The sequence below is a fragment of the Helicobacter suis genome (assembly GCF_902196135.1).
Taxonomy (GTDB): domain Bacteria; phylum Campylobacterota; class Campylobacteria; order Campylobacterales; family Helicobacteraceae; genus Helicobacter; species Helicobacter suis_A.
On sequence record NZ_CABIKE010000004.1, the window covers coordinates 1 to 57,298 of the forward strand.

Sequence of the window (57,298 nt, forward strand, 5' to 3'; positions counted from 1 at the left end):
GGGGGGGGGTAGACTACTTTTTCATAGCACGCTACAAGTGCATCTACTTTTTGATCTTGTAGCTTAGTGATTTGTATTGCCATGCCTACCCTTTTATTAAATATCTATTGTAATAGAATCTCACCAAATACCAAAAACCCGTGCAAAGATTTGATCTGTATTTTTCAGATAATAGCTAGTATCAAAACACTCCTTTAAAAAGCTACGATCAACTTTTTCTAAACGGGGGTCTTTTAAAAGCGTGTGTAAAAAGCAATCTGGGGTGTGTTTGCCTTGTTGTAAACTTTTCCAAACTTTAGCGGCGTTTTCTTGAATGATAGTATAACTCTGCTCTTTACTAAAACCTAGTTTAGGCAACTCTAACAAAAGCCGCTGTGAAAAAATCAGCCCCCCCGTTTTTTCTAAATTTTGTTGCATATTCTCCGGATAAACCACTAAATTTTTTAAAAGTGTTGTGAGGCGATCGAGCATAAAATCTGTTGTGGTGAAAATATCCGGGAAAATAAAGCGCTCTACTGAACTATGGCTAATATCGCGCTCATGCCAGAGTGCAACACTCTCCATCATAGGCATACAATACCCACGAATCACACGGCAAAGACCGGTAATATTCTCACTAAGCACCGGATTGCGTTTATGAGGCATGGCTGAACTCCCCTTTTGCCCCTCACTAAAATATTCCTCTGCCTCATAAACTTCTGTGCGTTGGTAGTGGCGGATATTGATCACAACTTTCTCACAACTGCTAGCTAGTAGTGCTATGGCATTGATCATTTTAGCGTGGCGATCTCTAGAAACTACTTGGTTTGTAATGGGGGCGACTTTAAGGCCTAACAAAGCACAGGTAATTTCCTCTAATTCTAAGGGGATATGTGCCAAATTACCCATTGCACCACTAATCATGCCAACCCCCACTTCCTCTAACACAACTTTTAAAGACTGCATATGCCGCCACATTTCATCAAACCACAGCGCCCACACTAGCCCAAAAGAGAGAGGCTCACCGTGGATACCATGGCTTCTGCCAATAATAAGCGTGTCTTTAAATTCGTAAGCTCGCTTTTTAAGTACGGCTAAAAGCGCGTCTAAATCGTTTAGAATGATTTTAAGGCTTTCTTGTAACAGCAAGGCTAGAGCTGTGTCAATACAATCGCTAGAGGTGATGCCATAGTGGAAAAACCGCGCTTCATCGCCTAGATTCTCACACACAGCATTAATAAAGGCTATCACATCATGTTTTGTAATTTTCTCTAAGGCGTGGATACGCTCTAGACTAAACCATGCTTTTTGGATTTTTTCACAATCTATAGCACTCATCAAACCTAGTTGATACCACGCACTAGCAACGGCTTTTTCAACCTTTAGATAAGTGTCAAATTTGTTTTGTAAACTCCATAAGGCTAACATCCCCTCCCTAGCATAGCGATCAAGCATTTAAACCTTAGCTTCTTCGCGTCGTTGTAAGTACTCCCAACGGGTGTCTACATCTTTTTGTAAAGCTTCAATGATGTGTTCGTTTTCTTTTTTAAATAAATGGGCAAATCGTTTTTGCACACCTAAATAATCGCGCACGGGCAAAATATTGCGCGGGCGGTAGGTGATTTTTAATTCTGTGCCATGGAAAATTTCAAAGAGGGGGAAAATCAGACAATCCACCGCTAAATCTGTCATTTCAATGGCTAAAGAGGAATGGTATCTCCACTCAGTTGGACAGGGACTTAGCGCGTTAATAAAACATGGGCCTTCTGTATCTAGCGCGGTTTTAATTTTCTTATTCATGTCTTTCCACTTATTAGGGGCAAGTTGAGCGGTGTAGGGAATGCCATGAGCGGCCATGATTAGGGGTAGATCTTTTTTGCGCTCTTTTTTCCCAAAACTGACTTTGCCTGCGGGGGTGGTACTTGTGCTCGCTCCCATAGGCGTACTCCCACTCCTTTGCCCGCCGGTATTAGCGTAGTTTTCATTATCCAAACAAATATAAGTCATGTCATGCCCGCGTTCTAAACAACCACTGATAAATTGAAACCCAATATCATAAGTTGCGCCATCGCCTCCAAAAGCCACAAATTTAGGCCGTTGCCCTGTATATTTGCCTTTTCTAGCTAGAGCTTTATACATGCTTTCTGCGCCACATACAGCTGTAGAGCCATTTTCAAACCCTACATGAATCCAAGGTACATCCCAAGAAGTGTGGGGATAAACCGCTGAGCACACTTCTAAACAGCCCGTAGAATTACCCAGCACAATAGGTCCATCTACGGCGTTGAGTACCTCGCGTATGATGATGCCATGCCCACAACCCGGACAAAGAAGGTGTGAGCCTTCAAACTTTTCAGCCGCTTGGCTAAAACTCTTAAGTGTCTTGACTTCTTTAACCATGTGTTCTCCTTTTTAGAAATAAGACAATTCAGGACCATTAAGTCCGATAAATTGTTGGGTGGGGTGGGTAAGCCCCCCTTTTTTAGCGTCTTGCACTAATGCCTCAAAGATAGAATCTAAATTAGCTTGGGTTAAGTCTCTCCCGCCTAGCCCATAAATATAATTACTTAACACGGGGTGTTTGGAGCCGGGGGCTTGGTATAAACTGGCTGCAATCTCATTAAAGAGCGCACCTAGTGCACCAGAAGGGGAGCTTTTATCCATGATAGCCACCGCTTTAGCATTTTTAAGCGCATTAGCAAGTAATTCAAAGGGGAAGGGGCGTAGTAAATGCGTGGTAACTACACCGGCTTTAACCCCTTTTTCGCGGGCTTTTTTAGCCGCTACTATGGCAGATTCATAGGTAGTGCCTAAAGCAAAAATAACCACTTCCGCATCTTCTATTCCAAAGGTTTCAATGAGATTGTATTGGCGACCGGTGATCTTGGCAAAATTGCCAAAAATTTCTTCTAAAACACTGCTAGAGTGCATAATGGCATGGTGGAGTTTAGCTTTGTGTTCAAAATGCCACTCCTCTTCTGCCTGCGCCCCATAGCTAACGGGTTTATCAAAGTCTAGCATAGAATGCACACTCAAATAATCCCCCACAAATTTATAAGCAACCGCATCGCTAAGTGGGCGTACATTTTGCACGGTGTGAGAAGAAAGAAATCCGTCTTGGTGCACCATGACAGGTACGCGCACTTCTGCATGTTCGGCTAGTTTAAAGGCCATAAGCGTAAAATCATAAACTTCTTGGGGATTACAGGTACAAAGGCTGATCCAACCACTATCGCGTCCTAAATACATATCTGAATGATCGCAGTGGATATTAAGCGGAGAGGCTAGGGCGCGATTAGCCACATTGAGTACAATAGGTAAACGCATACCAGAGGCTTGATAAAGCACCTCTACCATTAAGGCAAAACCTTGTGAGCTAGTAGCTGTACTTACCCGCCCCCCAGCCGCAGCCGCCCCCACGCATGCACTCATAGCCGCATGCTCAGATTCAACTAGTACAAACTCGCCATCAATATAGCCATTGTCTTTAAATGAGCCGTAGTTTTGGATAATGGGTGTGGAGGGAGTGATAGGATAGGCCGCTACAACATCTACTTGGGCTTGGCGCAGGGCATGCGCGCTAGCCGTACAACCATCCCAAGCTTCTACGGCATTCATTTGATAACTAGAAGCCATTATAACCCCCTTCTGTACGGTAACTCTTCTTTTTAATGCCCGGTGTTTTCTCCGGCCACTTAGTAAGCGCCTCCTCTAAGGGTTCAAGATTATCAAACATGAGCAAAGATTTAGGATTAGTGGGGCACACATCTACGCACACCCCACAACCCTTACAGTGCTCATAATCTACCCCGCTCATTTTACCCTCACGAGATAGAATAGAGGCATCCGGGCAATAAACCCAGCAATTAAAACAATTAATACAAACTTCTTTATTATGCACGGGTTTTTCCACACGCCAATTGGCTACGCTAGCTGTAAAAGAACTTTCTTGGGTGTAGTTGCGCGTATCGTTATGTTTGTTTAATTCCTCCTGCCCTTCTTTTTCAAAGGGAAAGAGTACAGCACCAATTGCAAATTCTTGCCAATTATTCATGGGAGTCCTTTATTGTACTTGTTGATAGGCTTGATCAATAGCCATCATGTTAGCATCAATTAAAGCCTGAGTCATCTTTTTACCCAATACTTCTTTGAAAGTGTTTTTAAAAAACTCTAACTCTAGCATGCCAGAAACTTTCATCAAAGCCCCTAACATAGGCGTATTAGGAATGGGGCGTTTGATTGTATCCATCGCTATTTTAATGCAATTAAGCGTGTAGAGTTTTTTGTTAGCCAAATCAGGCTTTTTCTCTAATAACTCTTCTTTAGAAAGGTGGGTGGTGATAATGTAAGTGGTTTCCTCTTTTTCATCTTCTGTAATATTTGCAATAAAAGTTAACCCCGGATCAATCACTAAGACATAATCTGGATTCATGAATTTTTCATGGTTTAAAATAGGCTCTGAATCAATCCGGTTATACGCCGTCATCGCCGCCCCTCTTTTAGCCGAACCATAGACTGCAAAGCCTTGCACTTCTTTGCCTGTAGTGGCCACCACATCGGCTAAACCCTTAGCCCCCGTAACTGCCCCCTGTCCAGCTCTTGCATGCCATCTAATCTGTAGCATTTTACTCCTTATTGATGTAGATTTATAAACACGAAGCCGCGCCATTATACAGCTAAAATAAGAAATTTTGATTTAATAACTCATTTGGCGATCTTTTTCTAAATCCTGTAGCCAGATAAAGACCTCAACCACACTTTGGTAAAGTTCAGGCGGAATTGCATGATCTACCGGTAAATGCAATAAAGATTCTACCAGAGTCTCGTTACAAAAAAGCGGAATATCAAAGGCTTTGGCTTTTTGCATAATGGCCTCTGCAATGCTACCCACGCCACTAGCTACAACCTTTGGCGCATGATCTTGCTCAATATTATAGGCTAGCGCTACAGCTTTTGGCATGCCCATTAATAACCCATCACCAAGGCATCCATCTCTTGCCACGAAACAATATTTCTTGTAGCGCTATTTTTTGTATGGCGCAAGAAATGAGCAATGGATCGCACTAACATATCGCTTTCAATATTAACCCGCCGTCCTTTTTGATAAGAAGCAAAGAGGGTATTTTTAAAGGTGTGTTCAATGATGACTAATTCAAAAAAATCTGTTTCTATGCTAGCAAGAGTAAGACTCACCCCATCAATGGCAATAGAACCCTTAGGAATGCATAACTCTAAAATATGCGTAGGGGCTTTAATTTGCACACAAACTTGATTACCCACAGGTTTACTTCCTAGTACAACGCCTATTCCATCAACATGCCCTTGTACTAAATGCCCATCTAGGCGATCGCTAGCCCTTAAGGCTGGCTCTATATGCACTAATGATCCCGGACGATAATTTTCTAGCGCGATGCTTTGTTGTGTGTGCGTACTTAGCTGCAAAGAAAAACCCCCTTGAAAAATCCCAACCACAGTCAAGCAAGCCCCATTAACAGCGATACTATCCCCAATTTTAGGCCGATACTGGCTTTTAAGCGCTAGTAAATCGCCTGAAAAGGAGTTTACAACAGCCATTTCTTGGATTAGTCCACTAAACACGCCTCAATCCTTTAGTTTTTAATGTATATGGCGCGTAAATTATAGTACAATGGAGCTTTTTTATTATCATTAGAGGAAATAAATATGGAGCTTGTGGACACCCATTGCCATTTAGATCACCCCTCCTACCAAGCAGATTTTTTAGAAGTGTTGCAAAGTGCCCAAGAAGTGGGAGTACAGACAGCGATTATCCCTGCAGCTAGTCCTAAGGATTTAAAACGCGCTATTGATCTATGTGAAACCTACCAGAATTTATACTTTGCTGTGGGAGTACACCCCTTAGACTTAGAAGAATTTGATCTAAATGTTTTAAGAGAGCATATTACACACCCTAAATGCGTGGCTGTGGGGGAGTGTGGGTTAGATTATCACCGCCTAGAAACACCCGATCAAACAATAATAGCACGCCAAAAAGAGACTTTTATTACACAAATTGATCTAGCCTTAGAGTTTGAAAAACCCTTAATTGTGCACATTAGAGAGGCTAGCGAAGATGCCTACTTGATTTTAAAACAATACCCAAAACTCAAAGGGGTTTTACACTGCTATAATGCCCACCCCTTGCTTTTAAAACTCTCCTCTCAGTTTTACTATGGGATCGGAGGTGTGGCAACTTTTAAAAATGCCAAAAACTTAGTAGCCATTTTGCCTCAAATTCCTTTAAATCGTTTGTTATTAGAAACCGATGCGCCCTATCTCACACCCCACCCTTTTAGAGGCCAACGCAACGAACCCCACCACATTCCTTTAATCGCGCAAAAAATAGCAGAGGTGTGTTGCATTAACTTAGAAGATCTTGCCAAAACCACTACACATAATGCCAAAACTCTCTTTGGCTTACCAAAGGTTTCTTAAATGACTCCACCCTTAAAAAAGTTTTTTATCCTTTTACTTGGCTGTACTTTTTTAATACCAAATCTTAATGCCCAATCTGTTATCAATAACACGAGTTTAAAAACCTTAAATGCCTTTGGGGTAGATGTAGCGTTTTTAACAAGTGTACAAAATACACAAACCCTTGAGGGTGTACAACAAACCTTTGGCAAATTAGTACAACACTACGATGCCAATGGGATTTTTATTCCCACCATTAAAAGCATGCTTATTCAGGCTAATATCCCCGTAGAATTCTTATTTTTAGCTATGGCAGAGTCTAAGTTTTCTACCCGTGCTTGCAGTGTGAAGAAGGCTGTAGGGATTTGGCAACTCATGCCAGAGACGGCTAAGATGCTAGGTTTGCATGTGGGGCGTTATTTAGATGAACGGCGCGATCCGATTAAAAGTACGCAAGCGGCAATTCGCTACTTCCACATGCTTTATAAACAAACCAAACAATGGTATTTAGTGGCTATGGCTTATAATTATGGGCTTAGAAGAGTACAAGAGGCGGTCATGCTAGCAGGCACGGATAATATCAATGTGCTTTTAGATGAGGATAAAAAATTTCTACCTAAAGAAACACGCCACTATATCCGCTCTATCTTGAGTTTAGCCATTGCCTTTAATAACTTAGATACACTAGGGCACAAAGCCTACTTACTCAATCGTGGCGCTAGACAAAGCTTAGCGAGTTTAGAGTTACAAGGGGGGACTTTACTCTCAGAGATAGCCAAAAGTGCGCACCTCTCTTTATCAGAACTCAAAACCTACAACCACCAGTTCCGTTATAATTTTCTACCCACAGGAACTTCTAGTATGGTCTATATCCCTTATGAGAATCTAGCCTATTTTAGGCAACATTATAAGCCGGGTAGTGGTGTGGCCACGCTTTTTATTAGGCATAAAGTCAGACCTAAAGAAACTTTATATTCTATCGCCCGCAGATTCCACACAAGTGTTGCGGCGATCAAATCTGCTAATAATCTAACAAGTTCTTATTTAAGCCGTAACCAACAGATCATGATCCCTGTGCTTAAAAAGTCCTACCACTCTAAAAAAGTGGCACAAAATGAGTTTTGATGAAAGATAGTTACATTTTAGCAGCATTGTGTATCGCGCTGGTGAGTTGTACTAAGCCAAAAAGTACCCAAGTGAGTACACCGGTTACACACTCTATTTTTAGTAAACATGAAAGCTTGCGGGCTTATGAAGACGCCAGAGATTTTGGATCGCCTGAGCAATCCCGTTCTCATAAACATTCCTTTTTCTCTTTCTTCCACCGCCATAAAAAGAATAAACAACCTCAATCTATAACTCCCTCTTCTACTAGCTTGACAGCGGGCATGCGCGATTCAGAGGCAATACAACGCGCTACAATGCGTCCTTATAGCGTGGGTGGGAAAATGTATTATCCAACTAGAGTTAATGTCGGGCAGACCTTTGATGGTTATGCTAGCTGGTATGGCCCTAATTTCCATGCTAAGCGTACCAGTAATGGGGAGACTTATAACATGTACGCCCATACAGCGGCCAATAAGACCTTACCGATGAATACTATTGTCAAGGTTACTAACAAAAATAACAATAAAAGTACAATTGTGCGCATTAATGATCGCGGTCCCTTTGTGGCTAATCGCATCATCGATCTTTCCAATGCTGCTGCTAGAGATATTGCTTTAGTGGGCAAAGGGGTCGCTCCGGTGCGTTTAGAGGTGCTAGGCTTTGGAGGGCTAATTGCTAAGCAATATGAACAATCACTTGATCAAAACAAGCAAGCTACAGTACTCAAACAAGAGTTTAAAGTAGGGGAGAGTCAAAAAACTTATAGCGGAGGCAATTTTTCTTTACAAATGGGAGCTTTTAGAAGCCAACAAGGAGCACTCCAAGCAAAAAGGGCTTTACAAGCGAGTTTAAAAGAAAAGAGCTACACCACCCAAGTAGTACAGGGGATTAAAAATAATAGACCCATTTATCGCGTTTTTATTGAGGGTTTTAAAAGCCAAGATGAAGCTAATGACTATGCTAAGAATTTGGGTAAACCTAGTATTTTGGTGCGTGAATAGGTGCGCTTAAATTCTGTATGGCTATTTTTTATCGGTTTAGCCATTGCTATGGGGGGGTTGATTTTATTTTTTCTTAGACCACAAAAAGATACAATGCCCACAAGTAAAAAATTTGCCAAAATTGAACTACATAACTTTGATGCCTTCCAAACCAACACGATAGATACGGATCTAAGTATTAAGGGGAGTAGAGCTTTGCAATTTAGCGATCATGAAGTACTCTATAATTTTACTTTGAGTAAATTTGATCCAAAAAACCAGATGCTTGAACATGCCAAAGGGGAGGAATTGATTCGGCATGAAAATCTCTATAATTTTCCAAAAGGTGTACTCTACACCACCAGTAACCACGAAAGTTTTTGGAGTCAGAAAGGGGTTTATGATCACAGCAAGCAAACTTTTCAAGGGCAGGGTGATTTTTTACTTAGCGCACCAGAGGGGGATTTTAGCGGCCAAAATATCGCCTATGATCACATCACTAAAATCCTGAAAGCCCAAAGTATCCATGCCATTATCAATCTAGCTAGCGCAGAGCGATCACAAAAAACCCCGCGCTCTCAAAGCTTTAAATTTTGAAAAGATTATTATGTTATCTGTTACTTGTGGGGTTAGTTTCTGCTTTGCCTATTAAAGAAACTTTAGAAGTTACCGCGGATAAATTTTTAGCCAATGATTTAAAGAAAACCACCATTATTGAAGGGCATGTACACATCAAAAAGGGTAAAGATACACTTATAGCTAATAAAGTAATTATTTACACCAATGAAAAGCGCCAACCCACTAGATACGAAGCTTACGGGGATGTTAAGTTTCATTTGTTTACCCAAGATGGGCGAGAAGTTGAGGGGCATTCTGATCGGTTGATTTATGACGCCCTCAAACAAGAATACCGCCTCTTACAAAATGCAGTGGTTAATGAAATAGGTAAAGTCAACTCTGTTAAGGGCGAGGAAATTATCTTAAGCAAAGAACATGGCTATGCTGATGTACTAGGAAGCAAGGATAAGCCGGCTAGATTTGTCTTTGATATGGAGGATGTACAACAAACACAGAAAAAACAGAAGGCTAAGAAAGCTAAGCAAAAACATGCCCATTAAAGTTTTAAAAACCCACTTTGTGCGATCTAGTACGCGTCTGCAAGATTGCCCGCCGGCTAACATGGCTGAAGTGGCGTTTTTAGGCCGTAGCAATGTTGGTAAAAGTACTTTTATTAACCAGCTTTTAGAGTGCAAGATTGCCAAAAGTTCAGCCACACCGGGTAAAACTAAAACGGCTAATTTCTTCACCACCACTTGGCAATTAGATCAAGAGGTGGTTAAATTTGGCTGTGTGGATTTGCCCGGATTTGGGTATGCCAAAGTCTCTAAAAGTTTAAAACAAGAGTGGGAGGGGTTTTTATATACCCTTTTAAAGCAACGGGTGAGTATCAAACTATTTTTACACCTCATAGACTCTAGACACCCTAATTTAGAAATAGATACAGCGTTGCAACAATTCTTAAAGAGTGTGATCAAACCCGATCAACAGATCATGTGTGTTTATACCAAGTTTGATAAATTAAATAGCCACGATCAACACGCCCTTTATGATAAAACCCCACACTTGCTTGTTAGCACTCTAAAAATAGCAACTCTATCCCCTAAATTTGGATCGTTAAAGGGTATCCAACAAAGAGTGATTCATGCTTTGTTAGGTTTATGATGCAAGCGCTCCCCTATTCTCTTTATGGCCTATGTTTTTATCTTTATAGCAACCTGTGTAGCCTCTATCCTACCATGCCCCCCTTGATTGGATTTTTATTTATCCTTTATAAAACACGAGAAACTAAAGAACATCAAGATCGCTATGTGGTGTGGATTTTTATCTGCCTTTTGCTTTTAGAGGCTATCCATCAAGAACCTCTAGGGTTTTTAATTTTGCTTTTTATCCTCTATGAGGAATTAGCAATCAAGCGCCTACTAAGTATTTTACAAGAACACATTCTATGGAACGCCTTTCACATTCTAGCCATTTATGTACTCTACTTCACTTTGCTTTCTTCTTTGCATAACACCCCCTTAAAGATGTGGGATTATCTCCTCTTTTGTAGCGTTGTAGAGTTTGTGTTGTGGAGAATTTATGCAAAGTCTTAGACACCGCTTGACTTTGGGTTTTTTGGCCTTTGTGTGGGCGGTGCTTTTATTGCGTATTTTCATTTTAACCATTAAAACCAATGATTACTTTGAACAGCTTGCTTTGCGCAACATGACTAAAAAAGAAATTCTAGTCCCCACGCGCGGGCTTATCATGGATAGACGCCACGAATTACTTGCCATTAATGAATTAGGTTTTAGTATTTCTCTAGCCCCTTCTCTTAAAAAAGACACACTACAAACCCAATTAGAATTTTTACAGCATTATTTTCCTACCCTAGATATTCAAGATGCCCTAGAAAACTACCAGCGCCAAAATTCTTTTTATAACCATAACACAATCCCTATTTTAGATTTTGTCCCCTATGATAAGATGCAAACCCTCTACCCTAAACTTTTATTAAACCCCCAAATTTATATCACAGCAACTAATAAACGCCATTATCCTAATAACACCCTAGCCTCCCATGTCATTGGGTATTTAGGGGCAGCTGATAGCAAAGATTTACAAAGCGATCCAAAAAGCCAATACACCCACACCATAGGCAAAACAGGCTTAGAAAAGCAATATAACGATCTTTTACAAGGCGAGATGGGTTATAAGCTTGTAAGTGTCAATGCGCTTAATCAAGAATTAGAAGTGTTAAAAAAGCAAGAACCAAAGACAAATAATAATTTAATTCTAAGTTTAGATAAACGCTTGCAGCAACGAGCCGATGCGCTTTTTGTAGATAAACGCGGGGCGTTAGTGGTGATGGATATACACACTGGAGAGATTTTAGCTGCCGGTAGTTATCCTGAATATAACCTTAATGAGTTTATCGGGGGCATTAGTGTAGCTAATTGGAAGAATCTACAAGAGGATATTTATAACCCTTTATTAAATCGCTTTATAAATGGGCTGTATCCGCCCGGATCGGTGGTGAAAATGGGTTCGGCTTTAAGTTTTTTAGAATACCTCCCTATCACCGAGAAAACGCAAATCCCCACCCCCGCTTATATTGAGGTGGGCAAACGCAAGTTTAGAGACTGGAAACCCGGAGGGCATGGAGAGAGTAATTTATACAAGGCTATTAAAGAGTCTGTAGATGTTTATTTTTATAAATTTGCTTTAGATATTTCTATTGAAAACCTAGCCAAAACCTTAAGACAAATGGGATTTGGGAAAAAAACAGGGATAGATTTACCCAATGAATTTGTTGGAATCTTGCCCGATCCTAGCTGGAAAATGAAACGATTTGGAGATGTGTGGAATACGGGCGATACTTTAATCACCTCCATAGGTCAGGGTTCTTTTTTAACCACCCCTATACAAGTGGCTAATTACACCGCCTTAATTGCCTCAGGCAAGCTCCCCACTCCCCACTTTTTTTTAAAAGGCCAATTTCCCGTTAAAGATGTGTTAAATACTTTCCAAAAATCTAAACTAAGTGCCTTGCGTCAGGGCATGTATGAGGCTTGTAGCACACAAGGGGGGACGGCATATTACAGCACGCGAGGGGTTAAGGTGGCTTTGGCTTGTAAGACGGGTACGGCTCAGGTTGTAGAAATTGATCAAAGCACTAAAACCCGTATTAAAGAACAAGATATGGAGTATTTACACCGCTCCCATGCTTGGATCACCGCCTTTTTACCTTATAAAAAACCTAAATATGTGATCACCATTTTAGTTGAACATGGAGGCGGGGGGAGCAAAAACGGGTTTATTCTTAAAGAAATGGCCAATGCCTTAGTGGAATTAGGCTATATCAAGCCCTAAACATATTCTAAAATCTCGCGTAAATCTGTTGTTTGCGCCACGATCTTAGCCGCTTTTTTAACAATTTCTTTTGCATTAAAGGCAATACTTATATCAGCTAAGGCAAACATGCCAATATCATTAGCCCCATCTCCGACAACTAAAGTCTGCTTAACCCCCAAAAGCCCTTGTAATTTTTGTAAAAACTCAAATTTAGAATCCCCGCGCATCATCGGGCCACTTACTTGCCCATTTAACACCCCTTTTTCTACATGTAAAGTGTTGCTAAAATCCCCGTCTAATTTTAACTTCTCTTTAAAAAATGAGGTGGCTAATGTAAAGCCCCCACTAAAACACACCACTTTATAACCCCGTGCCTGTAAACCCGCCACCACTTCATAAGCCCCCTGCTGTAAAGGCAGGTTTTCACAAATATTTTTAGCTTCTTTAAAATCCATGCCTTTTAAACACGCCACCCGGTGCATCAAACTTTCATAAAAATCCATTTTCCCCTCCATAGCTTTTTGTGTGATCGTTTGTATTTCTGTGCCTGCTTTGTAAGCTTGAGCCAAAACCTCTAAAGTCTCAACCTGAATTAAAGTTGAATCAAAATCAAATACCGCTAGTTTCATGGTGCTCCTTAAAACTTTAAATTGGCCAGAAAATGCACCTGCCCAAAGGCTAAACCTGCATCGCTACAGGGCAAAAGTTTAGGCAGAAAAAAGGGGTGGTTTTTAAATAAATCTGTAATACATTCGCATAAAAGGCGGTTTAAAAACACCCCACCCCCAAAGAGTATGGGCAGGTTATAAGATTGTGCTAGATTTAAAGCGATGTGGGCTAGGGTGTTGTGGAATTTTCTAGCCACTAGGGCATATTTTTTTTGTAAAATCTCGGTTTGCATTTCCTCTAGCATGGAGGCATAAAGGATTTTTTGATCGTGGATTTTAAAAGAATAATGCGCATTGCTTGGCACACTTCTTGCCAAACTTTCTAATTGCATCGCCACTTGCCCCTCATAGGTATTAAGCGCGCCCACACCACAAAAGGCAGCAATAGCATCAAAGAGGCGGCCTAAAGAAGTGGTAGAACACACCTGAATTTGTTTATCTAGCATGTTTTGAAGAGTGAGAGCATAAGGAATTTTAAGGCGCTCTAATAGATCTGTTAAATGGTATTGATAAGCTAAAGCATAGCCTAGTACTTTAGAATCTTTAATGAGTTGCTCTGATTGAGGGATTAAAAAACTCTTTAAAGATAAAATCCGCTCCACTTGCCAAGATTTTTTAAAACATGCTTTAAAGACTTCACAGCCCCATAATTCTTGGTTTTCCCCAAGCCCAAATCCATCGGCAATAAAACCTAGAATCTCCATTCCCTCCCTAAGGCTGTGTTCTAGCTCCCATTCTCCTAATAGCGCGTGAAAATGGGCTCTATGGTGTTGAATAGGCATTAATTTAGTTTTATTAAAAGCTATTTCTTGTCCAATTTGGCTAGAAATATATCTAGGGTGTTTATCAATACCAACATTTTCAGGCTGTCCGTATAATTTCGTGTAAAAATCTAGCGTGTTTTTATAATGCTCAATACTAGATACACTTTCTAAAGAACCTAAATCCGGCACGATCAAAGCTGTATCTTGGTGTGCAAAACATAAACTCGCTTTATGATGTGCTCCCATGCCAACTAAAAAAGATTTAGCTTTTATGTTTAAATAAAGGGGGGCTAGGCCTCTGGCTAAACGCACAATCCCCATTTGTTGCCCCACACAGCGCACCACGCTATCATCAATGCCATGCACAATAGGGCGATTGTGATCTAAAATATATTTTAAGGGTAATTTATCTTGCAGACTTTTTAAATCTGTAATAATGGGTTCACCTTTTACATTTGCGCTAGTAAAAACAAGCGATCCACAGGCACGCGTTAGTAGATAATGCAACCCGCTATAAGGCAAAATCACACCCAAGCTATCTAAATTAAGCGCTAAATGATCAAAGTGGTTATTTTTCTTAAGAGCTAGTACAATGGGAGCTATTGCTGAGCTAAGAGCCTCACGCTCTAAAGAGTTTAAATGCACAACTTCTAAGGCTTTTTCTAAAGAGGGTAACATCATCGCCAAAGGTTTAAACGGCCGCGCTTTGATTGTACGGATAGTTTGCACAGCCTTTTTATTTTCTGCTTGACATACAAGTACAAAGCCCCCAATGCCTTTTAAACCCACCACTTCCCCGTCTAAAATAGCCTCAATAGCTTTTTCTAATGGCCTTTTTGTGTGTGCACCTTTGTGGTCATAAAAAGTAAGAGAAATGGGACAATGTGGGCAAGAAAGACTTTGGGCAAAAAAGCGGCGGCTTTGTGGGTTATGATAATCTTGTGTGCAGTCTTGACAGAGGGGGAAGTTTTGCATAGAAGTATGGGCGCGATCGTAGGGCAAAGTATAAAGTAAACTAAATCTAGGCCCACAATGTGCGCAGGCAACAAAGGGATAGTTAAAAAAACGGCTGGAAGGGCCATTAAAATCTTTTAAACACGCCTCACAAATAGCTAAATCTAAAGGTAAGCTATCTTGCAGGCTTAGGCGTGGGGATAGACTAGGGGCGATGATAAAATCTTGTGTTTTTAGGGGGGGGTGGCTGTGGTGTTCTAGGTGGCTGATGTAAGCTTTATGGGGTAATTTAGTTTTTAAAGCCTGTAAAAAAGCAGGCAATAGCGCCTCCTCTAGCACCACCTCCACCCGTCCGCCTATATTGCGTACAAAACCATGTGCGCCTAATTCTTTAGCTAATTTATAAACAAAGGGCCTAAAACCCACCCCCTGTACGCGTCCACTAATAATAATTCTTATATGCATTTAATAAAGTTGCATCGTCGCGCAGTGCAAACTCCCATGTTCTCTAATCAAGATAGAACAATCAATGCCCACCACTTCTAATTGGGTGTATTTCTCTAAAATTTTAATAGCAATTTCATCGGCTGGATCGTCATAAGTGGGGACAAATAACACCCGTTGCCCCCCGCTATTGGCAAATAAAAAATTAGCATAGGTAGCAGGTAGGCGTTTTTCTTGGTAGTATTTAGGGCTTGGTAGGGGCAAAGGGATCAAACGATAAGATCGCCCCTCAAGAGTTTTAAACTTTTTTAATTGTTGTTCCATTTGCTTTAAAGGCTGGTAATGTGAATCGCTAGTATCACCACAGGCAACATAGGCAATGGTTTGTGGGTCTAAAAAGCGCGCGAGAGTATCAATGTGCCCATCTGTATCATCGCCTTCTAAGGGGGGCGTATTTAACCATAAAATACGCTTTAAACCCAGTTCTTGTTTAAGAAGTGCACTGATTCTATTGAGTTCTATATTAGGGTTGCGATTAGAATCTAATAAACACACTTCATTAACAAGCAAAGTTCCCGCTCCATCGCTTTCTACTCCCCCCCCTTCTAAAACTAAATTTACATGGCGTAAAGGGTGTTTTAATAGCCCCTTTTGGGCTAATTTGGCACTCATAGCATTGTCTAAAACGGATGGATACTTCCCCCCCCACCCATTAAAAATAAAATCTAAATAAAGCAAAACCCCATTAGTTTCTACGCATAAAGGCCCAAAATCGCGTACCCAAGTATCGTTGTATTCAACTAGGATAATTTGTACTTGCAAACGCGCTAAACGATCTTGAGCCTGTGTGTCATTTGGGTGTACACAGACTAAAACCTGTTGGTATTTAGAAAGCGCGCAAATGCAGTTATAAAAACTATCCTGCGCTTCCTCTAAATACGCCCCCCAATCACTGACAACATGGGGAAAGGCGATTAAAATCGCGCTTTGCTCCTCCCACTCAGCCTTAAATCGCTTCACCTCAACCTCCAAAAAACTTTTATTTGCTATTATATCTTAGTGGAGAGTGCATGGTTTTAAGCATTGAAAGCAGTTGTGATGATTCTTCTTTGGCTTTAACTTGTCTACTAAGTAGCCAACTTTTATGGCATGCTAAAATCTCTCAAGAGAGCGCACATAGCCCTTATGGAGGCGTTGTACCCGAACTTGCCTCGCGTTTGCATGCAACCAATTTACCCATACTCTTAGAAAAAGCAAAGTCTTTTTTAAATCAAAAAGGGCATTCTTTTAGCGATCTTAAAGCTATCGGGGTAAGCACTTGCCCGGGTCTTAGCATCACGCTTTTAGAGGGGCTGATGATGGCTAAAACTTTAGCGCTAGGGCTACAAATCCCCCTTATTAGTGTTGATCACCTCAAAGGGCATTTGTATTCACTCTTTATTAATAACCCTCAAGCCGAGTTTCCTTTAAGCGCGCTACTTGTCTCTGGAGGGCATACTTTACTCTTAGAATGTAATAGCCACACGGATATAAAAATTATTGCTAAAAGCTTAGATGATAGTTTAGGCGAAAGTTTTGATAAGGTTTCTAAAATGCTAGGTCTTGGTTATCCCGGGGGGCCCATTGTTGAAAACTTAGCCCAATCTTGTTTAAATAGTGATGCCTTAGATTTTCCGCTTCCTCTCAAACATAACAATAATTTAGCTTTTAGTTTTTCGGGTTTAAAAAATGCCGTGCGCTTAGCTATTTTGGAGCAAAAAGAGCAAGGTGAGCTTTCAAAAGTGTTTCAAGCGCGGGTGTGTGCGGGTTTTCAAAAAATAGCATGCGCGCATTTATTACGGGTTTTAAGAAACTACTTTAGCAAAAAAGAGATTGTTCACTTTGGTTTAGTAGGCGGGGTGAGCGCAAATTTATTTATCCGCCAAGCCATTGAAAAGCTTTGTCAAGAATTTCAGATTCAATTATGGCTTGCTCCCTTAGAATTTTGTAGCGATAATGCGGCCATGATTGGGCGTTGTTGTGTACAGAGTTTTAAATACCAAGAATTTGCGCCTCTGCAGACTTTAGACATTTGCCCGCATACTTCTTTGCCCTATGTGGGCCAAACATAGTTGTAATTTTGCTATCATAGCAACTTGTATTGCTTACAAGGAGATGCCTGTGTTAGAAATGTTAAGTAGTTCTCGGACTAGAACTGTGATCTATCTAGTTGTCCTTTTAGGTCTTTTTACTTTTTTTATCTTCACAATCGTCAAGCGCGATTATGCTAATTTAACCGAAATACAGGGGCGTATGGTAGCTCAAAGCATCAATGCCTCCATTATTAATGCAATTGTACAGGCCATCACGGTGGGTACAACTAAGGCAATTTATAAAGCCATTGATGATACTAATAAGTTGCCCGGGGTAAAAATGAAGTTTTATCCCGGAGAGCCAGATATCCGCCTCTTTGGCTTAAACCAAACCTTTACCAAAGATCCTAGGGTGTTAAAGTTTTTTAAAAATCCAAAGTTGCCTCAGGAAATTTTTACGCATGGGGAGGGTAAAGATAAAGAGGTGGTGGTACTCCAGCCTTTAGCAGGCGATGCGCAGTGTGTGAGTTGCCACACGAATAACAAGCCCGGGGATATGATTGGGGTGATGGAGGTTAAACTCTCCTTGAAAGATTCTTATAACAACGCTAAAACATTTAGTGGTAGAACTTTAAACTGGATGATAGGAATTTCTGCAGGAATCATTATCCTACTTGTAACGGTAGTACAAATCAATGTTATTAGACCCCTTGCTAGATTTAGAGACACGGCTAAAGATCTCGTTTCTTCTAAAGAGGCGGATTTGACCAAGCGCTTAAATATCAAAACTAGAGATGAAATCGGAATTGTAGCTGGCTTTATCGATCAATTCTTTGATAAAATTACAGAAATTGTCCGCGTTGGTAAGCAAATTGTTGCAGATACTAACCATACAGGTGAATCTATGCAAGAATCTGCAACAACTCTAAGACAAACAGCTATAAGAGAATTAGAGGCTGTAGAAAGTCTTAAACAAATTAACCGCGAGGTGGAGGAAAATCTGCAACTAGCGCAAGGTAACTTAGGCGAAACCATTGCCAATTTGGATACAACCGATGTAACTCTTAATGAATTTATCAGCAAAATCCAAAATTCTGTGGATTTGATCCTTGCTTCTGCACAAGGGCAACAAGAAATTGCCACCGATTCAACCGCACTTGTCCAGCATGCTACTGAAATAAAAAGCGTGCTTTCTATCATTGAAGAAATTGCCAATCAAACCAATTTATTAGCCCTTAATGCTGCCATTGAAGCAGCTAGAGCGGGTGAACATGGCAGAGGCTTTGCTGTGGTGGCTGATGAAGTGCGCAATCTAGCTAGTAAAACCCAAAAATCTCTAGGTGAGATCACAGCAATGGTGAATATGGTAACCCAAAGTATTGAAAGCATGGGTGAGAGAGTACAAAATATCGCCACCCAATCTAAAGAGGTTTCTGATAAAACTTCACTTCTGATTGAGGATGCCAAAAATGCTAAGGATAATCTGACTCTAACCAAGCAAAAATCCCAAGATACGGTGAATCAAAATAAAACGGTTCTAGCCAAGATGGAAGAATTAGGTCAGGTGATCACTAATTTTTCTAAAATCTTTACAGAAGTTAAAGAGATACGCAAAAGTCTGGAGGATTACAACACACAAATCATTACACAAAATAAAGAGTTGGGGAAAGAATTTGATAAATTTAAAGTCTAGCCTTGCGCTGTATGCTGTGTCTGGCATGGACTAGACCCTTTAGCCTTCTTTGTAAGCGTTGTTATGATCATTTGCCTCTTGTCTTCCAAACCCAAATGATACACGGCTTGCCCGTTTATAGTTTCTATCTTTACGAGGAGATAGAAATGCTTCTTAAAAGCAAATATAAAACACTAGGTAGCCGTATTTTAAGCTTACTCTCTCAAAGGGCAAGAGAATATTTTTATACCCACTACACTTTTAAATCCTCCCCTCTTTATGCCTTGCCCATTGATGATCACATTAAAAGAGGCTATTCACATACAGCTATTATTGCCAACACTTTTTGTAAAGGAGAACTTAAGAATCACTGCAAAGCAGTTTATGCCAAACTCATGGCTAGATCTAATGTAACTTATGCTGGAACTAGCTACCAATTTAGACAAAAACACAAAAAAGACTTTGTTTTTAAAGGAGATCCTCATCTTAATTATTTTCTAGTTGATGATGTACTCACTACGGGTAGTACGATGCAAGAGGCTATAAAGACCGTAACAGATACTGGGGCACGCGTGATCTTTGCTTTAGTGTTGGCTAGGGTTTAGTGTAGGTTTTTGATCTAGCTAACAGGCAATAAACGCGATTTGCACGAGATTTTTGCCAAAAATATTAGAATCTTAAAAGTTGATCATAGAAGTTTGGATTAGCACATTAGATTTTGTGTGATAAGCGCGGGTTTTGTTAAAGATTACCTAAAGGCAATAAATCTTACGATAAAGTTTATCGCTTAAAGGAAAACCCATGAAACTAGCTAAGTTCCCCCTACTTTGTGATGGCCAAAGAATCACCAGTCTAGAACAACTTAAAGAGCATTTTAATCTCTTAGATGTGTTGGAACATTACAAAACAGGCCGCTTACAGCGTTGGCTTAGATCGCGTGGGCTCACAAGCCAACTAGAAAGCGTAGAAGCCATCAATGCCCCACAGGATACAGAAATTTTAAGCGCGCTGTGCCTTGTATTTGAGATAGAGGCAGACAAGCAGATGATCCAAGAGGTGTTAGAAAGCCACAAAAATAGTACAGAAAAAGAGACGCTCAAAGCAGGGATTAAGGCATCTAAAACACAAGTACAAACCTTACCAATCTCCACCCCCCCCCCCCCCCGCAGACTTCCGGCCTAGAGGATAAAACAAAGAGTTATAACACACTTAAAAAAGAATTCTTGGAAGCTAAAAGTTTTATAGGAGGTAAGCAAGCCTTAAAAGAGTTGCTTGAAAATCATGGCGATTTGTTAGAAAAAGATAAAAGGGAAATAACAAATCAGCTAGGTTGGTCTATTATTAAGGAGAGTGGCCCAGAAGATTATAGAAAAAAAGTTTTTCAGGCTCTCCTTTTGTACTTTCTAGCCAGTCCTATTTTTGATGCAAATGAGATTGAAGAGGGGTGGATAACAAAGCTGGGTATGTTCGGGAATGATGTAATGAGTGCAACAGGTGCATCTCTATTTAATCTAACAGATATAGAATTATCCATGTCTCTACAAAAAAATCCAGTAACGAGTAAAATAATGGCGACATTTAATAAATCTATTACAATGGGAGGTTTGGGGACTCTGGGTCCGAGGTTTTATACACTCCAGGGTACAGATATAGGTCAAGAACAAATGTTTCAAATGATATCTCAAATGGTATCTCAAGACATGGGCATGGATCAAGAACAAATGACTCTGGTTTTGTTCCAAGCGCTATCTCAAGTAATACCTCAAGAAATTGGCATAGATAAAGAGCGATTATCCAAATTTCTATCAACATCAAGAGTGGGAAAAATGATAGGGGTATTGTCTGGACTCCCAGTAGGCGTGGATGATATTAAGCAGCTGTTGCCCGTACCTTATTTAAGAAGAGAGTTATTTGGTAAGGATAATTCTAGGAGGGAAGCGTTAGTGAAGACATTGCAAACAGAAGCCTATGATTTTGGTAAACTTGTTTGTTTAGCCTGTACAGCTTACGACGATCTCTTTTCATTTGTTGATAAAGATAACCAACCGCTTAAATGCATCGGTGAGCCCTATACATCACCCGCACTTTAAAATTACTCCCATTGCAAGAAATAACCCTATCCCGAGAAACGGCCTTAACCTTAAGTCAATGGGGCGGCAGACTAGGTGGACGGAGCGGAGTAGAAGAAATATTCTATATAGAACTTGATTTCTAAAAACTCTTAGTCTACAGATTTAACTGCTAACCCCAACAAATAAAGACCCATGTCTTTATTCTTTTATGCGCGCTTGATTGGCTGTCAAGGGGGGTTATTTCTAAAGTAGTAGAGAGTTTATAGAGTGATCTTTAGCGCGTTATGTGTGATCTTTATACTGACTAAAGCATAACTCTAGCAATTTTTCTTACATATTTTCTTGATCAACAGCACTTAACGCACTTGTTTGGACTAATACCTGCGCGCCTATCCCCTCTTTTCTCCCGATAAAGCCTAGCCCTTCAAAGGTAGTGGCTTTAATGTTAATCGCCCTTTTATTTAAATTTAATAGATCAGCTAAGCGCGATTTAATCGCCTCTTTGTAAGGCGCGATTTTTGGCATGTCAGCTAAAAGGATGCAATCAATGCTTTCTATAGTGTGTCCCATTCCCTGCGCTAGGTGATAAATTTGGCTGAGCATTAAACTTGAATCCATGTTTTTAAAGCGTGGGTCTTGATCGCTAAAATACATGCCAATATCCCCGCCTTTAATCGCCCCTAAGATCGCATCTATAAGAGCATGTAAAAGTACATCTCCATCGCTATGGGCTTTAAACCCTTGCTCTTTACTATCTTTAGGATCAATAAGAACCCCGCCTATTTTCATAGATTTATTGGCTTCAAATCCATGTACATCAAATCCTAAACCGGTATGGGTTGTCAAACAGCTTGTGTAGGGAGGCAAATCTTGAGCAAAGGTGATTTTATGCAAATCTAAACTACCCTCTATGTAGGCTACCTGTCCTCCACTGCTTAAAAGCGCGCTACTCTCATCGCTAAAATTTCCCTTACTATAAGCCTCTTTAAGTTTTTCTGTCCGGCAAATCTGGGGGGTTTGTATATGCAAGGTGCGGGCACGATCTAAAAGAGTGTAGCCTTGATTTTCTAAAACCATCGTATCAGAGGCGCTTAAAGCTGGGGCGATGCCATCTAATTTAGGTTGGTTTTTAAAATAATCTAACATTTTTAAAAACATCTGTGCCCCCCCAATAAAGCGCGCCACATCGCTTACCACCACAAAGGGGGTTTGTACTAATTTAAGCGCATTTAGCACCGATTCTTGGCGGCTTTCTCCGCCTAAAATCACGCTAAGCTCCAAGTCCTCTAAAGCTTGCTTAATATAAATTTGCTCTAAAGAGTTGCTAACCACTAGAAAAATGCGCTCAAAACAACCCAAAGCCTTAAAATCTCTATAGACTTTCTCCCATAAAGCTAGCCCCTGATAAATCCACCATTGTTTTTTAATAGGGGGCAATTTAGGGGGCAGACTTTTAATAAAGCGGCTACTTGAACCCGCAGCAAGCAAAATAAGCGAAAAACTTCTTTCCAAAACAAACTCCATAGACAAATTTAAAAGCCCTTATCCTAGCTATTTAAAATTAATAAGAGTTCTTAAGCCTATATTCAAGCGCTTTTGCTAGTGTGTTGCTCTTTTAAATATAAAGGAGAGCGCATGCGCAGTTATCTAGCTAAAAGAAGTAAGGATTTGATTAAAACCCAGCTACATTACGCCAAAAAGGGCGTTATTACAGAGGAAATGGCTTACATCGCCAATATAGAAGAGGTGAGCCCAGAGCAAGTGCGATCTGAGGTAGCACGAGGACGGCTGATCATTCCGGCTAATATAGAGCATAGCAATTTAGAACCTATGGGCATTGGAGTGGCGCTTAAAACCAAGATCAACGCTAATATTGGTAGCTCGGCTATTATCCACTCTACAGATAAGGAGGTAGAAAAACTCCGCATAGCTATCAAGTATGGGGCAGATACGGTGATGGATCTTTCTACTGGTGGGGATTTAGATGCGATCCGTATAGAAATTATCAAGGCCTCTAGTGTGCCCATTGGAACTGTACCGATGTATCAGATTTTACACGATGTCAACAACGATGTGATGCAATTAGACATTAATACAATGTTAGGGGTGTTAGAAAAACAGGCCAAACAGGGGGTGAGTTATTTTACAATCCATTGCGGGTTTTTGCTTGAGCATATGCCCTTTGTGAGCCGGCGCAAAATGGGGATTGTGAGCCGTGGGGGGAGCTTAATGGCCTCTTGGATGATGCACTATCATAAACAAAACCCTTTCTATAGTGCCTTTGATGACATTTTAGCCATTTGCCAAAAATATGATGTGAGTTTGAGTTTAGGCGATTCTTTGCGCCCCGGATGCCTAGCTGATGCTAGCGATGCAGCCCAATTTGCTGAGCTAAAAGTTTTAGGAGAATTAGCTAAGCGCGCCTATGAAAAAGATGTACAGGTGATGATTGAGGGACCTGGACATGTGCCCTTAAATCAAATTGAGCGCAATGTAAAATTGCAAAAGGAGCTATGTAACCACGCCCCCTTTTATGTTCTAGGGCCCTTGGTTACAGACATTGCGGCCGGTTATGATCACATCGCTAGTGCGATTGGGGCATGTGTGGCGGCATGGAAGGGGGTAGCGATGCTTTGCTATGTTACGCCTAAGGAGCATTTAGGCCTGCCCAATGCAAGAGATGTAAGGGAGGGGATTTTAGCCTATAAAATTGCTGCCCATGCAGCCGACATTGCGCGGGGTAGGATTAATGCTAGAGTGCGCGATGATTTGATGAGCGATGCGCGCTATGCTTTTGAGTGGAATAGGCAGTTTGAACTTGCCCTTGATCCTGATCGCGCCAAAGAATACCACGATGAGGCGCTACCCCAAGATGTTTTCAAAGAAGCAGAATTTTGCTCTATGTGTGGGCCTAAGTTTTGTAGCTATAAGGTGAGCCAAGATATTTTTAAAAATTACCAAAAAGAGAGCAATAAAGCTTAATCTTTTTTGCTATGGGTGGAGGTGATGTAGTAGTAAATGGCGCGGATTTCATCAGGGGTTAGATTGTAGCGAGGCATGATGGATTTGCCGCTAAAAAGGGCTTTTGAAAAGCGCTCAAAATCAAGGTTATAAATGGGAGGGGCTTTAAAAATCCTCTCTTGGTTATTGGCTGTGGTGTAGCGGGTGATGATTTTCTCCTCGCCTAGTTCTCCGTGGCACTTAGCACAGCTAATGTTGCGCGGGTTGTGATAAAGCTCCTTGCCATATTCTAAAAGTGTGATAAAACTATCATCTTGCGTGCTGGCCTTAATAAACATGAAAAAACCTAGTAAAAAGCTTAAGAGATAATGCAAGTTCTCCCTTTCAAAAAAGTTTTTCAAAAAACTTTGATTATAATAGCGCAAAAATTTGGTTGGGGTTGATGGTTTTATTAGACGGGCAAGCGCTTGCCAACTTAAGAGAAAAAGAATTATGCCAAGAAGTAGAAAAATTGCGCGCGGTGGTACGCCCCGTTTTGGCTGTGATCTTAGTGGGGCAAGATGTGGCTAGTGTGTTGTATGTGAACATGAAAGCTAAGGCTTGTAAACGCGTAGGGATTGTCTGTATCCTCCAAACTTTAGAAGAACAAACCACCCAAGAGGCGCTTTTACAAATCATTGAAAAGCATAACCAAAACCTAGAAATCCATGGAATTTTAGTCCAATTACCCCTACCAAAACACATTGATACAAGGCGCATCATTGAGGCGATCAATCCGCGTAAAGATGTGGATGGGTTTCATCCTCTAAATGTAGGGCGGGTGTATTCTAATAGTTTGCATGCGGGCTTTTTACCGGCTACGGCTATGGGAGCGCTAGAACTTTTAAAACATTATAAGATTGAGATAAAGGGTAAGGATGTGGTCATTATAGGGGCGAGTAATATCGTAGGTAGGCCACTAGCTTCTTTAATGCTTAATGCCGGAGCAAGTGTGAGTATATGCCATATCCTCACAAAAGATTTAAGCCTTTATACTAAGCGGGCAGATATTATTTGTGTGGGTGTAGGCAAACCTAGATTACTCCAGACTAACATGGTTAAAAAGGGGGTTGTGGTGGTAGATATTGGGATTAATAAAGAAGGGGGTAAAGTGGTGGGGGATGCAGATTTTGAGGGGTTAAAAGATAAGGTTAGTTATATCACTCCTGTACCTAAGGGAGTAGGGCCTATGACCATTGTTTGCTTACTACAAAATACGATTTTAGCAGCTAAAGAGCAAGTAGGGGTGGGGGCTTAAATTATATTGCAAGGGTAGATATGGGTATATTGCAGGCATTGCGCCGTTTTGTGATGAGTTGGACGGGGACGGTTGTTTTGGTGTTACTGGCTATCTTTTTTGTAGCCCAAGCTTTTGTGATTCCTTCGCGCTCTATGGTGGGTACACTTTATGAGGGCGATATGCTTTTTGTGAAAAAATTTAGTTATGGGATTCCTATCCCGCGTTTGCCTTGGCTAGATATTCCACTGCTACCCGATTTTAAAGGTAATGGCCATCTTTTTGAGGGCAAAAGACCTAAGCGGGGTGAGGTGGTGGTCTTCATTCCGCCAACAAATAAGGGTTATTATGTCAAACGGCTTTTTGCAGTGGGAGGCGATGAGGTGGTGTTTAACCAAGAGGGGTTTTATCTGCACCCAGTAGAAAGCGAAAAAGATCCAAAATACATCGCCACACATTTTCCCAACCACCCAACAAAACAATTTTTGGGGAAAGATTTTGTCTTTGCACCCTATGCAGATAAACACTTAGGGATTTTTTATAGCAAGAATAACCAAACTTTTAACATCATGGAAGCTATTTATGCGCACCAAATCCTTAATTTGCCCGGGATTAGCATGCGGCTAGTTGATCACGATGGGGAAAATATCTTTTATGTCAAGGTTGAAAAAGATCACTTTTTTATGATCGGGGATAACCGCGATGATAGCAGTGATTCGCGCTTTTGGGGGAGTGTGCCCTATAGCCATATTGTGGGTACGCCTTGGTTTGTTTATTTTAGCCTTAATCTTACCAATAGCATTGAGGCTGGCAAGGGGTCTAAAAATATCTTTACGGTTCGCTGGAAGCGCATGTTTAAAACTCTAGCAGGTTTAGAAAGCCAACTAGAGAAACGCCATGTACAGGAGGATTGATGCAAAAATTTGTGGTACTGGGTTGTGATCATGCGGGCTTAAACTTAGCAGCATTTATACAAGATTTTTTACAAGAAAGACAGGCTTTACTAAAGGTTTATAAGCCAGAAAAAGGGCAATCTGTGGATTATCCAGATTTTGCTAAACAAGTTGTTAAAACTCTTTTAGAGGATATACAACGCCTTAAGGGGGTGCTTGTGTGTGGGAGTGGGATAGGCATGAGCATGGCGTGTAATAAAATACCTAGTGTGCGTGCGGCCTTGTGCACGGATGCTTATATGGCTAAAATGGCAAGATTACACAATGATGCTAATGTGCTATGCTTAGGGCAAAATGTGGTGGGTTTTGGAGTGGCACAGAGTATTTTAGAGGCGTTTTTAAATACAGATTTTGAAGGCGGGCGGCATGCTAGGCGGGTGGCTAAAATAGAGGAGATGCAGTGCTAGCCCAATGGATGCTAGTTACGCTTATCATTTTATTTGCCTGTTACATGGCAGTGCGTACTTTTTTTTACCGCTCTGTGGCTAAAAAGCAAGAAAAATACACCGCATCCATGAAACTCACTTTGCAGGAGGCAGAAGTTTTGATCCAAAAATACCAGCTACAATTACAGCGCTCTTTGGGCAATATTGATATTCTCACCCACGAGATGAATGCGCTTAAAGACGAAGTCAAAGTTTTAAAACAAAGAAATGCCCAGTACCGCTTAGAGACAGATAAATACAAGTCGCGTATCCGCGAATTAGAACAAAAAATTGAAGCCTTGTTGTGAGAAAACATGTTTAGTCAGAAATTAAAAGCCCAACTCAAAGAAGAGATTCGCGAGATCAAAGATCACCCACAAAAGGGAATTTTATTTAAGGACATCACCCCGCTTTTAAGCCACCCGGTTTTATTTGCAACCCTTATTGATGCGCTCAAAGATCGCTACAAACTCTATAATATTGATTTTGTAGTAGGGATTGAGGCTAGGGGGTTTATTTTAGGCGCAGCTTTAGCTTATGCTCTTCAAGCAGGTTTTGTACCCATCCGTAAAAAAGGCAAATTGCCCTACCACACACTAAGTGCAGAATACAGCTTAGAGTACGGGCAAGATTGCGTAGAAATCCATAGCGATGCGTTTAGAGAGCTTAAAAATGCCCATGTGATTCTCATAGATGATCTCATCGCTACGGGAGGTACGGCTCTGGCTAGTTTAGAGTTATTAGAAAAACTCCAAGCTAAGTGTATAGAAGCCTGTTTTTTGATCGCCCTTAGAGATTTAGAAGGGTTGTCTAAAGTTGCTCAAAAGGCCAGTGTCTTTAGTGTTTTAGAGTATGAAAGATAAAAGAGGCTCATGGAAGCGTATATCCTAGAATTGTGGAACAATTACGCGGCCAACTGGGGTTATTTAATTCTCTTTTTCTGGAGTATTTTAGAAGGTGAGATTGGGCTAATCCTAGCGGGCATGGCTTGTTATGCGGGGCATATGAATCTTTTCTTAGCCATTAGCGTAGCTGCTTTGGGGGGCTTTAGCGGGGATCAAACTTATTTTTACATTGGCAGAACGAGCAAACAATTTATCAATAAAAAACTAGAAAAACAAAGACGCAAGCTAGCCCTAGCGCATTTACTTTTACAAAAATACGGCTGGTTTATTATTTTTATCCAGCGCTACATGTATGGGATGCGTACAATCATTCCTATTAGTATTGGCTTGACTCGTTATAACATGCTTAAATTTGCCCTAATTAATCTAGCTAGCGCCTTTGTATGGGCATCAATTACCATTTCACTTGCGTGGTATTTTGGTGAACAACTTTATGACTTACTAGAATTGCTTAAGCGTTATCCTTACCTAATTATACTACTATTAGCTCTTGTATTAGGGGCTGTGGTTTGGTATTTTAATGTGTCTACAAGAAGGATTGATAAGAGAATCCAAAAAGTCCAGCAAGGACTAAAACTTAAGAAAGGAAAGTGATGTTAACACTTAAACTAGAACAGGCTTCTTTGGAACAAATACAAGCAGGCGTAACCATCGTGTTTGTGGTGGATAAGGATTTAAGCGTAGCGGTGGATAAAAATACTTTAGAAACCTTCCATTATGAAGGAGAGGGTGTATTTTTAGATCAAGCCAACCGCGTGCTTTATGTAGGGCTTGCTAAGAGTGATGTGCACCTATTTAGAGAGGCTGCTTGCACAGCTGTGCGTACCTTGAAAAAATCCAAGTTTAAAAGCGCAAAAGTAGGGCTCTATGCGGCTAAACATTCTGTAGATAAACACGCCCTAGAAGAAACAATGCTAGCGATCTTTACTGGGGCGCAGTTTGGGCTATACGAATATGAGGCCTATAAGCAAAAAAAAGAACCCGCACATTTACAAGAACTTTTTGTTTCTCTACAGGCAAAAGATTTAAAAACCGAGAGCAAAACTTTAGAACACGCTTTAGAAAAAGCCTTGCATAAATCCCGTATTCTAGTTGAACATGTCAACCTAGCCCGCGATTTAGTCAACACACCCCCCAATGTGGCCAACGCGCCCTATGTGGCTAAGATCGCACAGGATTTAGCTGAAAAGAATGGATTGGATTGTTTTGTACATGGAGAGGATTATTTAGAGGAAAAGAAAATGGGGGCTTATCTAGCCGTTAATAGAGCTTCAGCCAATCCCCCCCAACTTGTCCATCTGATCTATAAACCTAAAAATGCTAAGAAAAAAATCGTTCTTGTAGGTAAGGGACTGACTTATGATTGCGGGGGGCTTAGCATTAAAACCCCTGAGTATATGCTCACAATGAAGGCAGATAAAGGCGGGGCATGCGCGGTATTAGCCACTGTTAATGCTTTAGCGCATTTGGCTGTAGATGCAGAAGTACATGGAGTATTAGGCCTAGCTGAAAACATGATTTCTGGCAATTCTTATCGCCCCGATGATATTTTAATCTCTAAAGAAGGTAAAACCATTGAAGTACGCAACACCGATGCAGAAGGGCGCTTGGTGCTAGCTGATTGTTTAAGCTTTGCACAAGATTTACAACCCGATCTTATCGTGGATTTTGCCACACTTACAGGGGCTTGTGTGGTGGGTCTTGGTTCTTATACTAGTGGCATTATGGGCAATAATGAGCATCTTAAAAGCCAATTTGAGCATGCCGCACTTAAAAGCGGGGAATTAGCGGCTAAATTGCCCTTTAACCGCCATTTGCGCAAGTTGCTAGATTCTAAAATGGCAGATATTAGCAATGTTACCCCTGTACGCTATGGGGGTGCGATCACTGCCGGACTTTTCCTAAATGAGTTTATCCGCGAGGATTATAAAGACAAATGGCTACATATTGATATTGCCGGGCCCGCTTATATTGAAAAAGATTGGGATGTTAATACGGCCGGAGCTAGCGGGGCGGGGGTGCGCATGTGTGTAGAATTTGTACTAGAAGTTTTGGCTAAATCTTAATGGGTCTATCTATTGGGATTGTGGGTTTGCCTAATGTGGGTAAATCTAGCTTATTTAACGCTTTAACCCGCACAACACAGGCCCAGAGTGCAAACTACCCTTTTTGTACGATTGATCCTAATAAAGCGGTGGTAGATGTGCCCGATGCGCGTTTAAAAGAGTTAGCACGCATTGTTAAGCCTGAGAAAATCCAACACTCTAGCGTGGAATTTGTAGATATTGCTGGATTGATTAAAGGAGCTAGTCAAGGCGAGGGCTTGGGGAATCAATTTTTAGCAGCTGTTAGAGAATGTGCGGTGATTTTGCATGTGGTGCGCTGTTTTGAAGATGAAAATATCACCCATGTTAGCGGTCAAATCAACCCTTTAGCCGACATAGAAACCATAGAAATTGAGTTGATCTTAGCTGATATTCAGAGTTTACAAAAACGCTTAGATAAGCTAAACAAACTTGCTAAAACATCCAAAGATGCCCAAGCAAGTTTAAGAGTTGCTGACGCGCTTTTAGCGCATTTAAACGCATTAAAACCGGCTAGTACTTTTGTTCCCCAAGATGATTATTTTTTAGAACTTAACCGCGAGTTGCGTTTTTTAAGCGCTAAAAAGGTGATTTATGTGGCTAATGTAGATGAGGCACATGTCAATTCTTTGAATGCCCACGCACATTGTGTACAAGATTTAGCCAAGCAAAGAAACGCGCCTTTTGTGGGTTTAAGCGCTAAATTAGAAGAAGAACTAGGGGGCATGGAAGAACATGAGGCTCAAGAGTTTTTACAAAGCTTAGGGGTAAATCAAAGCGGGTTAGATAAAATCATTGCTTTAGGTTTTGATGCTCTAGGTTTAATGAGTTATTTTACCGCTGGGGTTAAAGAAGTACGCGCGTGGACTATTTTAAAGGGCTCTAGTGCACCGGTGGCTGCTGGGGTGATTCATAAGGACTTTGAAAAGGGCTTTATTAAAGCTGAAACTATTTCTTATGCGGATTTTATCGCCTGTGGGGGGGAACAGGGCGCTAAACAAAAGGGAGTTTTAAGAGTGGAGGGCAAAGATTACATCGTTCAAGATGGCGATGTGATGCATTTTAGATTTAATGTTTAGATGTTGTAATGTCTATTTTGTAGTTAAAGGAAGTGTATGCCCAACAATTTAGCCCATATCGATCAGGTTACAAGTCTACATAAAAACAACGAGCTACAACTCTTGTGCTTTCGCTTAGGCAAAAACAAGGATTTATACGCGGTCAATGTGTTTAAAATCCGCGAAGTGGTGAAGTATAACGGGAGTTTAACCATTATTAGCCATGAACCTAACTCTTTAGTAGAGGGGCTCATTATTATTAGAGAACTCACCATCCCTCTAATTGACATGAAAAAGTGGTTTTATTATGACAGCAGCAATAAACAAAAGGATTTACGCCCTTATTGCATTGAAAAGGCTGATGGTAAAGATGATATCGTGATGATTTGTGAATTTTCCCGCTGGACAATTGGGGTGCGCATTTATGAAGCCGATCGCATCTTGAATAAAAAATGGACTGAAATCGAGCAGAGTGCGGGTGTGGGGGGCAATACGGGAAATAGTAAACTAGTGAGTCGTACCCGCTATTTTGATGGGCGTTTGGTGCAGGTGGTAGATATTGAAAAAATGTTAACAGATGTGTTTCCCTGGATTGAGCAAGAAAGCCATGCAGAATTAGACACACTAACCCAGCTTTATAGCGATAAACTAGTGCTACTAGCCGATGACTCTCCTAGCGTGCTTAAAACCATGCAGGTGATCTTAGATAAACTAGGCATTAAACATTTAGATTTTATTAATGGAAAACAACTTTTAGATTATCTCTTTGCTAAAGAAACAGCCATTGAAGACATAGGGCTCATCATTACAGATTTAGAAATGCCAGAAGCTAGCGGGTTTGAGGTGATTAGACGGGCTAAATCAGACCCTAATATGGCGCGTATCCCTATTGTTGTCAATTCTTCCATGAGTGGGAGTAGCAATGAGGAAATGGCACGCTCTTTACATGCCGATGATTTTATCTCCAAATCTAACCCCAAAGATGTAGAGCGCATTGTCAAACAATTCATGCACACACAACAGGCTTAATGGATTATCATTCTATCCCCTCCCCCTGCTATGTACTAGAGCTAGCTAAGTTACAACGCAACTTAGCAATTTTAGAGAGAGTGCAAAAAGAAGCGGGGGTTAAAATTGTACTCGCGTTGAAAGGATTTGCCTTTTGGCGGAGTTTTGAATGGTTACGGGTGAGTTTGCATGGTTGCTGTGCAAGTGGGGTATATGAAGCCTTGTTAGCCTATGAAGAATTTGGTTCTAGAGAGAGTGGTAAAGAGATCTGTGTTTTTAGTCCGGGGTTTAAAGAGGTGGATATTAAACAACTCTTGCCCATTGCCACACACATTATTTTTAATTCCTTTACCCAGTATCATGCCTATAAAGACCTCATCTTAGCAAAAAATAAACAACTGAGTAAACTAGGACTCTCATCTATTAAAATGGGTTTACGCATCAATCCGCTTTTTAGCCGTGTTCAACCCTTGATTTATAATCCCTGTGCCCCTCATAGTCGTTTGGGTATCCCCCCAAAAGCCTTTAAAGAAGGTTTAGAGCGCTACGGCTTAGAAGGGGTGAGTGGTTTACACTTCCACACCCATTGCCAACAAGATGCCTCTGATTTGCAAGAGGGTTTAGATCATGTAAAAAAACATTTTGGAGAAACTCTAGCCCAAGTGCAATGGCTTAACATGGGAGGAGGACAACACATGAGCAAAGAGGGCTATGCTTTAGAAGTTTTGATTCAAGCCATACAACAACTTAAAAAAGACTATCCTAATCTGAGAGAAATTTTTTGTGAGCCCGGGGAGGCGGTGGGTTATCAGACGGGGTTTTTACTCTCTAGCGTGCTAGATATTGTGGAAAATGGCGCACAAATTGCCATTTTAGATGTGAGTATCACCAACCACATGCCAGATTGCCTAGAAATGCCTTATAAACCTGAAATTTTCAAGGTGGCTTTAGATGGCAGTGTAGAAGTAGGCAGTGAGGCAGGAGAATTTGGCTATTTTCTGGGGGGTGTGAGTTGTTTGGCTGGAGATTTTATTGGGCCTTATTACTTTGAAAACCCCTTACAAGTGGGCGATCGAATTATCTTTGAGGATATGTTGCATTATACGATTGTGAAAAACAATACTTTTAATGGAATTGCTTTACCTAGTTTGGGTCTTATTGAACATAACCAATTCAAGTTACTAAAAAAGTTTGATTTTTCTCACTATAAAGAGCGCAATTAAGTCGGCCTAGTCGCTACAAAGCCTCGATCTAAATTAGAATAATCGGTGTAAAAATTTGCTTGATAGCCTTTTAACCCTAAGTGCTCACTTAAAGAAGCCTTGTGGTTATGCCCCATTTCACAGGCTAGATATTTCACCCGTTTATTTGCCGCCTGATCAATAAGGGCTTTTAAAATCTCATCTCCATACTCGCCCCCATAAAGTGCAATCTCTGGTTCATAACGCACTGAATCTTCTAAGGGGTAATCTAGCGCAACATAAGGCGGGTTACTCACAACTAAAGTTCTAGCCTTGATATCTACACCTTCTAGCAAAGAGGTTTGGAATAAATTAATGCGGTTTTGTAGATTAAAAGTAGAGATATTCACACTAGCCACCTCTAAAGCTTCCATTGTAATATCTGTAGCCAAGATAGAAATTTTAGGGTGTGCCATAGCTAGACTTACAGAGATCACACCGCTACCAATCCCCACTTCCACAACATTTTTAATCCCATAATTTTGGATTAACTCAGAAGCTTGGTGGACTAAAATTTCTGTTTCTGGTCTAGGGATGAGTACCCGCTCATCTACAAAAAAGATACGGCCATAAAAACTCACCTCATTGGTGATATATTCAATCGGAAAACCCTTAGCTCTTGTTTTTACCATACGCATGAAGCGTTCAAAGGCAAAACTATCTAGTTCTTCTTGGGCATGGATGTGCAAATACACCCGGTCTACACCTAAAAGATGGCTTAAAAGAAGTTCAGATTCTAAAGCGCTACGCACCCCCCTATTTTTAAGTACCTTCTTAGCTTCATACAAGGCTTTTGAGATATTATTTTCCATAAACTCACTTTGGCCGGATTGTTAATTTAAATTAGAAAAATCGCACCTGTGGCGCTTAACTTCTGCGTAAAACCAGCCAGTTATTCTATCTTAAAAAGCCTTATGCATGTTTAAGTAGCATAGGGGATATTTCAAAAGATTAGGTATAATAGACCCCTTAGATTTCTTGTAAGTTTGAAGGATAGAAGTGGATTATGGGCTGTTGTTTGGCGGGAAGAGTTATGAACATGAGATCAGTATTGTAAGTGCTGTGGCGCTTAAGGAAGTGTTAGGGGAGCAGATTAGTTCTTTTATCTTTTTAGACGGGGCGCATAAATTTTATTTGATTGATAAAAAAGACATGCGTTCTCACTTTTTCTCCAGTGGGCAGTATAAAAAAAGCCCTGAGTTGGTGTTAAAACACGGAGGTTTTTATACACACGGCCTTTTAGGTGGCAAAAGTGTTAGCATGTCTGTTTTAATTAATTTAATCCATGGAGGCGATGGAGAAGATGGCAAGATCGCCTCTTTTTTAGATTTTTTTGGGATTTCATTTATAGGCCCTAGAGTTGAAGGCTGTGTTTTAAGCTATAGCAAGTATTTTACAAAAATGTTAGCCAAAGAAAAAGGGATTAGTATTTTGCCCTATATCTTTTTAGAACAACACAATATTGGAGCGCTACAAAACCTAGATTATCCCCTAATTGTTAAACCAAACCGGCTAGGTAGTTCTATTGGTATTAGGGTGATCAAAGATGCAAAGGATATGGCCTATGTTTTAGATGAAGTGTTTGAGTTTGATAGCCAAGTGCTCATTGAACCCTTTAAACAAGGGGTGAGAGAATATAATTTAGCAGGCTGTAAAATTCAAAGTGAGGGGGAGGAGGGAAAATTTATATTTTCTGTTGTAGAGGAGCCACATAAAAAAGAATGGTTGGGATTTGAAGAGAAATACTTAGATTTTGGGCGTACACAAAAAGTTAAGCAAGCAGATATTAGTAGCCATTTAGAGGAAAAGATGCGCCAAATATTCCAACTTATTTACGATCCATTCTTTGTTGGGGCTATTATTCGTTGCGATTTTTTTGTGATCAATGAGGAAGTCTATTTAAATGAGATCAATCCCATTCCGGGCAGTTTAGCCCACTATCTCTTTGAAGATTTTTCCTCTTTGCTAGAACAGATCTATTTGCCTAAACAGCCCATTATTCCTATTACTTATCACTATATCAACCAGATTCAAAAAGCCAAGTAATGGCTAAGCGTCGTGTCTTGTATCAGGGATACACTTTTGAAATCGCCTATATTTTTGATAACCGGCGCGTACCTAAAAATTTGGTGTTTTTGCATGGTTGGGGGAGCTCTAAAGAATTAATGCAAACGGCCTTTAAAGCCTTTTTTAATCACTACAACCATTTTTATTTAGATTTACCCGGATTTGGTAAAAGCCCCAATCATATTTTCCTTACCCCTAGAGATTATGCTAAAATCGTAGACGCGTTTTTTGCTTCCTTGCAAGTAGAAATTGACATGGCCATTGGGCATAGCTTTGGGGGTAAAGTGGCGTTATTGTGCCGGAGTACTAATTTAGTGCTTTTAAGTACAGCAGGAATTTTAATCCCCAAATCCTTTACAACCCGTTTTAAAATTAAAATGGCTAAAGGCTTAAAGGTTTTAGGGTTAAAAAAAGCGCTAGGCTTACTAGCTAGTAAAGATGCGCATAATCTAAATCAAGCCATGTATGAAACCTTCAAATACACAGTACAAGAGGATTTTGAGGAGCAATTTAAAGCCTGTAAAAAGCCAACTTTAATTTTATGGGGGCAAGAAGACACCACAACCCCCCTAGAAGCAGGACAAAGAGTCGCTTCTTTAGTACCTAAGAATTGTTTTTCTGTGTTAAAGGGCGATCATTATTTCTTTTTAAAGCAGGGATTGGAAGTGGAGAGACGCTGTTTAGAATATTTTAAAGAGGATTAGAGTCGCTAGTCATGGTGATGGATACACTAGAGTGGATCGCGGTATGGGCATTTGTACTAGGTCTAAATTATTATCTCATTACACTCTTGCAGTGGTATCATTATAGTTATGTGCGGGTGATCACCAAGCACCATAAACGGCGTTGGCATTTTCAGCATGCTATCTTACCCATTGCTGTTTTTATCACCACACAGATCATGCATTGGGATTTGGCCTTTATCGTGTTTGTAGGCTTTGTGCAGATCCCTAGCCTTATCTCTTGGAATGTACACTTAGATAAACGGCTTGTTTTTACCCCACGGGTGGTACGCTTTTTTACCTTTCTACTTTTATTCTTATTTACCGATGCGATTTTAGTGCATATTTATGGCAAAGTGTGTTCTTTGCTCTATCTCTTACTCATTATCCTAGTCCACATCGCTTGTAAGGCTTATGAGGCTTTAATTGCCTCTGGGTATGTGCGTCTGGCTAAAGAAAAACTAAAGCGCATGGCAAATTTACAAATTATTGCTATTACCGGTAGCTTTGGGAAAACAAGTGTTAAGAATTATCTTTATCAAATCTTGCAAGGCAAATTCACTATTTATTCCTCCCTTAATAGTGTAAATACCTTATTAGGTCTCAGTCAGGATATTAACCAAAATCTAGATGAAACAAGTACCCTTTATATTGCTGAGGCGGGGGCTAGACAAAAGGGTGATATTAAAGCCATCGCCTCACTCTTAGAACATCACTATGCTATCATTACTGAAATTGGCAACCAGCACATTGAGTATTTTAAAGATATAGAAACGATTTATGAAACAAAGGCCGAATTACTCCAATCTCCTCGCTTAATCCAAGCCTTTTGTTATGATAAAAACCCCCTAGAGTCTTTTTATACAGAACTTACAGATAAAATCAAACTCTATCCCGGACAAATCCGCCATGCTAACGCTACCTTAGAGGGAACTTCTTTTGAGTTATTTTTAGACAACCAATGGGTGGCCTTTGAGACTAAAATTTTAGGCGCTTTTAATGTGGATAACATCGCTTTAGCGGTTTTAATGGGGCATTATTTTGATATTTCTATCCCGCAGTTACAAAGATTAGTAGCCAAGCTTAACCCAGTCCCCCACCGCCTCCACCCTTTGCGCATTAATGATAAATTTATCATAGATGATGGCTTTAATGGCAATTTAAAGGGCATGCTAGAAAGCGTACGGCTAGCTAGTTTATATGAGGGGCGTAAAATCATTGTTACACCCGGCCTAGTGGAGAGTGATGTAGAATCTAATACCACGCTGGCTAAAGCTATTGATAGCGTATTTGACATTGCCATTATCACCGGCGAATTAAATGTGAGTGTATTTGCACAGACTTTACAAAGGCCTCAAAGGGTGTTTCTCAAAGACAAAGGGCAATTAGAACAGATTTTACAAACCATCACGATTGCTAAAGACCTTATTTTATTTGCCAACGATGCACCCAATTACATCTAGGAGAACCTATGGAAAGACTTTATGCGCCTTGGAGAAGCGCCTATTTAACAGGGGAAAAATCCGGGGATTGTGTTTTTTGTGGCATTAGCCAAAATCCCCACCTAGACACACAAAACCATGTTTTATTCCGTGATTCTATTTGTTTTGTGATCATGAATCGCTACCCTTATAACCCCGGACATTTCATGGTCATTCCACACCAACATGTAGACAGCCCTGAATATTTAAGCCTTAATCATTGGCAATGTTTGCAACAACGCATCTATGAGGGTGTTAAGCTTTTATATGCCTTTGGGGCTAGTGGTATTAATGTGGGTTTTAATATTAAAGAAGCAGCAGGAGCTGGGATTGCTCCCCACTTGCATGGACATGTCATTCCCCGGTTTAATAGAGATACGAATTTTATCACCACTATCGCGCAAACGCGGGTTTATGGCGTGGATTTTGAGGCAATCTATACAAATTTAAAAACAAAAGCAATCCAATATTTCCAGCCACTTAAGGAGAAGCATGAAGACGCGCAGTTTTAAAATCTTTAGCGGGAGTGCACACCCGAGTTTTAGTAAAGAAGTTGCTAGGCATTTAAATGTTGGGCTATCTAAGGCCGTTTTGGGGTATTTTAGTGATGGAGAAATCAATGTACAGATTAGCGAATCTGTGCGTGGGCGCGATGTTTGCATTATCCAGCCTACTTGTGCGCCGGTGAATGATAATTTAATGGAACTTTTAATCATGGTGGATGCGCTTAGGCGCAGTTCAGCTAATTCAATCACGGCAGTAATTCCTTATTTTGGTTATGCCAGACAAGATCGCAAAGCCGCCCCTAGAGTGCCTATTAGCGCTAAATTAGTGGCTGACTTAATGCAAAGCGTGCAAATTGATCGCATCATCACAATGGATTTACATGCCGGCCAGATTCAAGGCTTTTTTAATATCCCGGTGGATAATCTCTATGGCTCTATTATTTTTAAAGACTATATTCTCTCACGCAATTTTAAAAACCCGATTGTGGCTAGCCCAGATATTGGGGGTGTTTCACGGGCGCGTTATTTTGCTAGCCAAATGGGGCTAGATTTAGTTATTGTAGATAAACGCAGAGAACGGGCTAATGAAGCGGAGGTGATGAATATTATTGGAGATGTGAGAAAACGGGGCGTGATCTTAGTAGATGATATGATTGATACGGCTGGGACGGTTTGTAAGGCTGCTAGTATGCTTAAAGCTAAGGGGGCGTATTCAGTTATGGCAATTGGCACGCATGCGGTTTTAAGCGGGAATGCAATAAGGCGTATCCAAGAGAGTGCTTTAGATGAAGTGGTGGTGAGTAACTCTATTCCTCTAAAAGGCAAGCATGCTAAAATCACGGTTTTGAGTGTAGCGCCCTTATTTGCGGAGGTGATTCGTAGGGTTTATCATAATGAGAGCGTACATTCGCTCTTTGTCTAAAGGAGTTTAGTATGGCAGATGTGGTTGTGGGGGTGCAGTGGGGCGATGAGGGCAAGGGTAAATTAGTAGATCGCCTAGCGCCTAATTATGATTTTGTGGTGCGTTTTCAGGGCGGACACAATGCAGGGCATACCATTGTTGCTAATGGAAAAACTTATGCACTCCATTTAATTCCCTCTGGCATACTCTACCCACAATGTAAAAATGTTATTGGGAATGGTGTGGTGGTGGCCTTAGATGCTCTTATTCAAGAGATGAGTTTGTTTAAAGATTTAAAAGGGCGTTTATTTATTAGCAATCGAGCGCATTTGATTTTACCCCATCACCCACTTTTAGACATCCGCCATGAAAATAACCCCCAAATGGCCATTGGCACAACAAAAAAAGGCATTGGACCGGCTTATCAAGACAAGGTTGCGCGCTTGGGTTTGCGCATGGGTGATCTTTTAGAACCTAAATTTCTTAAAGAAAAAATCGCGCATTATTGTAGCTTACCCACACGAGGGCTAAGTTTTAAAACTTTAGAGGATTATTTAAACACCTATGCTAAACAAGTGATTGCCTACATTACAGATACCACAGAACTGTTATGGGAAAGTGTAGATAAAGGCCAAAAGATTTTACTAGAGGGAGCACAGGGGAGCATGTTAGATATTGATTTTGGCACTTATCCTTTTGTTACTAGTTCTACTACCATAAGCGCTGGGGCATGTAGTGGGAGTGGGCTAAGTGTTAAAGATATTGATCAAGTTATTGGAGTGGCTAAGGCCTATTGTACCCGCGTAGGCCATGGCCCCTTTCCTACAGAAGAGAGTACAGAAATAGGCGCGTTTTTACAAAAAAAAGGGCATGAATTTGGCACCACCACACAGCGCGCGCGCCGTTGTGGGTATTTTGATGCGGTGGCTGTGCGCTATGCTTGCCGTTTGAATGGTTGCACGCAATTAGCTTTAATGAAATTAGATGTACTAGATGGCTTAGAGGAGATTTTAGTGGGGGTGGGTTATGAGAGGGAGGGGAAAACATTAGAATATGTACCCAGTAATTTAGAAGGATTAAAGCCTATTTATCGTGTTTTTAAAGGTTGGGAGCGCACGGCAGGGATTGCTCACTTTAAAGATTTGCCTAAAGAGGCGCAGGATTATGTTTTAGTCTTAGAGGAGTTGGTGGGTGTGAAAATTAAATCTCTTTCTACTAGCCCTAGACGCGAGGATATGGTGGTTATTCCATGAATCTTGAATCTTTTAAAAAATTAGTCAAAATTAAAAAGCAAGCCATGCAGCGCTATGAGAGCGATATAGCCCATAATAAAAGCCAAATTGCAAGCAAACAAGAGCAACAACATGCCTTGCTAGTAGAATTATACGGCTTAAGTGTACCTGCAGAAGGGGGGTTTAATGCCTTTATCCAGCTAAGTGCTTTGAAGAAAAATTATTTGTACCAAATAGAGCGCATAGGGGAGGAGATTAGCCAGCTTAAAGAAATGGGCAGACATCTAAAGGAATTATATAAAAACGCCTCTATTGAATATGAAAAATTCAAATATCTACAAACTTTAGAAGAACAGAAAAAACTTAAAAGACTTAAAAAGCTAGAAGATCAGCAAATGGATTCTATTGGAGCGGAGATATTTTACCAACAACAAAGGGAGAATCGTGCTTAGGCTTTTTCTATTAGCCCTAGCTTTTATTTTTGCAAAAGCCCAAACGCCTTCATCTAAAGAGTTTTTGCAGTGCAACGCCATTTTTGAATCCAGAAAAGCCGAAATTAAAAACCAATTACAAATGCTCCAAGAGAGAGCTTTAGCCTTGCAAACTCTGCAAGAACAAACCCAGAGTCTACTTGATCAGCGCAAGGCTAAGGTGAATGAAAGAGAGCAGGCTTTAGAGGCTAAAATGAAGGAATTTGAAGCCAAAGAAGCTAACTTTAAACGCCTGCAAGATGATAGAGAAAAAAAGCTTAAAAAAATGATGGCTGATAATGAAAAACTCCTTAAAGAGATCAAAGAGGCTAGCAGTAGCAAGATAGCTAGTACTTATGCCAAGATGAAAGATTCTAAAGCCGCGCCTATTTTACAAGATTTGCCGATCAATGAGGCTGCTATGATTTTATCTAAGCTTGAGGCTAAGGATATGGGTAAGATTTTAGCTAAAATGGACCCCCAAAAGGCGGCTAATTTAACCGAAATGTTGCAAAAAGGCCCGCCCTTTAAAGCCCCACCCCCTCCTCCACCTCCCCCTAAACCTAAAAGCGATGATGAGGAATGATTGCTTGGATTTAAACAAATTGGGTTGGTTAACTTATTGAACTTATGGTATATCTATTAGAAACGCATAAGAGAGTAGATGGAGGCAAAGGATTTATACTTTAACCGAGAACTTTCGTGGTTGCGGTTTAACACCCGCGTTTTAGATCAAGTTTGTAATACCGCCTTACCCCCCTTAGAACGGCTTAAGTTTTTAGCTATTTATGGCACTAATTTAGATGAGTTTTATATGATTAGAGTAGCCGGGCTTAAACACTTGGTTGATAATAACACCCTACAAAGTAGTGTAGATGCAATGAGTCATCAAGATCAGCTAGAATCTATCCGTCTTTATGTACTAGCAGAGCAAAGAATTGTTCAGGGGCAATTTTTATCTTTAAAGGAAGAATTAGCCCAAAAAGATTTATCCATAGCCAGTATAGAAAACCTACCAAAGTCTTGTTTACCCAAATTGCAAGAATACTTTTACAAGTATATTTATCCTGTAGTTATCCCCACTCTTTTAGACCCAGCGCGTCCTTTTCCTTTTGTGCGCAATTTAAGTTTTGGGATACTTTTAAGCCTGCAAGGAACACAAAAAGTTTATGCAGCGGTGAAGATCCCCACTCTTTTAAAACGCTTTATTGAAGTAGAAAAAGGGGTTTTTGTCGCTATAGAGGAAGTGGTGCAAAAATTTATTCCTTTGTTATTTGAACACCACCGCGTGCTAGAAAGTCTAGTGTTTAGAATAACTTGTAATGCGGATATGGAGATTATTGAAGATGAAGGGCATGACTTAGTTAATCGCATTAGCGAAGGGTTGCGTACCCGTGATAGGGGGGATGTGGTGCGTTTAGAAGTGGGGGGGAGTTGTGCAGATTTGCTTTCTTTAATCAAGCAACAAATACCTGATGTTGATCTATATACCAGCCATATCTTACTAGACTTAGGCAGATTGTGGGAACTGGTGAATTTAAAAAACTATGCCCATCTTAAATTCCCTAGCTTTGTACCAAAAACTCTAGCGCCTCTTAATAATATTGATTTTTCAAAGAGTGGGGCGCTTTTTGACTTATTAGATAAACAAGATGTGTTGTTATTCCACCCTTATGAAAGTTTTGACCCAATTGTGCGCTTTATCCAAAGTGCTGCAGAAGATAAAGATGTGGTTTCTATCCGCATGACTTTATACCGCGTGGGTAGAGAATCGCCCATTGTTAAAGCTCTAACAGAGGCCGCCCCTTATAAACAAGTTAGCGTACTTGTAGAGCTTAAAGCCCGTTTTGATGAGGAAAATAATTTACACTGGGCTAAAGCCTTAGAAAATGCCGGAGCGCATGTGATTTATGGTGTGCCCCATTTAAAAGTACATGCCAAATTGGCTTTAGTGGTGCGCAAAGTAGGAGAAAGCATTAAAGAATATGTACATGTAAGCACGGGTAATTACAACACGCTTTCAGCTAGAATTTATACAGATTTAAGTCTACTCACCTCTAACCCACAAATTGCTAGCGATATTTTAAAGCTTTTCCACTCTTTAAGTACAGGAATGGCAGCAGAGATTAAACTTAAAACCCTATCTATGGCGCCCAAACAAATTAAAACAAAAATTTTAGCCTTAATCCAAGAGGAAATGCGCGCTAAACACAGAGGGCGGATTATTTTTAAAGCTAATGCACTTGTAGATTCAGATGTGATCCAACATCTTTACCAAGCTTCATGTGTGGGGGTTAAAATTGATTTGCTGATTCGTGGGATTTGCTGTTTACGCCCACAGATTCAAGGATTAAGCGAAAATATCCGCGTGTTTTCCATTGTGGGCAAGTATTTAGAACATGCGCGCATTTATTACTTTGCCCATGACAAGGCCAAGATATACTTTTCTAGTGCGGATATGATGCCGCGCAATTTAGAAAAACGGGTGGAGTTATTAGTGCCTTCTACCTCTAAGGCGATCCAACAAAAATTATTGCGTATTTTGCATATACAGCTTAAAGATAACGCCCAAAGTTATACACTTGCTCCTAGTGGAGAATATATAAAAGTTGTACCTACAGGGGATCTTTTAAACGCACAGATTTTTTATGAGCAAGAGGTAACTACCCTATGAACTTGCACCAGTTGCTATTTTATTTAGAGCCAGAAAAAGCGCACAATCTAGCAAAACTAGCACTTAAAATACTAGGAGCTTTACCTAAAATTTCTCCTATTACCCATCCCATGTTAGAACAACAGATTTTAGGGCTATCTTTGAAAAATCCTATCGGGCTAGCCGCTGGTTTTGATAAAGATGCCACAATGTTAGCCGGGCTTGATTATTTAGGGTTTGGAGTTCTTGAGGTGGGTACGCTTACGCCAAAACCCCAATCTGGCAATCCAAAGCCGCGTGTGTGGCGCTTTGTTCAAGAACAAAGCCTACAAAATGCAATGGGGTTTAATAATCAAGGCATTCAAAAGGCTGTATCACGCCTAGAAAATCTCCCTGTACTCTCTAGCCTGATTGGGATTAATTTAGGCAAGAATAAAAGCACGCCTTTAAATCATGCGTTAAAGGATTATGAAAAGGCCTTACAGATGAGTTTAGGGGTGGGGGATTATTATGTGTTTAATCTTTCCTCACCCAATACCCCTAATCTAAGAGATTTACAAAATGAAAGTTTTGTAGGCGAACTTTTTGCGATGGCTAGGGCTAAAACGCATAAGCCCTTATTTCTTAAAATATCCCCAGATACACCTATAGATACGCTTCTTTTAATCTGTGATACAGCCATTCATCATGGCGCTAGTGGCATTATTGCAACTAACACCACCACAGATTACTCAGTATTGCCACACGCACAGACAGTAGGCGGCATTAGTGGCAAAGCTTTAGAAAATAAAGCAATGGCTGTATTTGAGCAAATCGCGCGGGTATTTTTTAAAAAAGCTATTTTGGTAGCAGTGGGTGGCATTAGCAACGCGACACAGGCTTATGCACGCATAAAAATGGGGGCTAGTTTTGTACAAATTTTCACCGCTTTTATTTACCAAGGCCCTTTTATTTGTAGACAAATCAACCAAGATATAGTAGAATTGCTCCAACAAGACGGGTTAAAATCAGTCCATGAAGCAGTTGGGGTTAATTTATGATGGTACGGATTTTTTATAGCTTTTTTATTTTGATTTCATGGGTAGGAGTGAGCATGGGAGCAACAATCGATCAAGGCATACGCGCGTATTTGCCTAAATACTACACCACAACTTTAGAAAATGGTTTGCAGGTAGTGGCCGTGCCTTTGGCTAATAAAAGCGGGGTGATAGAGGTAGATGTGCTTTATAAAGTAGGATCGCGCAATGAGAGAATGGGCAAAAGCGGAATCGCACACATGCTTGAGCACATGAACTTTAAAAGCACCAAACATTTAAAAGAGGGCGATTTTGATGCCATTGTTAAGGGTTTTGGGGGGGTGAGTAATGCCTCTACTAGTTTTGATTACACCCGCTACTACATCAAGGCTAGCAATGCTAATTTAGATAAATCCCTTGAGCTTTTTTCTGAAATGATGGGTTCGTTACAACTCAAAGAAGAGGAATTTTTACCCGAGCGCCAAGTTGTGGCTGAGGAGCGTTTGTGGCGTACGGATAATTCACCTATGGGTTATTTGTACTTTCGCTTTTTTAATACCGCTTTTGTCTACCACCCCTACCACTGGACACCCATTGGTTTTATGCAAGATATCCAAAACTGGACGATAGAGGATATCCGCCGTTTCCACTCTCTATACTACCAGCCCAAAAACGCCATTTTGCTTGTAGTAGGCGATCTAGACCCTAAAAATGTCTTTAAAGAGGCAGAAAAGCATTTTTCTAAGATTGCTAACAAAGATAACAACCCCATGCCAGAGGTGTATATGCAAGAACCGGTGCAAAATGGTTTGCGCGAAACGGTGATTCATAAAAAAGATTTATCCTTAGAATGGCTTGCCATTGGGTTTAAAGTCCCTCCCTTTGCACATAAAGATCAAGTCGCGCTGAATGCTTTAGCCAAATTATTAGCCGAAGGGGGCAGTAGCCTACTTAAAAAAGAGATCATTGATCATAAAAGATTGGCTTCTCAGGTTCTTGCGCAAAATATGGAACTCAAAGATGCCAGTGTGTTTTTATTTGTCGCAGGGGCTAACCAGCATGTCAAAGCCGATCAAATCCGCGAGGCAATTTTAGCCATTCTGGATAAGATCAAACATGGGGGCATCACCCAACAACAACTTGATAAGGTCAAAATCAATAACCGCGTGGATTTTATCGCAGGATTAGAAGATTCTTCAGATGTAGCCGAAATGTTTGCTGAATACCTCACACAGGGCAAGATTGAGGACATGGCAGCTTATCAAGAGGAATTTGAGGCTTTAGAGGTTAAAGACATTGTGCGGGTGGCAAACACCTATTTTAGCGATGAAGCCTACAGCGTTGTTACACTCAAACCTTAAAATGCACGCCCTTAGCGCTTTAATCACGCCCTTTAAGCCCAATTTAGAGGTAGATGAGGAAGTCTATGCGTACTTAATTGAGCGCCAGATTCGGCTTGGAATGGATGCTTGCGTGCCTGTGGGTACTACCGGTGAATCAGCTACACTCACACATCAAGAACACATGCGTTGTATTGAAATCGCAATTCAAGTGTGCAAGCCTTTAGGGGCTAAGGTTTTAGCTGGGGTGGGGAGTAATGCCACTAGTGAATCGCTACTTTTAGCCCAATTTGCCCAAAAGGCTGGAGCCGATGGGATTTTATGCGTTACGCCTTATTATAACCGCCCCACCCAGCAAGGCCTCTTTGAGCATTATAAAACCATTGCAAACTCCGTAGAAATTCCGGTTATTTTGTATGATGTACCCACGCGTACGGGGGTACAAATTGCGGTAGAAACGGCTACTAGGCTTTTTAGAGAGGTTAAAAATATTGCAGGGATTAAAGAGGCTTCAGGGGCCATGCAACGGCTTGTAGATTTTGAACATGAAGCACAAGGCCTAGCCATTTATAGCGGGGAGGATAAATTAAACTATCTCTTTATGGCTGGTGGGGGTATGGGGGTGATTTCTGTAACGGGTAATTTATTGCCCGACAAAATAACAACCCAGATTAAAGCCGCTCTTAAACAAGACTTTAACACCGCAAGAGCCATACAAAATGAGCTTTATAACCTCAATCAGGTTCTTTTCTGTGAGAGTAACCCTATCCCTATTAAAACCGCGATGTATCTTGCAGGTTTGATCAAGCATTTAACCTACCGCCTTCCGCTAGTGCCCCCCACAAAGGAGAATTTTAAAAGAATAGAAACCACTTTAGAAAGGTATAAGGTATTAAAATGACAGGCATGCAGGGCAAGACTTTAGTGATTAGCGGAGCGACTCGAGGCATTGGCAAGGCTATTTTGTATCGCTTTGCACAAAATGGTGTCAATGTGGCCTTCACCTATAATAAAAACGAAGAGGAGGCGATCAAAATTGTTCAAGAGGTACAGGAGCTCTATGGCATTAAAGCCAAATACTACCGCTTAGATATTTTAGAGCCCGAGCAATATGTCGCGCTTTTTAAGCAAATTGATAATGACTTTGATCGGGTGGATTGTTTTGTCTCTAACGCCATTATTTATGGGCGCTCTGTGGTGGGGGGGTTTGCGCCCTTTATGCGTTTAAAACCAAAAGGTCTTAATAACATCTACACCGCTACCGTGCTAGCCTTTGTAGTGGGGGCACAAGAGGCGGCTAAACGGATGAAACTTATAGGCGGGGGTGCGATTGTATCTTTAAGTTCTACAGGAAATTTAGTGTATATGCCTAATTATGCCGGACATGGCAATTCTAAAAATGCGGTAGAAACTATGGTGAAATACGCGGCAGTAGATTTAGGGGAGTTTGGAATCCGTGTTAATGCTGTTAGTGGAGGACCAATTGATACAGATGCGCTAAAAGCCTTCCCCGATTATGCAGAAATTAAAGCCAAAGTTGAAGAACAATCGCCTTTAAAGCGTATGGGAAATCCTGAGGATTTAGCTGGGGCTGTGTATTTTCTTTGCGATCCAAATCAAAGCGGCTGGCTCACCGGGCAAACTATCGTAGTAGATGGGGGCACTACTTTTAAGTAAATCTTAATGATTATTAACATTCAAGATAATAGAGAATTACAGGCTGCAAGAAGAGCTATTTTATGCTCGCATGTTTTCTTAGTTTTACTCCTACTCAGCACAACCTACACCTTTGCATGGCTACAAAAATCTAATGCAGGCGATGTAGCTAGCGCCTTAAAAAACCTCCACCCAACATGGGTAGGGTTTTATCTGTGCATGTGGTTTTCTGTGTTTGTGTGCCAGATTTTTGGCTACTATAAACTAGCCAAAGTAGGCCGTAACCTTTTGATTTTTCGCTGTATTGCCTTCCCCTATATTGCCGATGCGATTCTCTCTTTAGGTCTATTTTTAATTTTACCTAATGCCAGTGTAACCACACTCTTTAATTCTAAAATCATCACCTTTTTCCTTTATACCTACTATTCTTGTAAACTCTTTTATGAGTTAAGCCGTGTTACTCAGGAACATTTTTTTAGACAGGGAATTTTATTGTTAAGTTTATCTTTAAGTTTATTGCTCTTTACGGTTGTGTTAAGCCAAAAAGCTTTATTAGCCTTTTTATTTCTCATAGGGATTTTAGTGGGGTGGGGCATGATTTTTATTGGCTTTTATAGACTGAAGTATATTTCAACCCACTAGCATGCAATGGATCAAACACATCCCAAACACCCTAACCCTCCTGCGTATCGCCCTTTCTATCTTTCTGCTCTTTTTTATTTTACACGCCCCCACCCTTTTTAAACTCTCTAAAGCCCATGCAGATTATGCCAGTGCCTTTATCTTTATCCTTGCAGCCCTCACTGATTTTTTAGATGGCACAATTGCTAGGCGTTATCACTTTAAAACTCTCTTTGGAGAAATCTTTGATCCTTTAGCAGATAAAATTTTGATCCTAGCTGCTTTTTTAGGGCTACTACATTTAGGGCGCATCACACCTTGGGTACCCTTTGTGATTTTAGGGCGGGAGTTTTTTATCGCTGGGCTAAGAGTTTCTGTTTCATACATGGGTAAAAGTATCGCAGTAAGCCAACTGGGTAAATACAAGACTCTTTTACAGGTTTGTGCTATTTTCTTTTTACTCGCTGATATTCACATACACGGGGTGGTGGTGGGCTATTTTTTAGTCGCTCTTGCTGTCTTTGCAACCCTTTATTCGGGAGCAGACTATGTCTTTAAATATTACCAATTAGTGCGCAATTAGTGGGGATTTTACTAGCCATAGGGGCTTTGGCATTTTTAATTATCTTCCATGAATTTGGGCATTTTTGTATGGCGCGTCTTTGCAAGGTAAAAGTAGAGGTCTTTTCTCTAGGCTTTGGCCCTAAACTTTTTACTAAGCAATACAAAAACACCAAATACTGCCTCTGTCTTATTTTGCTAGGGGGGTATGTGGCGCTTAAACAGGAGGGAGAGGAGGGCTATTTAGCTAAAACCCCCGTTCAAAAAAGCTTGATTTTACTAGGTGGCCCCCTTTTTAATCTCTTATTAGCTGGATTAATTTATTTGGCTTTATTTCTAACTCCAAGCCCCCATCTTGCCCCTATTATAGGATCTGTTTTACCCAATATGCCCGCTAAGCAAGCCGGTCTCCAGCCCAAAGATCAAATTCTTTCTATCAATCATAAATCCATAAGAGACTGGCAGGATTTACAAAGCGCGATCCAGCAAAAAGGGTCTTTATTACTAGAAATCAAACGGCAAAACCAAATTTTATATTTACACGCCCTCCCAAAAGAACAAAAGAGTTTTAACGCCTTTAAAGAACAAATTTTAATTAAAATGTTAGGCATCACGCCCTCTAGACAAATTGTTCTAATCTCCTACCCTCCCTTAGAAGCTCTGAGCCGTGCTTATAAACAAGTACAAGAGATGATAATCCTCACGCTTAAGGGATTAGAAAAATTATTAATAGGGGCTTTACCCCTTTCAGAAGTTAATTCGGTTGTAGGGATTGTAGATTTTTTAGCCACACAAAGCCAGCTACAAACTTGGGCTTTAAGTGTGGCTTTTGTCTCTATTAATTTAGGCTTACTTAATCTCTTCCCTATCCCGCTTTTAGACGGCGGACAACTCTTTTTACTCTGGCTAGAAACTTTAATCCAACGCAAAATTAGTCCGCAGACAATGCAGATTCTTAACGCGCTAGGCCTTGCTTTTTTACTCTCTCTTATGGGGCTTGGATTATTTAACGATTTTACGCGTCCCAAGTTTTAAGCGCCTGCTCTACGACCTCCATGACGCAGGTAATGCCCCCTGCTAAACTAAAAAGCCAGTATTTATGCGCATAAATCCAATCTAGTTGTTTAGCCTGTAAACTCTCTTTATCTAAAGCGGGTTTAGCCACGATTTTAGCGATGTCTAATTCTTGGTGGAAAATATAAGATTGGATCGCATCATTAAAACAATGGCTAAATCTAGGGTCTTCAAAAATATCTTTTAAATCATTGATTTTTTGGCTTAGCTCTTCTAAATGCTCTTTTTGTAACTGATCTAATTGCCCCCTAGCATGCAAACTTTCTACTTCCTCTAAAAACGCAGCCACCTCCAAAAAAAGCCCCTCAATCTTTTCCTTACACTCTTTGGTGTAGGCGATAAGATTAAAGCAGGTTTGTTTGGCTTTTTGTAAATTGTAGTGATATTGTTCTTTTGTAGGGTAGGGTAAAAGAAGGGGGGGTTTAGGGGTGAGAGATTTAAGATCGGCCTTGATTTTTGCAACACTTTCTAAAAAACTTAGCTCTTTTGTGCCGTGTATGCGCGCCCCTCCCTCTGTGGCGTTGATCACTTCTAAATTATAAGGCGTGTGGAAGATATCCTTTTCAAAGAAATCTAAAAAGAGTTTCCAAATTTTGGTGGTTTCTACTTCCCCTTTTCCTCCATAGCCTTCTATAAAAATTTTATCCTCTATTTTAGGTTTGATCTCTGTATTACCATAGAGCGCTCCACTGGCATGGCTATGCCCGCTTTTAGAAAAACTTAAATCCTGTCCAATAAAAATACAGCGCGTAAATCGCGCATGTACCACCAACTCATAAGCCATATTGGCCGCACTCATTCCAATGCCAAGATAGCCATAATCATGCAAACCAAATAAGCTAGTATAACCAAAAGGGCGTAGGCTAAATTGTTTAACCCCTTTTGTAATGGCTTGGGGCAATATGGGGTGTACAACAGAGGTGAGTACAAAAATCACGCCTTCTTGGGCTTCTTTGGGGGTGTCTGTGTAAAATTTTGCTGTAGCTTCTACGCGCTCTAAAGAAAAAACAAGATCGGGCTTAATGCCATAAGCGTTTAGAATGGGAAAAGAGGCATCTATACAAAAAAGAGTAGCATAGGGGGCTATTTCTTTTAAAAGGGGGAGTTGTTTATTTAAACTAGGGCCTGTAGAGATAATAATAGCGGTGTTATGTGTAAGATTGCGCTCTTGCAGAGCAGCAACTAGACTTAGTAAGGTTGGGCTTTTAAGTACTAAGGGGAGATTTTGCACATGGTTTTTAATCCCGATAATGGCATCTCTGGCATCATTGCCCACACTTAAAACCGCATTTTCTAAGGCTTTAATTAAATCTTGGTTAATGCGCTCAATTTCTGTAAAGTAGCGCTCATAGTAAGCATTAAATACAATTAATTCGTAAAGTTTGGTATAAATACGCGCCTTTTTATCCATGTTAAAAAGCGAGGCAAGCATTTGATAAGAACAAGCTTGGCTATGCAAAAAAATAATGCGATCGTTTTGCATTTCTTGACTAAAATCAAGTAGGTTAAAAATGATAAAAAGAATTTCAATTTCAGGCTCAATCACTACAATACGGCTAATAGAATCTAAACCTAAAAGCAGGCGATACAGCATTCCATTACCCGCCCCATAAAAATAAAGATAGGGAATGGGGCTTATGCGTTTGAATTTTTCTAAGTTTTCCTCTAGGGGTTTGTGGGTAAACAGGGGAGTGTTAGTGCGGATATCTAAAATATTAAAGTCCTCTTTTTGCATGAAGACTTCGTATTTGAAATTAGCCTTAATCTGTAAAAGATCTGAGGCTAAAAGGGGGTCTTTATGTTTTAAAACCTCTAAATTTTGCTCATAAATAGATGCCATGCCCCCTTAAAACCTACTGCAAGAGTCGTAACACATTTTGTTGTACCGCATTGGCTTGTGCCATAGCAAAGCTCCCACTTTGGGCTAAAATGTTGTATTTAGAGAAGGTTGCACTTTCTTCTGCAAAGTCTACATCTCTAATTTGTGATTCGGCTGCCTTGACATTGACCTGAGTTACAGAGATGTTATTAATCGTAGTAACTAACTCCATTTGCACCGAACCTAAATCTGATCGGATTTTATCTAGTTGTGTGCGCGCACTCTCAGCCATATCCATAACCACCATCGCCCCGCGCAAACTTGTAACCCCCGCGCCAATGCCCTTAAAATTAAGATGAGCCTGCGCGGCATTGGCATTTCCCCCGCTAGCACTAGCCACATTGGCATCAAAAACCCCGCGAATAGCCCGTAGATTGACTGAATACTCCGCTATGCCTTGTGCTGAGTGTAGCCCAATATGGCTATAGTTAATGCCACTAATAACGATGTCTCGAGCATCTTGCTTGACTAAAGTCAAACGGCCAATAATAGCATGGGCATTTCCCGAAATCCCTACAAAATTCCCGCCCCCAAAAACTTTCCCGGAGGCACTAATTGCATGCACAGAAATAGCCCGCCCGTCAGTAGATTTTAAATTAATACGGCCTGATATATCTATATAGGCCTCTACCCCTGTGCGCTCTTTAACCGAATTGATCGCATTGATAAGCCGCCCATCGCGATCGTTGCGTTTAACATCATTGATATTACCTATCATCACCCCATTAATAGTAAGCCCTTTAACCGTGCCTGATTGTACCGGTTTTCCGCCCGTTCCTATTACCGTAGCTGTAGCGCGTACCCCTAGGGTGTTAGAATTTTTATTAATAACCTCTACTAAAGCCCCAAGACCCGTACCCGCACTGGTAGAAATCTTGACTGATTCAAGCTTAAAATCATTGACAGCATTAGCTTGTCTAAAATTTAAAGTTACCTCTTGCAAATTTTTTGCCCCAGCACTAACCTCCATGCCGCCCCTATCTATCGCTGAGGTCTCAAAGCGCACATGCCCTATTTTATCCGATCCAGTAGGGCCAATAGAGGCCTTAATCGTTGTATTAGAATAAGCCCCGATCTGAAACTCTTTATTAGAGAAACTGCCTGCCAAAAGCTGCTGGCCATTAAAACTAGTGGTGTCAGCGATATTATCTAGTTCCTCTAAAAGCCGTAAAATATCACTCTGCAACGCTTTTCTAGTCTCAGCTGTTTGGCCATCTTGGGCGGCTTGGACGGCTTTTGTTTTAACCGTATCCAAAATTTTAATCTGCTCATCCATTGCCTTATCTGCTGTTTGGACTATCCCAATGGCATCGTTGGCGTTTTTAATGGCCTGCCCTAAGCTTGCGCTTTGGCTACGCAAACTATCCGCAATGGCCATTCCTGAAGCGTCATCTGCTGCCTTGTTAATGCGCAAACCCGAGCTTAATTTTTCTAAAGAGCTAGCAAGGTCTCTATTGTTGCGTACGCCTATAGTGTGGGCGTTTAAAGCCGCGACATTGGTGTTGATTCGAAAACTCATCTTTGCATCCTTTGCTAATTATGATACGCACACCAAGCAAGGGCTGTTCCACAACTTGTTAACTGCAATGTCTTTTAAAATAGTTTATAATGCCGCCCACTACTAAATCAAAAAAAGAGTTTGTATGAGAAGAAAATCTGCTAAAAATCTCATTATCGTAGAATCCCCTACAAAAGCTAAAACAATCGCGCATTTTCTTGATCCTAATTACCAAGTTATTGCTTCCAAAGGACATGTACGCGATCTAAGCAAATATGCTATGGGGATTTATATTGAGGATGAGAAATTTTTTCCTAAATACACGGTGAGTAAAGATCATGAAGAAATTGTGAGCCAAATTTTAGATTTAGCCAAAGATGCTTCACAAATTTATATCGCTACAGATGAAGACCGCGAAGGGGAGGCCATTGGTTATCACATTGCCTACCTCATCCAAGAAAAACAAGGGGGCACTAAAAAAACCTCTCATTCTACAAAGCAAGAAATCCTAGATTTAGAAACACAGACAAATAACCCAACAAACAACCCCATTTTTGCCCTCCCCCGCATTGTTTTCCACGAAGTTACCAAATCAGCTATTTTGCATGCCCTAGCACACCCCAAAACTTTAGACATTGATAAAATTAACGCCCAACTAGCCAGAAGACTTTTAGATCGCATCGTGGGTTTTAGTCTAAGCTCTTTGTTAGCCCATAAAATTTCACGGGGCATGAGTGCAGGGCGCGTACAAAGCGCAGCCTTAAAAATCATTGTAGATCGCGAAAAAGAGATTCAGGCCTTTAAACCCCTCACTTATTACAATATTGAAGCTATCTTTGCTCATGGAATTGAAGCAAGTTTAGAAAGCTATCAAGGTGCTAAGATTAAAAAGCAAAGTTTATTGGATATGCAAGAGGCCTTAGAAATGGTGGCTAATTTAAAGGGGCAGGTTTATCATGTCCAAGAAATTAGCCATAAAAATAAAACCTCTCCTACCCCGCCCCCCTTTATGACCTCAACCCTGCAACAAAGCGCCTCTACCCATTTAGGTTATAACCCTTCTAAAACTATGGGGATTGCCCAAAAGCTTTATGAGGGCGTGGCTACTCCTGATGGAATAAGCGGGGTTATTACTTATATGCGCACCGATAGTTTACACATCGCTAAAGAAGCCCAGCAAGCCGCTAGAGAATTTATCCAAAACACCTATGGTAATTCCTATTTGCCACCTACTCCTAAAAATTACACCTCTAAAAATAAAAGCGCCCAAGAAGCCCACGAAGCTATCCGCCCCACACAATTAACCTTCACCCCCAATATTGCCAAAGATTATCTCAAACCTGAGGAACATAAACTTTACACCCTCATTTACCAACGCTTTTTAGCCTCTCAAATGAGTGATGCCATCTTTGAACAACAACAGATTTTAATTGCCTGTACACCGCTAGAGGCTGTGTTTAAAGCCAGTGGGCGTAAACTAATCTTTGATGGTTATCATAGAGTTCTTAAAGATAATAGCGAGGATAAACTTCTCCCGCCTTTAAACCTTAAAGAATCCATTGCCTTAGAAAAAATACAAGCCCATGAATACCACACAGAACCCCCTGCTAGATATTCTGAAGCCTCTTTGATTAAAACTTTAGAAAGTTTAGGCATTGGTAGACCTAGCACTTATGCCCCCACTATTACTCTTTTACTAAGCCGCAATTATGTAGAGCTCAAGAAAAAACAACTAACCCCCACTGAAAACGCCTTTGTCGTTGTTGGCATTTTAGAGAAGTATTTTACCAATATTGTAGATGCCACCTTTAGCGCTAGTTTAGAGGATAAATTAGATGCCATTGCCGGTAATAAAGCCTCTTGGCAACAAATGCTCATGGATTTTTACATGCCTTTTATGGAACAAATAGAAATAGGAAAAGCCCAAATTGCCTCCCAGAAAGTCAGTATCCCCACTGGAGAGTTTTGCCCAAAATGTGGTTTGGAATTAGTACAAAGAAAAGGTAGATTTGGGGTTTTTGTTGCCTGTAGTGGTTATCCTAAGTGTAAATTTATCCAACTCACCTCTAAAGATTCTGAAAATATAGAACCTTGTGAAAAATGCGGATCTGCTATGGTGGTTAAAAAAGGGCGTTTTGGGGAATTTCTAGCCTGTAGTAATTACCCCACCTGTAAAAATATCCGCTCACAAACCCCTAAAGAGCAGGGCTCTACTTATCCATGCCCACAGTGTCAGGGGCAGGTGGTGCAAAAAAGAAGCAAGAGGGGGGTTTTTTATGGCTGTAATAATTACCCGAAATGTACTTTTCTAACCAATTACCAGCCTATAGAAAAACCATGCCCGCAGTGTGGTTCTTTAATGGTTTTAAAAGCTTATAAGAAAAAACCAAGCCTTCATAACTGCTTAAAATGTGATTTTACAGAGCCAGCAGATGCCTAATTTAGTTTTTGGCCCTATTAAATCGCGCCGTTTTGGCTGGTCCTTAGGGATTGATGTTTCAGGAGAGGCTAAGCAGTGTAATTTTGATTGTCTTTACTGCGAACTCACGCCTAATAAACCCATGCAGACTATGCACTCAGTCTTACCCCCAGAGGTTTTAATTTCTAAGATCAAACAAGCTTTAACCTATAAATATGATCATTTAGATGTACTCACCACAACAGCTAATGGCGAACCCACTCTTTATCCTCATTTAGAAGAACTCATCACCGCAATAAAGCCCTTTATTCCTCGCGGTGTACAATCTTTAATCTTAAGCAATGGCGCGCGTCTTGGCAATAAAGAAGTACAAAAGGCGCTTTTGCACTATGACATCGTTAAATTTTCTTTAGATGCCATTTGGCCACAAGTTTTTAACAAAATAGATCGCCCGCATAAAAATCTATCTTTAGAATCTATTTTAGAAGGTATTTTAGATTTTGCTAGCCAGTATCAAGGCTTTTTAGTTGCAGAGGTGCTATTAGTAGCAGGGGTTAACGATCAAGAGGCACATATTCAAGATTTAGCCACCTTTTTACAAAAAGTCCCTAACCTCGCCCGTGTGGATTTAAGCAGTATCGATCGCCCTCCAGCTTATAAAGTCCAGCCCCTAACCCCTGATCACCTACTCAAATTAGCCACTTGTTTTAAAAGATTGCCCATTAGCTTACCTAGCCGCATTCCTTTTAAAACAACAAAATTACAAACCACCCCAAAAGCTTTTTTAGATTTACTCAAATACCGCCCCCTAAGTGTAGATGAGGCACATTATTATCTTTTACCAGTAGAGTTAAAAACTCTCTATGAACAAGGGGCAATTGTGGTTAAAAAAGTCGGGTGCGTGGATTTTTACCATTTGCCTTAGATCTCTTTAGTGTGCTATAATTTTGGCGTTAAAAGCTCAATATTAGGAGGAAAACATGAAATTACGCGCCTTATGTTTAGCTGTTGTACTTACAGGTGGGCTTTATGCTAGTCCAAGCCATGAAAAAGATATATCCTTATTAAGCGATACACAAATTGGTTTGCGCAAAGCCCCTTTAGAGGATGAAAAAGACTTGCACTTACATGACTATAATTTCCATAAAAATCCTCCCGGAGAAAGCCAACGATTCGAACGGGCTTATGAAAATGCCCCACCCATGATCCCCCATGACACCACCGGGTTACTCCCCATTACAAAAGATAATAACCAATGTTTGGGTTGTCATATGCCAGCTGTGGCTAAAACCGTGGGGGCAACACCTGTACCCCAATCGCATTTTTTTGATTTTAGGCATAACCGCCCCACTAGAAAGGGTAATGTGAGCGATGCGCGTTTTAACTGCACTCTTTGCCATGCTCCCCAAGCCAACGCCCAGCCTCTTGTAAAAAATAATTTCAAACCAGTTTTTACCAATAAGTCTTTAGAGTATCGCTCCGATTTTATGAATGTGGTCAATGTCGGGGTTAAAGATTATAGCAAGCACCCCAGCCACAGACGATGAATTTGAAAACTTTCCAGTGCTTAGGCGTGGCTGTATTTTTTGGGGGGTGCTGGGTGGGCGATCCTAAAGATGTTAACCCTAAACTCCCCGATGTAGATACTCTTAATGAGTGCAACGAGATGAAAAATGAGTGTGTGGGCAATAAAGATGGGGATATTCCTGTAGCACTTAAGCCTAAAAAATATGGGTCTTTCCATGATATTTTTTTAGCCGGTATCAAACTTGCCCACGGGGGTAAATTTGCTCTCTCGGCTCTACCTCCAACAGGAGCGGGTTATATTCCTTATAATCCCATGATGATGCGTCCGATGATAAGTCCTATGGGAATGTATCCAATGGGCTATCCTATGGGAATGTATCCTTATGGCATGTATCCGATGATGGGAGGCATGCCCATGATGTATGGGCCTTGGTGGTGATTAATGGACATACTCCCCGTAGCTAAAGCTAGAGGTTGATGGGATCATCTTGCCTGCTAAGCGATCACACAGCCTCTACTCCAAGAGTGAGCCCTTACTCTGGCGATTATAACAAAACCTTTAGCATGCGCCTTAATCCGTTTGCTGAAGCTTGCTGGTTTTAGCGCGCAGTGGGTAAACTAAGCTGTGGGGGCGTGTTATCTATTTTACTTAATTTAACAGGGGGGTTACTCAAGCCAAAGAAGATAGCAAGCGGGTAGGTTTGGTTAGATTTTTTCAACTCCAAA

60 protein-coding genes (1 of these 60 cut by a window edge) are annotated in these 57,298 nt (G+C 40.7%); 44 read left to right on the top strand and 16 right to left on the bottom strand.

The genetic code is table 11. The features are described 5' to 3' along the window. Positions 1 to 120: 120 nt before the first annotated feature. The 7 genes from purB to ribE all read right to left on the bottom strand — a co-directional run bounded on the left by purB (position 121) and on the right by ribE (position 5,577). On the bottom strand, positions 121 to 1,434 hold the full coding sequence (gene purB, locus G6Q06_RS03475) for an adenylosuccinate lyase (protein ID WP_163565748.1): 1,314 nt from the start codon (positions 1,432 to 1,434) through the stop codon (positions 121 to 123). Continuing rightward, positions 1,435 to 2,379: a thiamine pyrophosphate-dependent enzyme gene (locus tag G6Q06_RS03480; protein WP_163533469.1), complete on the bottom strand. Its 945-nt coding sequence runs from the start codon at positions 2,377 to 2,379 to the stop codon at positions 1,435 to 1,437. It lies immediately after the preceding gene. 12 nt (positions 2,380 to 2,391) lie between these two features. Beyond that, the gene (locus tag G6Q06_RS03485) at positions 2,392 to 3,615 is read right to left on the bottom strand and encodes a 2-oxoacid:ferredoxin oxidoreductase subunit alpha (RefSeq protein ID WP_163565749.1); all 1,224 of its coding nucleotides are present in this window, start codon (positions 3,613 to 3,615) and stop codon (positions 2,392 to 2,394) included. Then, positions 3,605 to 4,033 carry a 4Fe-4S dicluster-binding protein gene (locus G6Q06_RS03490; protein ID WP_163533471.1) on the bottom strand — a complete coding sequence of 143 codons (429 nt, stop codon included), beginning with the start codon at positions 4,031 to 4,033 and terminating at the stop codon, positions 3,605 to 3,607. The genes G6Q06_RS03485 and G6Q06_RS03490 overlap by 11 nt, the downstream gene beginning before the upstream one ends. A gap of 9 nt (positions 4,034 to 4,042) precedes the next feature. After that, the gene (locus G6Q06_RS03495) at positions 4,043 to 4,603 is read right to left on the bottom strand and encodes a pyruvate flavodoxin oxidoreductase subunit gamma (RefSeq protein WP_163533472.1); all 561 of its coding nucleotides are present in this window, start codon (positions 4,601 to 4,603) and stop codon (positions 4,043 to 4,045) included. Between the two features lie 72 nt (positions 4,604 to 4,675). Next, a complete protein-coding gene (locus G6Q06_RS03500; RefSeq protein WP_205426699.1) occupies positions 4,676 to 4,945 on the bottom strand; it encodes an EscU/YscU/HrcU family type III secretion system export apparatus switch protein in 270 nt (89 codons plus the stop codon). Beyond that, positions 4,945 to 5,577 (bottom strand): riboflavin synthase, encoded by a 633-nt coding sequence (gene ribE / locus G6Q06_RS03505; protein WP_163565750.1) that lies wholly within the window; start codon positions 5,575 to 5,577, stop codon positions 4,945 to 4,947. Before ribE ends, G6Q06_RS03500 begins: the two co-directional genes overlap by 1 nt. An 84-nt stretch (positions 5,578 to 5,661) precedes the next feature. Between ribE and G6Q06_RS03510 the strand changes: the two genes are divergently transcribed. The 8 genes from G6Q06_RS03510 to mrdA all read left to right on the top strand — a co-directional run bounded on the left by G6Q06_RS03510 (position 5,662) and on the right by mrdA (position 12,410). Further along, positions 5,662 to 6,432: a TatD family hydrolase gene (locus G6Q06_RS03510; protein WP_205435848.1), complete on the top strand. Its 771-nt coding sequence runs from the start codon at positions 5,662 to 5,664 to the stop codon at positions 6,430 to 6,432. Continuing rightward, a complete protein-coding gene (locus G6Q06_RS03515) occupies positions 6,433 to 7,536 on the top strand; it encodes a lytic transglycosylase domain-containing protein (RefSeq protein ID WP_163565751.1) in 1,104 nt (367 codons plus the stop codon). A gap of 71 nt (positions 7,537 to 7,607) precedes the next feature. Then, positions 7,608 to 8,519, top strand: a complete 912-nt coding sequence (locus G6Q06_RS03520; RefSeq protein WP_163565796.1) for a septal ring lytic transglycosylase RlpA family protein — start codon at positions 7,608 to 7,610, stop codon at positions 8,517 to 8,519. Next, the gene (locus G6Q06_RS03525; protein WP_163564049.1) at positions 8,520 to 9,095 is read left to right on the top strand and encodes a hypothetical protein; all 576 of its coding nucleotides are present in this window, start codon (positions 8,520 to 8,522) and stop codon (positions 9,093 to 9,095) included. Beyond that, on the top strand, positions 9,089 to 9,616 hold the full coding sequence (gene lptA, locus G6Q06_RS03530; RefSeq protein ID WP_163564188.1) for a lipopolysaccharide transport periplasmic protein LptA: 528 nt from the start codon (positions 9,089 to 9,091) through the stop codon (positions 9,614 to 9,616). The genes G6Q06_RS03525 and lptA overlap by 7 nt, the downstream gene beginning before the upstream one ends. Further along, complete coding sequence (gene yihA, locus G6Q06_RS03535; RefSeq protein WP_205426689.1) at positions 9,606 to 10,220, top strand: ribosome biogenesis GTP-binding protein YihA/YsxC; 615 nt, start codon at positions 9,606 to 9,608, stop codon at positions 10,218 to 10,220. The genes lptA and yihA overlap by 11 nt, the downstream gene beginning before the upstream one ends. Then, the gene (locus G6Q06_RS03540; protein WP_163533476.1) at positions 10,220 to 10,651 is read left to right on the top strand and encodes a hypothetical protein; all 432 of its coding nucleotides are present in this window, start codon (positions 10,220 to 10,222) and stop codon (positions 10,649 to 10,651) included. The genes yihA and G6Q06_RS03540 overlap by 1 nt, the downstream gene beginning before the upstream one ends. After that, on the top strand, positions 10,638 to 12,410 hold the full coding sequence (gene mrdA / locus G6Q06_RS03545; RefSeq protein WP_163565752.1) for a penicillin-binding protein 2: 1,773 nt from the start codon (positions 10,638 to 10,640) through the stop codon (positions 12,408 to 12,410). Before G6Q06_RS03540 ends, mrdA begins: the two co-directional genes overlap by 14 nt. On the opposite strand, the gene serB is transcribed toward mrdA, so the two are convergent. Genes serB through G6Q06_RS03560 form a run of 3 tightly spaced genes read right to left on the bottom strand, consistent with a single transcriptional unit; the run spans position 12,407 to position 16,242 of the window. Continuing rightward, positions 12,407 to 13,021, bottom strand: coding sequence for a phosphoserine phosphatase SerB (gene serB / locus G6Q06_RS03550; protein WP_163565753.1), 615 nt, complete (start codon positions 13,019 to 13,021; stop codon positions 12,407 to 12,409). The two genes, mrdA and serB, sit on opposite strands and share 4 nt — an antisense overlap. A gap of 8 nt (positions 13,022 to 13,029) precedes the next feature. Then, entirely contained in the window at positions 13,030 to 15,243 is a 2,214-nt protein-coding gene (hypF, locus tag G6Q06_RS03555; protein ID WP_163565754.1) for a carbamoyltransferase HypF, read from the bottom strand. Beyond that, complete coding sequence (locus G6Q06_RS03560; protein WP_205426700.1) at positions 15,244 to 16,242, bottom strand: agmatine deiminase family protein; 999 nt, start codon at positions 16,240 to 16,242, stop codon at positions 15,244 to 15,246. It lies immediately after the preceding gene. Between the two features lie 50 nt (positions 16,243 to 16,292). On the opposite strand from G6Q06_RS03560, the gene tsaD reads away from it, so the two are divergent. The 5 genes from tsaD to G6Q06_RS03585 all read left to right on the top strand — a co-directional run bounded on the left by tsaD (position 16,293) and on the right by G6Q06_RS03585 (position 21,056). Then, positions 16,293 to 17,333 (top strand): tRNA (adenosine(37)-N6)-threonylcarbamoyltransferase complex transferase subunit TsaD, encoded by a 1,041-nt coding sequence (gene tsaD / locus G6Q06_RS03565; RefSeq protein WP_163565755.1) that lies wholly within the window; start codon positions 16,293 to 16,295, stop codon positions 17,331 to 17,333. 43 nt (positions 17,334 to 17,376) lie between these two features. Beyond that, positions 17,377 to 18,987: a methyl-accepting chemotaxis protein gene (locus G6Q06_RS03570; protein ID WP_163564054.1), complete on the top strand. Its 1,611-nt coding sequence runs from the start codon at positions 17,377 to 17,379 to the stop codon at positions 18,985 to 18,987. A gap of 11 nt (positions 18,988 to 18,998) precedes the next feature. Continuing rightward, positions 18,999 to 19,571 (top strand): ComF family protein, encoded by a 573-nt coding sequence (locus G6Q06_RS03575; protein ID WP_240329201.1) that lies wholly within the window; start codon positions 18,999 to 19,001, stop codon positions 19,569 to 19,571. A 196-nt stretch (positions 19,572 to 19,767) separates the two neighbouring features. Further along, positions 19,768 to 20,148, top strand: coding sequence for a hypothetical protein (locus tag G6Q06_RS03580; RefSeq protein ID WP_163565757.1), 381 nt, complete (start codon positions 19,768 to 19,770; stop codon positions 20,146 to 20,148). Positions 20,149 to 20,189: 41 nt separating this feature from the next. Then, positions 20,190 to 21,056 (top strand): hypothetical protein, encoded by an 867-nt coding sequence (locus G6Q06_RS03585; RefSeq protein WP_163565758.1) that lies wholly within the window; start codon positions 20,190 to 20,192, stop codon positions 21,054 to 21,056. A gap of 312 nt (positions 21,057 to 21,368) precedes the next feature. On the opposite strand, the gene ispF is transcribed toward G6Q06_RS03585, so the two are convergent. Beyond that, a complete protein-coding gene (ispF, locus tag G6Q06_RS03590) occupies positions 21,369 to 22,550 on the bottom strand; it encodes a 2-C-methyl-D-erythritol 2,4-cyclodiphosphate synthase (protein ID WP_163565759.1) in 1,182 nt (393 codons plus the stop codon). 123 nt (positions 22,551 to 22,673) lie between these two features. Between ispF and thiC the strand changes: the two genes are divergently transcribed. Then, on the top strand, positions 22,674 to 24,020 hold the full coding sequence (gene thiC, locus G6Q06_RS03595; RefSeq protein ID WP_163533485.1) for a phosphomethylpyrimidine synthase ThiC: 1,347 nt from the start codon (positions 22,674 to 22,676) through the stop codon (positions 24,018 to 24,020). On the opposite strand, the gene G6Q06_RS03600 is transcribed toward thiC, so the two are convergent. Next, positions 24,017 to 24,373 (bottom strand): c-type cytochrome, encoded by a 357-nt coding sequence (locus tag G6Q06_RS03600; protein ID WP_163533486.1) that lies wholly within the window; start codon positions 24,371 to 24,373, stop codon positions 24,017 to 24,019. The two genes, thiC and G6Q06_RS03600, sit on opposite strands and share 4 nt — an antisense overlap. Before the next feature lie 68 nt (positions 24,374 to 24,441). Here G6Q06_RS03600 and G6Q06_RS03605 point away from each other — a divergent pair, with 68 nt between their 5' ends. Genes G6Q06_RS03605 through nspC form a run of 10 tightly spaced genes read left to right on the top strand, consistent with a single transcriptional unit; the run spans position 24,442 to position 32,931 of the window. Next, positions 24,442 to 25,296, top strand: coding sequence for a bifunctional 5,10-methylenetetrahydrofolate dehydrogenase/5,10-methenyltetrahydrofolate cyclohydrolase (locus tag G6Q06_RS03605; RefSeq protein ID WP_205435850.1), 855 nt, complete (start codon positions 24,442 to 24,444; stop codon positions 25,294 to 25,296). 20 nt (positions 25,297 to 25,316) lie between these two features. Beyond that, the gene (gene lepB, locus G6Q06_RS03610) at positions 25,317 to 26,189 is read left to right on the top strand and encodes a signal peptidase I (protein WP_163564060.1); all 873 of its coding nucleotides are present in this window, start codon (positions 25,317 to 25,319) and stop codon (positions 26,187 to 26,189) included. Next, positions 26,189 to 26,635, top strand: coding sequence for a ribose 5-phosphate isomerase B (gene rpiB / locus G6Q06_RS03615; RefSeq protein WP_163565760.1), 447 nt, complete (start codon positions 26,189 to 26,191; stop codon positions 26,633 to 26,635). Before lepB ends, rpiB begins: the two co-directional genes overlap by 1 nt. Continuing rightward, the gene (locus G6Q06_RS03620; protein WP_163498882.1) at positions 26,629 to 26,961 is read left to right on the top strand and encodes a hypothetical protein; all 333 of its coding nucleotides are present in this window, start codon (positions 26,629 to 26,631) and stop codon (positions 26,959 to 26,961) included. The genes rpiB and G6Q06_RS03620 overlap by 7 nt, the downstream gene beginning before the upstream one ends. Before the next feature lie 6 nt (positions 26,962 to 26,967). Further along, a complete protein-coding gene (gene apt / locus G6Q06_RS03625; protein ID WP_163534388.1) occupies positions 26,968 to 27,516 on the top strand; it encodes an adenine phosphoribosyltransferase in 549 nt (182 codons plus the stop codon). A gap of 9 nt (positions 27,517 to 27,525) precedes the next feature. After that, the gene (locus G6Q06_RS03630) at positions 27,526 to 28,152 is read left to right on the top strand and encodes a DedA family protein (protein ID WP_006564323.1); all 627 of its coding nucleotides are present in this window, start codon (positions 27,526 to 27,528) and stop codon (positions 28,150 to 28,152) included. Next, positions 28,152 to 29,624, top strand: coding sequence for a leucyl aminopeptidase (locus tag G6Q06_RS03635; RefSeq protein ID WP_205435851.1), 1,473 nt, complete (start codon positions 28,152 to 28,154; stop codon positions 29,622 to 29,624). The genes G6Q06_RS03630 and G6Q06_RS03635 overlap by 1 nt, the downstream gene beginning before the upstream one ends. Beyond that, positions 29,624 to 30,721: a redox-regulated ATPase YchF gene (gene ychF / locus G6Q06_RS03640; RefSeq protein WP_163565761.1), complete on the top strand. Its 1,098-nt coding sequence runs from the start codon at positions 29,624 to 29,626 to the stop codon at positions 30,719 to 30,721. Before G6Q06_RS03635 ends, ychF begins: the two co-directional genes overlap by 1 nt. 36 nt (positions 30,722 to 30,757) lie before the next feature. Then, entirely contained in the window at positions 30,758 to 31,729 is a 972-nt protein-coding gene (locus G6Q06_RS03645; RefSeq protein ID WP_163533493.1) for a chemotaxis protein, read from the top strand. After that, complete coding sequence (nspC, locus tag G6Q06_RS03650) at positions 31,729 to 32,931, top strand: carboxynorspermidine decarboxylase (protein ID WP_205435852.1); 1,203 nt, start codon at positions 31,729 to 31,731, stop codon at positions 32,929 to 32,931. Before G6Q06_RS03645 ends, nspC begins: the two co-directional genes overlap by 1 nt. Here the strand turns inward: nspC and prmC are convergent. Beyond that, entirely contained in the window at positions 32,928 to 33,761 is an 834-nt protein-coding gene (gene prmC, locus G6Q06_RS03655; protein WP_163564064.1) for a peptide chain release factor N(5)-glutamine methyltransferase, read from the bottom strand. The genes nspC and prmC overlap by 4 nt on opposite strands. A 187-nt stretch (positions 33,762 to 33,948) precedes the next feature. Here prmC and G6Q06_RS03660 point away from each other — a divergent pair, with 187 nt between their 5' ends. The 16 genes from G6Q06_RS03660 to rseP all read left to right on the top strand — a co-directional run bounded on the left by G6Q06_RS03660 (position 33,949) and on the right by rseP (position 49,210). Beyond that, complete coding sequence (locus tag G6Q06_RS03660) at positions 33,949 to 34,995, top strand: D-alanine--D-alanine ligase (protein ID WP_163533495.1); 1,047 nt, start codon at positions 33,949 to 33,951, stop codon at positions 34,993 to 34,995. Further along, positions 34,995 to 35,720, top strand: coding sequence for an alpha/beta fold hydrolase (locus G6Q06_RS03665; RefSeq protein ID WP_163533496.1), 726 nt, complete (start codon positions 34,995 to 34,997; stop codon positions 35,718 to 35,720). The genes G6Q06_RS03660 and G6Q06_RS03665 overlap by 1 nt, the downstream gene beginning before the upstream one ends. 17 nt (positions 35,721 to 35,737) lie before the next feature. Continuing rightward, the gene (locus G6Q06_RS03670; RefSeq protein ID WP_205435853.1) at positions 35,738 to 37,201 is read left to right on the top strand and encodes a Mur ligase family protein; all 1,464 of its coding nucleotides are present in this window, start codon (positions 35,738 to 35,740) and stop codon (positions 37,199 to 37,201) included. An 8-nt stretch (positions 37,202 to 37,209) separates the two neighbouring features. Then, on the top strand, positions 37,210 to 37,731 hold the full coding sequence (locus tag G6Q06_RS03675; RefSeq protein WP_163534394.1) for an HIT family protein: 522 nt from the start codon (positions 37,210 to 37,212) through the stop codon (positions 37,729 to 37,731). Further along, complete coding sequence (locus tag G6Q06_RS03680; RefSeq protein WP_006564313.1) at positions 37,712 to 38,647, top strand: ribose-phosphate pyrophosphokinase; 936 nt, start codon at positions 37,712 to 37,714, stop codon at positions 38,645 to 38,647. The genes G6Q06_RS03675 and G6Q06_RS03680 overlap by 20 nt, the downstream gene beginning before the upstream one ends. 11 nt (positions 38,648 to 38,658) lie before the next feature. After that, positions 38,659 to 39,879 (top strand): adenylosuccinate synthase, encoded by a 1,221-nt coding sequence (locus G6Q06_RS03685; RefSeq protein ID WP_163565762.1) that lies wholly within the window; start codon positions 38,659 to 38,661, stop codon positions 39,877 to 39,879. Further along, a complete protein-coding gene (locus tag G6Q06_RS03690) occupies positions 39,876 to 40,310 on the top strand; it encodes a flagellar FliJ family protein (RefSeq protein ID WP_163565763.1) in 435 nt (144 codons plus the stop codon). The genes G6Q06_RS03685 and G6Q06_RS03690 overlap by 4 nt, the downstream gene beginning before the upstream one ends. After that, on the top strand, positions 40,303 to 40,914 hold the full coding sequence (locus G6Q06_RS03695) for a MotE family protein (protein WP_163564070.1): 612 nt from the start codon (positions 40,303 to 40,305) through the stop codon (positions 40,912 to 40,914). The genes G6Q06_RS03690 and G6Q06_RS03695 overlap by 8 nt, the downstream gene beginning before the upstream one ends. 78 nt (positions 40,915 to 40,992) lie before the next feature. Then, entirely contained in the window at positions 40,993 to 43,002 is a 2,010-nt protein-coding gene (gene ppk1, locus G6Q06_RS03700; RefSeq protein ID WP_163565764.1) for a polyphosphate kinase 1, read from the top strand. After that, the gene (gene pyrD / locus G6Q06_RS03705; RefSeq protein WP_163565765.1) at positions 42,999 to 44,021 is read left to right on the top strand and encodes a dihydroorotate dehydrogenase (quinone); all 1,023 of its coding nucleotides are present in this window, start codon (positions 42,999 to 43,001) and stop codon (positions 44,019 to 44,021) included. Before ppk1 ends, pyrD begins: the two co-directional genes overlap by 4 nt. After that, on the top strand, positions 44,018 to 45,358 hold the full coding sequence (locus G6Q06_RS03710) for a M16 family metallopeptidase (RefSeq protein ID WP_163565766.1): 1,341 nt from the start codon (positions 44,018 to 44,020) through the stop codon (positions 45,356 to 45,358). The genes pyrD and G6Q06_RS03710 overlap by 4 nt, the downstream gene beginning before the upstream one ends. A gap of 1 nt (position 45,359) precedes the next feature. Then, a complete protein-coding gene (gene dapA / locus G6Q06_RS03715) occupies positions 45,360 to 46,238 on the top strand; it encodes a 4-hydroxy-tetrahydrodipicolinate synthase (protein ID WP_430734576.1) in 879 nt (292 codons plus the stop codon). A 5-nt stretch (positions 46,239 to 46,243) separates the two neighbouring features. After that, on the top strand, positions 46,244 to 47,014 hold the full coding sequence (locus G6Q06_RS03720) for an enoyl-ACP reductase (protein WP_205426702.1): 771 nt from the start codon (positions 46,244 to 46,246) through the stop codon (positions 47,012 to 47,014). Between the two features lie 6 nt (positions 47,015 to 47,020). Continuing rightward, on the top strand, positions 47,021 to 47,635 hold the full coding sequence (locus tag G6Q06_RS03725) for a phosphatidylglycerophosphate synthase (RefSeq protein ID WP_163565768.1): 615 nt from the start codon (positions 47,021 to 47,023) through the stop codon (positions 47,633 to 47,635). A gap of 1 nt (position 47,636) precedes the next feature. Continuing rightward, positions 47,637 to 48,197, top strand: coding sequence for a CDP-diacylglycerol--glycerol-3-phosphate 3-phosphatidyltransferase (gene pgsA, locus G6Q06_RS03730; RefSeq protein ID WP_163565769.1), 561 nt, complete (start codon positions 47,637 to 47,639; stop codon positions 48,195 to 48,197). Between the two features lie 26 nt (positions 48,198 to 48,223). Beyond that, entirely contained in the window at positions 48,224 to 49,210 is a 987-nt protein-coding gene (rseP, locus tag G6Q06_RS03735; RefSeq protein WP_240329189.1) for an RIP metalloprotease RseP, read from the top strand. Here rseP and G6Q06_RS03740 read toward each other — a convergent pair. Both G6Q06_RS03740 and G6Q06_RS03745 read right to left on the bottom strand, forming a co-directional pair. Then, positions 49,191 to 51,089 carry a motility associated factor glycosyltransferase family protein gene (locus tag G6Q06_RS03740; RefSeq protein WP_163565771.1) on the bottom strand — a complete coding sequence of 633 codons (1,899 nt, stop codon included), beginning with the start codon at positions 51,087 to 51,089 and terminating at the stop codon, positions 49,191 to 49,193. The two genes, rseP and G6Q06_RS03740, sit on opposite strands and share 20 nt — an antisense overlap. A 13-nt stretch (positions 51,090 to 51,102) precedes the next feature. Further along, on the bottom strand, positions 51,103 to 52,647 hold the full coding sequence (locus tag G6Q06_RS03745) for a flagellin B (protein WP_163534405.1): 1,545 nt from the start codon (positions 52,645 to 52,647) through the stop codon (positions 51,103 to 51,105). A 124-nt stretch (positions 52,648 to 52,771) separates the two neighbouring features. On the opposite strand from G6Q06_RS03745, the gene topA reads away from it, so the two are divergent. The 4 genes from topA to G6Q06_RS03765 are packed head-to-tail and all read left to right on the top strand — an operon-like array spanning position 52,772 to position 57,011. Then, positions 52,772 to 55,066 (top strand): type I DNA topoisomerase, encoded by a 2,295-nt coding sequence (gene topA, locus G6Q06_RS03750; protein ID WP_163565772.1) that lies wholly within the window; start codon positions 52,772 to 52,774, stop codon positions 55,064 to 55,066. Beyond that, positions 55,059 to 55,970, top strand: a complete 912-nt coding sequence (locus G6Q06_RS03755; protein WP_240329190.1) for a radical SAM protein — start codon at positions 55,059 to 55,061, stop codon at positions 55,968 to 55,970. The genes topA and G6Q06_RS03755 overlap by 8 nt, the downstream gene beginning before the upstream one ends. A 55-nt stretch (positions 55,971 to 56,025) precedes the next feature. Next, positions 56,026 to 56,592, top strand: a complete 567-nt coding sequence (locus G6Q06_RS03760; RefSeq protein ID WP_163565774.1) for a nitrate reductase cytochrome c-type subunit — start codon at positions 56,026 to 56,028, stop codon at positions 56,590 to 56,592. Next, positions 56,589 to 57,011, top strand: coding sequence for a U1 small nuclear ribonucleoprotein (locus tag G6Q06_RS03765; protein WP_163534409.1), 423 nt, complete (start codon positions 56,589 to 56,591; stop codon positions 57,009 to 57,011). The genes G6Q06_RS03760 and G6Q06_RS03765 overlap by 4 nt, the downstream gene beginning before the upstream one ends. 160 nt (positions 57,012 to 57,171) lie before the next feature. Here the strand turns inward: G6Q06_RS03765 and G6Q06_RS03770 are convergent, their stop codons facing one another. Next, positions 57,172 to 57,298, bottom strand: the final stretch of a protein-coding gene (locus G6Q06_RS03770) for a hypothetical protein (RefSeq protein ID WP_240329191.1). The gene runs 959 nt beyond the window's last position; only the last 127 of its 1,086 coding nucleotides appear in the window; the start codon falls outside the window, past its right edge — the gene reads right to left on this strand; its stop codon occupies positions 57,172 to 57,174.

Bases quoted from the DNA above. Each gene is read 5' to 3' on its own strand.
- G6Q06_RS03575 (WP_240329201.1), top strand. From the start codon at position 18,999: ATGCTGTGTCTGGCATGGACTAGACCCTTTAGCCTTCTTTGTAAGCGT.
- nspC (WP_205435852.1), top strand. From the start codon at position 31,729: ATGGATTATCATTCTATCCCCTCCCCCTGCTATGTACTAGAGCTAGCT.
- G6Q06_RS03515 (WP_163565751.1), top strand. From the start codon at position 6,433: ATGACTCCACCCTTAAAAAAGTTTTTTATCCTTTTACTTGGCTGTACT.
- G6Q06_RS03500 (WP_205426699.1), bottom strand. From the start codon at position 4,945: ATGGGCATGCCAAAAGCTGTAGCGCTAGCCTATAATATTGAGCAAGAT.
- rpiB (WP_163565760.1), top strand. From the start codon at position 26,189: ATGCAAAAATTTGTGGTACTGGGTTGTGATCATGCGGGCTTAAACTTA.
- G6Q06_RS03540 (WP_163533476.1), top strand. From the start codon at position 10,220: ATGCAAGCGCTCCCCTATTCTCTTTATGGCCTATGTTTTTATCTTTAT.
- G6Q06_RS03690 (WP_163565763.1), top strand. From the start codon at position 39,876: ATGAATCTTGAATCTTTTAAAAAATTAGTCAAAATTAAAAAGCAAGCC.
- G6Q06_RS03630 (WP_006564323.1), top strand. From the start codon at position 27,526: ATGGAAGCGTATATCCTAGAATTGTGGAACAATTACGCGGCCAACTGG.
- G6Q06_RS03755 (WP_240329190.1), top strand. From the start codon at position 55,059: ATGCCTAATTTAGTTTTTGGCCCTATTAAATCGCGCCGTTTTGGCTGG.
- G6Q06_RS03485 (WP_163565749.1), bottom strand. From the start codon at position 3,615: ATGGCTTCTAGTTATCAAATGAATGCCGTAGAAGCTTGGGATGGTTGT.
- G6Q06_RS03720 (WP_205426702.1), top strand. From the start codon at position 46,244: ATGCAGGGCAAGACTTTAGTGATTAGCGGAGCGACTCGAGGCATTGGC.
- lepB (WP_163564060.1), top strand. From the start codon at position 25,317: ATGGGTATATTGCAGGCATTGCGCCGTTTTGTGATGAGTTGGACGGGG.
- G6Q06_RS03580 (WP_163565757.1), top strand. From the start codon at position 19,768: ATGAAACTAGCTAAGTTCCCCCTACTTTGTGATGGCCAAAGAATCACC.
- G6Q06_RS03765 (WP_163534409.1), top strand. From the start codon at position 56,589: ATGAATTTGAAAACTTTCCAGTGCTTAGGCGTGGCTGTATTTTTTGGG.
- pgsA (WP_163565769.1), top strand. From the start codon at position 47,637: ATGCAATGGATCAAACACATCCCAAACACCCTAACCCTCCTGCGTATC.
- G6Q06_RS03635 (WP_205435851.1), top strand. From the start codon at position 28,152: ATGTTAACACTTAAACTAGAACAGGCTTCTTTGGAACAAATACAAGCA.
- G6Q06_RS03745 (WP_163534405.1), bottom strand. From the start codon at position 52,647: ATGAGTTTTCGAATCAACACCAATGTCGCGGCTTTAAACGCCCACACT.
- purB (WP_163565748.1), bottom strand. From the start codon at position 1,434: ATGCTTGATCGCTATGCTAGGGAGGGGATGTTAGCCTTATGGAGTTTA.
- serB (WP_163565753.1), bottom strand. From the start codon at position 13,021: ATGAAACTAGCGGTATTTGATTTTGATTCAACTTTAATTCAGGTTGAG.
- G6Q06_RS03480 (WP_163533469.1), bottom strand. From the start codon at position 2,379: ATGGTTAAAGAAGTCAAGACACTTAAGAGTTTTAGCCAAGCGGCTGAA.
- apt (WP_163534388.1), top strand. From the start codon at position 26,968: ATGTTTAGTCAGAAATTAAAAGCCCAACTCAAAGAAGAGATTCGCGAG.
- G6Q06_RS03645 (WP_163533493.1), top strand. From the start codon at position 30,758: ATGCCCAACAATTTAGCCCATATCGATCAGGTTACAAGTCTACATAAA.
- G6Q06_RS03510 (WP_205435848.1), top strand. From the start codon at position 5,662: ATGGAGCTTGTGGACACCCATTGCCATTTAGATCACCCCTCCTACCAA.
- topA (WP_163565772.1), top strand. From the start codon at position 52,772: ATGAGAAGAAAATCTGCTAAAAATCTCATTATCGTAGAATCCCCTACA.
- G6Q06_RS03740 (WP_163565771.1), bottom strand. From the start codon at position 51,089: ATGGCATCTATTTATGAGCAAAATTTAGAGGTTTTAAAACATAAAGAC.
- G6Q06_RS03605 (WP_205435850.1), top strand. From the start codon at position 24,442: ATGGTTTTATTAGACGGGCAAGCGCTTGCCAACTTAAGAGAAAAAGAA.
- ppk1 (WP_163565764.1), top strand. From the start codon at position 40,993: ATGGAGGCAAAGGATTTATACTTTAACCGAGAACTTTCGTGGTTGCGG.
- G6Q06_RS03710 (WP_163565766.1), top strand. From the start codon at position 44,018: ATGATGGTACGGATTTTTTATAGCTTTTTTATTTTGATTTCATGGGTA.
- G6Q06_RS03675 (WP_163534394.1), top strand. From the start codon at position 37,210: ATGGAAAGACTTTATGCGCCTTGGAGAAGCGCCTATTTAACAGGGGAA.
- thiC (WP_163533485.1), top strand. From the start codon at position 22,674: ATGCGCAGTTATCTAGCTAAAAGAAGTAAGGATTTGATTAAAACCCAG.
- G6Q06_RS03760 (WP_163565774.1), top strand. From the start codon at position 56,026: ATGAAATTACGCGCCTTATGTTTAGCTGTTGTACTTACAGGTGGGCTT.
- G6Q06_RS03665 (WP_163533496.1), top strand. From the start codon at position 34,995: ATGGCTAAGCGTCGTGTCTTGTATCAGGGATACACTTTTGAAATCGCC.
- G6Q06_RS03725 (WP_163565768.1), top strand. From the start codon at position 47,021: ATGATTATTAACATTCAAGATAATAGAGAATTACAGGCTGCAAGAAGA.
- G6Q06_RS03680 (WP_006564313.1), top strand. From the start codon at position 37,712: ATGAAGACGCGCAGTTTTAAAATCTTTAGCGGGAGTGCACACCCGAGT.
- ychF (WP_163565761.1), top strand. From the start codon at position 29,624: ATGGGTCTATCTATTGGGATTGTGGGTTTGCCTAATGTGGGTAAATCT.
- G6Q06_RS03685 (WP_163565762.1), top strand. From the start codon at position 38,659: ATGGCAGATGTGGTTGTGGGGGTGCAGTGGGGCGATGAGGGCAAGGGT.
- pyrD (WP_163565765.1), top strand. From the start codon at position 42,999: ATGAACTTGCACCAGTTGCTATTTTATTTAGAGCCAGAAAAAGCGCAC.
- prmC (WP_163564064.1), bottom strand. From the start codon at position 33,761: ATGGAAAATAATATCTCAAAAGCCTTGTATGAAGCTAAGAAGGTACTT.
- G6Q06_RS03495 (WP_163533472.1), bottom strand. From the start codon at position 4,603: ATGCTACAGATTAGATGGCATGCAAGAGCTGGACAGGGGGCAGTTACG.
- G6Q06_RS03490 (WP_163533471.1), bottom strand. From the start codon at position 4,033: ATGAATAATTGGCAAGAATTTGCAATTGGTGCTGTACTCTTTCCCTTT.
- G6Q06_RS03570 (WP_163564054.1), top strand. From the start codon at position 17,377: ATGCCTGTGTTAGAAATGTTAAGTAGTTCTCGGACTAGAACTGTGATC.
- hypF (WP_163565754.1), bottom strand. From the start codon at position 15,243: ATGCATATAAGAATTATTATTAGTGGACGCGTACAGGGGGTGGGTTTT.
- yihA (WP_205426689.1), top strand. From the start codon at position 9,606: ATGCCCATTAAAGTTTTAAAAACCCACTTTGTGCGATCTAGTACGCGT.
- G6Q06_RS03670 (WP_205435853.1), top strand. From the start codon at position 35,738: ATGGATACACTAGAGTGGATCGCGGTATGGGCATTTGTACTAGGTCTA.
- dapA (WP_430734576.1), top strand. From the start codon at position 45,360: ATGCACGCCCTTAGCGCTTTAATCACGCCCTTTAAGCCCAATTTAGAG.
- mrdA (WP_163565752.1), top strand. From the start codon at position 10,638: ATGCAAAGTCTTAGACACCGCTTGACTTTGGGTTTTTTGGCCTTTGTG.
- tsaD (WP_163565755.1), top strand. From the start codon at position 16,293: ATGGTTTTAAGCATTGAAAGCAGTTGTGATGATTCTTCTTTGGCTTTA.